This window comes from Sinorhizobium kostiense (assembly GCF_017874595.1).
Lineage (GTDB): Bacteria > Pseudomonadota > Alphaproteobacteria > Rhizobiales > Rhizobiaceae > Sinorhizobium > Sinorhizobium kostiense.
This window is the reverse complement of record NZ_JAGILA010000001.1, coordinates 678,593-735,430: the sequence shown is the minus strand read 5'-3', so window position 1 is coordinate 735,430 and position 56,838 is coordinate 678,593. Positions and strand designations below refer to the sequence as shown.

The 56,838-nt window shown below is 63.0% G+C and carries 49 protein-coding genes and 3 pseudogenes (2 of these 52 only partly in view); 32 read left to right on the top strand and 20 right to left on the bottom strand.

Going from position 1 to position 56,838, the window contains the following annotated elements:
• The 6 genes from J2Z31_RS03265 to J2Z31_RS03240 form a co-directional block, all read left to right on the top strand.
• Positions 1-1,452 carry the 3' portion of an acyl-CoA carboxylase subunit beta gene (locus J2Z31_RS03265; RefSeq protein WP_209600440.1) on the top strand. Its footprint begins 81 nt before the window's first position, so 1,452 of the gene's 1,533 nt are visible here — the last part of the coding sequence; the start codon falls outside the window, past its left edge; it ends in the stop codon at positions 1,450-1,452.
• Between the two features lie 11 nt (positions 1,453-1,463).
• The gene (locus J2Z31_RS03260; RefSeq protein ID WP_234939231.1) at positions 1,464-1,754 is read left to right on the top strand and encodes a hypothetical protein; all 291 of its coding nucleotides are present in this window, start codon (positions 1,464-1,466) and stop codon (positions 1,752-1,754) included.
• 29 nt (positions 1,755-1,783) lie between these two features.
• Positions 1,784-3,787 carry an acetyl-CoA carboxylase biotin carboxylase subunit gene (locus tag J2Z31_RS03255; protein WP_209600439.1) on the top strand — a complete coding sequence of 668 codons (2,004 nt, stop codon included), beginning with the start codon at positions 1,784-1,786 and terminating at the stop codon, positions 3,785-3,787.
• 268 nt (positions 3,788-4,055) lie between these two features.
• A complete protein-coding gene (scpA, locus tag J2Z31_RS03250; protein ID WP_209600438.1) occupies positions 4,056-6,194 on the top strand; it encodes a methylmalonyl-CoA mutase in 2,139 nt (712 codons plus the stop codon).
• Positions 6,195-6,414: 220 nt separating this feature from the next.
• Positions 6,415-6,996 (top strand): VOC family protein, encoded by a 582-nt coding sequence (locus tag J2Z31_RS03245; RefSeq protein ID WP_209600437.1) that lies wholly within the window; start codon positions 6,415-6,417, stop codon positions 6,994-6,996.
• A gap of 18 nt (positions 6,997-7,014) precedes the next feature.
• A complete protein-coding gene (locus J2Z31_RS03240) occupies positions 7,015-7,728 on the top strand; it encodes a glutathione S-transferase family protein (RefSeq protein WP_209600436.1) in 714 nt (237 codons plus the stop codon).
• A gap of 5 nt (positions 7,729-7,733) precedes the next feature.
• Here J2Z31_RS03240 and J2Z31_RS03235 read toward each other — a convergent pair whose 3' ends face one another.
• Positions 7,734-8,357, bottom strand: coding sequence for a hypothetical protein (locus tag J2Z31_RS03235; RefSeq protein ID WP_209600435.1), 624 nt, complete (start codon positions 8,355-8,357; stop codon positions 7,734-7,736).
• A 73-nt stretch (positions 8,358-8,430) separates the two neighbouring features.
• Positions 8,431-9,825 carry a selenium-binding family protein gene (locus tag J2Z31_RS03230; RefSeq protein WP_209600434.1) on the bottom strand — a complete coding sequence of 465 codons (1,395 nt, stop codon included), beginning with the start codon at positions 9,823-9,825 and terminating at the stop codon, positions 8,431-8,433.
• 123 nt (positions 9,826-9,948) lie between these two features.
• Here J2Z31_RS03230 and J2Z31_RS03225 point away from each other — a divergent pair, with 123 nt between their 5' ends.
• On the top strand, positions 9,949-10,248 hold the full coding sequence (locus J2Z31_RS03225) for a DUF1905 domain-containing protein (RefSeq protein ID WP_209600433.1): 300 nt from the start codon (positions 9,949-9,951) through the stop codon (positions 10,246-10,248).
• A 102-nt stretch (positions 10,249-10,350) separates the two neighbouring features.
• Here the strand turns inward: J2Z31_RS03225 and phnF are convergent, their stop codons facing one another.
• The gene (phnF, locus tag J2Z31_RS03220; protein ID WP_209600432.1) at positions 10,351-11,088 is read right to left on the bottom strand and encodes a phosphonate metabolism transcriptional regulator PhnF; all 738 of its coding nucleotides are present in this window, start codon (positions 11,086-11,088) and stop codon (positions 10,351-10,353) included.
• A gap of 98 nt (positions 11,089-11,186) precedes the next feature.
• Between phnF and phnG the strand changes: the two genes are divergently transcribed.
• From phnG to J2Z31_RS03185, 7 genes are all read left to right on the top strand, one after another.
• Positions 11,187-11,660: a phosphonate C-P lyase system protein PhnG gene (phnG, locus tag J2Z31_RS03215; RefSeq protein WP_209600431.1), complete on the top strand. Its 474-nt coding sequence runs from the start codon at positions 11,187-11,189 to the stop codon at positions 11,658-11,660.
• A complete protein-coding gene (gene phnH, locus J2Z31_RS03210; RefSeq protein ID WP_209600430.1) occupies positions 11,660-12,265 on the top strand; it encodes a phosphonate C-P lyase system protein PhnH in 606 nt (201 codons plus the stop codon). Before phnG ends, phnH begins: the two co-directional genes overlap by 1 nt.
• A 4-nt stretch (positions 12,266-12,269) precedes the next feature.
• Positions 12,270-13,373: a carbon-phosphorus lyase complex subunit PhnI gene (locus J2Z31_RS03205; protein ID WP_209600429.1), complete on the top strand. Its 1,104-nt coding sequence runs from the start codon at positions 12,270-12,272 to the stop codon at positions 13,371-13,373.
• A complete protein-coding gene (locus J2Z31_RS03200; protein ID WP_209600428.1) occupies positions 13,370-14,248 on the top strand; it encodes an alpha-D-ribose 1-methylphosphonate 5-phosphate C-P-lyase PhnJ in 879 nt (292 codons plus the stop codon). The genes J2Z31_RS03205 and J2Z31_RS03200 overlap by 4 nt, the downstream gene beginning before the upstream one ends.
• Entirely contained in the window at positions 14,245-15,021 is a 777-nt protein-coding gene (gene phnK / locus J2Z31_RS03195; RefSeq protein WP_209600427.1) for a phosphonate C-P lyase system protein PhnK, read from the top strand. Before J2Z31_RS03200 ends, phnK begins: the two co-directional genes overlap by 4 nt.
• 65 nt (positions 15,022-15,086) lie before the next feature.
• Entirely contained in the window at positions 15,087-15,794 is a 708-nt protein-coding gene (gene phnL / locus J2Z31_RS03190) for a phosphonate C-P lyase system protein PhnL (protein ID WP_209600426.1), read from the top strand.
• Complete coding sequence (locus J2Z31_RS03185) at positions 15,791-16,405, top strand: DapH/DapD/GlmU-related protein (protein WP_209600425.1); 615 nt, start codon at positions 15,791-15,793, stop codon at positions 16,403-16,405. The genes phnL and J2Z31_RS03185 overlap by 4 nt, the downstream gene beginning before the upstream one ends.
• Before the next feature lie 47 nt (positions 16,406-16,452).
• Here the strand turns inward: J2Z31_RS03185 and J2Z31_RS03180 are convergent, their stop codons facing one another.
• Positions 16,453-16,998, bottom strand: a complete 546-nt coding sequence (locus tag J2Z31_RS03180; RefSeq protein ID WP_209600424.1) for a Pycsar system effector family protein — start codon at positions 16,996-16,998, stop codon at positions 16,453-16,455.
• Between the two features lie 133 nt (positions 16,999-17,131).
• On the opposite strand from J2Z31_RS03180, the gene J2Z31_RS03175 reads away from it, so the two are divergent.
• Together J2Z31_RS03175 and J2Z31_RS03170 are read left to right on the top strand one after the other, a co-directional pair.
• Positions 17,132-20,743, top strand: a complete 3,612-nt coding sequence (locus tag J2Z31_RS03175; RefSeq protein ID WP_209600423.1) for a FecR domain-containing protein — start codon at positions 17,132-17,134, stop codon at positions 20,741-20,743.
• The gene (locus J2Z31_RS03170; protein WP_209600422.1) at positions 20,743-22,728 is read left to right on the top strand and encodes a CHASE2 domain-containing protein; all 1,986 of its coding nucleotides are present in this window, start codon (positions 20,743-20,745) and stop codon (positions 22,726-22,728) included. Before J2Z31_RS03175 ends, J2Z31_RS03170 begins: the two co-directional genes overlap by 1 nt.
• A 36-nt stretch (positions 22,729-22,764) precedes the next feature.
• Here the strand turns inward: J2Z31_RS03170 and J2Z31_RS03165 are convergent, their stop codons facing one another.
• The 3 genes from J2Z31_RS03165 to ggt form a co-directional block, all read right to left on the bottom strand.
• Positions 22,765-23,820, bottom strand: a complete 1,056-nt coding sequence (locus J2Z31_RS03165; RefSeq protein ID WP_209600421.1) for a 3-carboxy-cis,cis-muconate cycloisomerase — start codon at positions 23,818-23,820, stop codon at positions 22,765-22,767.
• Positions 23,821-23,948: 128 nt separating this feature from the next.
• Entirely contained in the window at positions 23,949-24,773 is an 825-nt protein-coding gene (gene pcaD, locus J2Z31_RS03160) for a 3-oxoadipate enol-lactonase (protein WP_209600420.1), read from the bottom strand.
• 145 nt (positions 24,774-24,918) lie between these two features.
• Positions 24,919-26,664: a gamma-glutamyltransferase gene (gene ggt / locus J2Z31_RS03155; protein ID WP_209600419.1), complete on the bottom strand. Its 1,746-nt coding sequence runs from the start codon at positions 26,662-26,664 to the stop codon at positions 24,919-24,921.
• A 256-nt stretch (positions 26,665-26,920) separates the two neighbouring features.
• On the opposite strand from ggt, the gene J2Z31_RS03150 reads away from it, so the two are divergent.
• The 4 genes from J2Z31_RS03150 to J2Z31_RS03135 all read left to right on the top strand — a co-directional run bounded on the left by J2Z31_RS03150 (position 26,921) and on the right by J2Z31_RS03135 (position 31,917).
• Positions 26,921-27,781 (top strand): ferritin-like domain-containing protein, encoded by an 861-nt coding sequence (locus J2Z31_RS03150; RefSeq protein WP_209600418.1) that lies wholly within the window; start codon positions 26,921-26,923, stop codon positions 27,779-27,781.
• A 397-nt stretch (positions 27,782-28,178) separates the two neighbouring features.
• On the top strand, positions 28,179-29,264 hold the full coding sequence (locus J2Z31_RS03145) for a glycosyltransferase (protein ID WP_209600417.1): 1,086 nt from the start codon (positions 28,179-28,181) through the stop codon (positions 29,262-29,264).
• An 11-nt stretch (positions 29,265-29,275) separates the two neighbouring features.
• Positions 29,276-30,457 (top strand): glycosyltransferase, encoded by a 1,182-nt coding sequence (locus J2Z31_RS03140; RefSeq protein WP_209600416.1) that lies wholly within the window; start codon positions 29,276-29,278, stop codon positions 30,455-30,457.
• Positions 30,454-31,917 carry a lipopolysaccharide biosynthesis protein gene (locus tag J2Z31_RS03135; RefSeq protein ID WP_209600415.1) on the top strand — a complete coding sequence of 488 codons (1,464 nt, stop codon included), beginning with the start codon at positions 30,454-30,456 and terminating at the stop codon, positions 31,915-31,917. The genes J2Z31_RS03140 and J2Z31_RS03135 overlap by 4 nt, the downstream gene beginning before the upstream one ends.
• Here J2Z31_RS03135 and J2Z31_RS03130 read toward each other — a convergent pair.
• Positions 31,852-33,195 carry a polysaccharide pyruvyl transferase family protein gene (locus J2Z31_RS03130; RefSeq protein ID WP_209600414.1) on the bottom strand — a complete coding sequence of 448 codons (1,344 nt, stop codon included), beginning with the start codon at positions 33,193-33,195 and terminating at the stop codon, positions 31,852-31,854. The genes J2Z31_RS03135 and J2Z31_RS03130 overlap by 66 nt on opposite strands.
• 411 nt (positions 33,196-33,606) lie before the next feature.
• On the opposite strand from J2Z31_RS03130, the gene J2Z31_RS03125 reads away from it, so the two are divergent.
• Positions 33,607-34,287, top strand: a complete 681-nt coding sequence (locus J2Z31_RS03125) for a peroxiredoxin-like family protein (RefSeq protein ID WP_209601047.1) — start codon at positions 33,607-33,609, stop codon at positions 34,285-34,287.
• Positions 34,288-34,357: 70 nt separating this feature from the next.
• Here J2Z31_RS03125 and J2Z31_RS03120 read toward each other — a convergent pair whose 3' ends face one another.
• Entirely contained in the window at positions 34,358-35,113 is a 756-nt protein-coding gene (locus J2Z31_RS03120) for an IclR family transcriptional regulator (RefSeq protein ID WP_209600413.1), read from the bottom strand.
• A 168-nt stretch (positions 35,114-35,281) separates the two neighbouring features.
• On the opposite strand from J2Z31_RS03120, the gene J2Z31_RS03115 reads away from it, so the two are divergent.
• The 3 genes from J2Z31_RS03115 to pcaF are packed head-to-tail and all read left to right on the top strand — an operon-like array spanning position 35,282 to position 38,146.
• Entirely contained in the window at positions 35,282-36,142 is an 861-nt protein-coding gene (locus tag J2Z31_RS03115; protein WP_209600412.1) for a CoA transferase subunit A, read from the top strand.
• Between the two features lie 10 nt (positions 36,143-36,152).
• Entirely contained in the window at positions 36,153-36,944 is a 792-nt protein-coding gene (locus J2Z31_RS03110; protein ID WP_209600411.1) for a CoA-transferase subunit beta, read from the top strand.
• Entirely contained in the window at positions 36,944-38,146 is a 1,203-nt protein-coding gene (gene pcaF, locus J2Z31_RS03105; protein ID WP_209600410.1) for a 3-oxoadipyl-CoA thiolase, read from the top strand. The genes J2Z31_RS03110 and pcaF overlap by 1 nt, the downstream gene beginning before the upstream one ends.
• A gap of 82 nt (positions 38,147-38,228) precedes the next feature.
• Here pcaF and J2Z31_RS03100 read toward each other — a convergent pair whose 3' ends face one another.
• On the bottom strand, positions 38,229-38,513 hold the full coding sequence (locus tag J2Z31_RS03100) for an acylphosphatase (RefSeq protein WP_209600409.1): 285 nt from the start codon (positions 38,511-38,513) through the stop codon (positions 38,229-38,231).
• A 391-nt stretch (positions 38,514-38,904) separates the two neighbouring features.
• On the opposite strand from J2Z31_RS03100, the gene J2Z31_RS03095 reads away from it, so the two are divergent.
• From J2Z31_RS03095 to J2Z31_RS03085, 3 genes are all read left to right on the top strand, one after another.
• A complete protein-coding gene (locus J2Z31_RS03095; protein ID WP_209600408.1) occupies positions 38,905-39,582 on the top strand; it encodes an RNA polymerase sigma factor in 678 nt (225 codons plus the stop codon).
• A gap of 85 nt (positions 39,583-39,667) precedes the next feature.
• The gene (locus J2Z31_RS03090; protein ID WP_209600407.1) at positions 39,668-40,192 is read left to right on the top strand and encodes a DUF4142 domain-containing protein; all 525 of its coding nucleotides are present in this window, start codon (positions 39,668-39,670) and stop codon (positions 40,190-40,192) included.
• The gene (locus tag J2Z31_RS03085; RefSeq protein ID WP_209600406.1) at positions 40,189-40,509 is read left to right on the top strand and encodes a cupredoxin domain-containing protein; all 321 of its coding nucleotides are present in this window, start codon (positions 40,189-40,191) and stop codon (positions 40,507-40,509) included. Before J2Z31_RS03090 ends, J2Z31_RS03085 begins: the two co-directional genes overlap by 4 nt.
• Before the next feature lie 47 nt (positions 40,510-40,556).
• Here J2Z31_RS03085 and J2Z31_RS03080 read toward each other — a convergent pair whose 3' ends face one another.
• From J2Z31_RS03080 to J2Z31_RS03040, 10 genes and pseudogenes are all read right to left on the bottom strand, one after another.
• Complete coding sequence (locus J2Z31_RS03080; RefSeq protein WP_209600405.1) at positions 40,557-41,282, bottom strand: amino acid ABC transporter ATP-binding protein; 726 nt, start codon at positions 41,280-41,282, stop codon at positions 40,557-40,559.
• Positions 41,260-41,919 carry an amino acid ABC transporter permease gene (locus J2Z31_RS03075; RefSeq protein WP_209600404.1) on the bottom strand — a complete coding sequence of 220 codons (660 nt, stop codon included), beginning with the start codon at positions 41,917-41,919 and terminating at the stop codon, positions 41,260-41,262. The genes J2Z31_RS03080 and J2Z31_RS03075 overlap by 23 nt, the downstream gene beginning before the upstream one ends.
• Positions 41,916-42,587: an amino acid ABC transporter permease gene (locus tag J2Z31_RS03070; protein WP_209600403.1), complete on the bottom strand. Its 672-nt coding sequence runs from the start codon at positions 42,585-42,587 to the stop codon at positions 41,916-41,918. The genes J2Z31_RS03075 and J2Z31_RS03070 overlap by 4 nt, the downstream gene beginning before the upstream one ends.
• A gap of 69 nt (positions 42,588-42,656) precedes the next feature.
• On the bottom strand, positions 42,657-43,442 hold the full coding sequence (locus tag J2Z31_RS03065) for a transporter substrate-binding domain-containing protein (protein WP_209600402.1): 786 nt from the start codon (positions 43,440-43,442) through the stop codon (positions 42,657-42,659).
• A 23-nt stretch (positions 43,443-43,465) separates the two neighbouring features.
• On the bottom strand, positions 43,466-44,188 hold the full coding sequence (locus J2Z31_RS03060; RefSeq protein WP_209600401.1) for a GntR family transcriptional regulator: 723 nt from the start codon (positions 44,186-44,188) through the stop codon (positions 43,466-43,468).
• 271 nt (positions 44,189-44,459) lie between these two features.
• A complete protein-coding gene (locus J2Z31_RS03055) occupies positions 44,460-47,255 on the bottom strand; it encodes a DNA translocase FtsK (protein WP_209600400.1) in 2,796 nt (931 codons plus the stop codon).
• 427 nt (positions 47,256-47,682) lie between these two features.
• A complete protein-coding gene (locus J2Z31_RS03050) occupies positions 47,683-48,744 on the bottom strand; it encodes a patatin-like phospholipase family protein (RefSeq protein WP_209600399.1) in 1,062 nt (353 codons plus the stop codon).
• 504 nt (positions 48,745-49,248) lie between these two features.
• A pseudogene (locus J2Z31_RS03045) lies at positions 49,249-49,673 on the bottom strand (SDR family NAD(P)-dependent oxidoreductase); the annotation flags it as partial.
• Positions 49,667-49,831 (bottom strand): annotated as a pseudogene (locus J2Z31_RS29130) (beta-ketoacyl synthase N-terminal-like domain-containing protein); the annotation flags it as partial. The pseudogenes J2Z31_RS03045 and J2Z31_RS29130, both read right to left, overlap by 7 nt.
• 246 nt (positions 49,832-50,077) lie before the next feature.
• Complete coding sequence (locus J2Z31_RS03040; protein WP_209600398.1) at positions 50,078-50,680, bottom strand: TetR/AcrR family transcriptional regulator; 603 nt, start codon at positions 50,678-50,680, stop codon at positions 50,078-50,080.
• Positions 50,681-50,780: 100 nt separating this feature from the next.
• On the opposite strand from J2Z31_RS03040, the gene J2Z31_RS03035 reads away from it, so the two are divergent.
• The 5 genes and pseudogenes from J2Z31_RS03035 to J2Z31_RS03015 all read left to right on the top strand — a co-directional run.
• Positions 50,781-51,887 (top strand): efflux RND transporter periplasmic adaptor subunit, encoded by a 1,107-nt coding sequence (locus J2Z31_RS03035; RefSeq protein ID WP_209600397.1) that lies wholly within the window; start codon positions 50,781-50,783, stop codon positions 51,885-51,887.
• A 2-nt stretch (positions 51,888-51,889) separates the two neighbouring features.
• Positions 51,890-55,000 (top strand): efflux RND transporter permease subunit, encoded by a 3,111-nt coding sequence (locus tag J2Z31_RS03030; protein ID WP_209601046.1) that lies wholly within the window; start codon positions 51,890-51,892, stop codon positions 54,998-55,000.
• Between the two features lie 163 nt (positions 55,001-55,163).
• A pseudogene (locus tag J2Z31_RS03025) lies at positions 55,164-55,555 on the top strand (ester cyclase).
• Between the two features lie 113 nt (positions 55,556-55,668).
• The gene (locus tag J2Z31_RS03020) at positions 55,669-56,667 is read left to right on the top strand and encodes a sensor histidine kinase (RefSeq protein ID WP_209600396.1); all 999 of its coding nucleotides are present in this window, start codon (positions 55,669-55,671) and stop codon (positions 56,665-56,667) included.
• Positions 56,668-56,683: 16 nt separating this feature from the next.
• Positions 56,684-56,838 carry the beginning of a response regulator gene (locus J2Z31_RS03015; RefSeq protein ID WP_209600395.1) on the top strand. Its footprint extends 202 nt past the window's final position, so 155 of the gene's 357 nt are visible here — the first part of the coding sequence; its start codon is at positions 56,684-56,686; its stop codon lies off the right edge, out of view.

The window sequence follows — 56,838 nt, the reverse complement described above, 5'->3', positions numbered from 1 at the left end:
CACGGCAAGGGCAAGCTGACGGCCCGCGAACGCATCGAGGTGCTGCTCGACGAGGGCTCCTTCGAAGAATATGACATGTATGTCACACATCGCTGCGTCGACTTCGGCATGGCGAACCAGAAGGTCGCCGGCGACGGCGTCGTCACCGGCTGGGGCACCATCAATGGCCGGCAGGTCTATGTCTTCTCCCAGGATTTCACCGTACTCGGCGGCTCGCTTTCAGAAACGCATGCGCAGAAGATCTGCAAGATCATGGATATGGCGGCGCGCAACGGCGCGCCGGTGATCGGCCTCAATGATTCCGGCGGCGCCCGCATTCAGGAGGGTGTCGCCTCGCTTGCCGGCTATGCCGAAGTCTTCCGCCGCAATGCCGAGGTTTCCGGCGTCATTCCGCAAATCTCGGTAATCATGGGACCGTGTGCCGGCGGCGCGGTCTACTCGCCGGCAATGACCGATTTCATCTTCATGGTGCGCGATTCGTCCTACATGTTCGTGACCGGCCCGGATGTGGTCAAGACGGTGACGAACGAGATCGTCACGGCCGAGGAGCTCGGCGGCGCCCGCACCCATACGACCAAGTCCTCCGTCGCCGACGGCGCCTATGAAAACGACATAGAGGCGCTCGAAGAGGTGCGCCGGCTCTTCGATTTCCTGCCGCTCAACAACCGCGAGAAGCCGCCGGTCCGCCCCTTCCACGATGACCCGTCGCGTATAGAGATGCGCCTCGACAGCCTCATTCCGGAGAGCGCCACCAAGCCTTATGACATGAAGGAGCTGATCTTCGCCGTAGCCGACGAGGGCGACTTCTTCGAACTGCAGCCGGATTTTGCCCGCAACATCATCACCGGCTTCGTCCGGCTCGAAGGCCAAACGGTCGGCGTCGTCGCCAATCAGCCGATGGTGCTTGCCGGCTGTCTGGATATCGATTCCTCGCGCAAGGCTGCCCGCTTCGTACGCTTCTGCGATGCCTTTTCGATCCCGATCCTGACACTCGTCGATGTGCCGGGCTTCCTCCCCGGGACCGCCCAGGAGTATGGCGGCGTGATCAAGCACGGGGCCAAGCTGCTCTTTGCCTATAGCCAGGCGACCGTGCCGATGGTGACACTGATCACCCGCAAGGCCTATGGCGGCGCCTATGACGTCATGGCATCCAAGCACATCGGCGCCGACGTCAACTATGCCTGGCCGACCGCCGAGATCGCCGTGATGGGCGCCAAGGGCGCGACCGAAATTCTTTATCGCTCCGAGCTCGGAGATGCGGAGAAGATCGCCGGGCGGACGAAGGAATACGAAGAGCGCTTCGCCAATCCCTTCGTCGCCGCCGAGCGCGGCTTCATCGACGAGGTGATCATGCCGCACTCCTCGCGCCGCCGTATCGCCCGCGCCTTTGCCTCCTTGCGCAACAAACAGGTGGAGACACGCTGGCGCAAGCACGACACGATCCCGCTCTGACGGAGCATGTGATGAGGCCGGAACCGAAGCCGGAAATGACGCCCGAAGCCGCCCGCCGGGACCATTGGCAGATGCTGCGCTACATGGCCGTCAATGCCCTTTACGGCGCGCTTGTCGGCGCCGCCGTCGCGGGCGCTCTGATCTGGATCAATGTCGGCGCGGTCGGTACCCACATCGCCCGCTCGAACAAGCCCTTCTTGGCGACGGCCCTGGTGGTCATCCCTTTTGCCCTTCTCTTCGGCGGAGCGGCAGCCGCCTCTTCCATTGCGCTTCTACCCTACCGGCGAAAATTCAGGCGCTGATGCGACACAAAGGATACAAAGAAAAACGCATGTTCAAGAAGATCCTCATCGCCAATCGCGGCGAAATCGCCTGCCGTGTCATCCGCACCGCCAAGAAGCTCGGGATTGCGACCGTCGCCGTCTATTCCGACGCAGACCGTGATGCCATGCATGCGCGCCTGGCTGACGAGGCCGTGCATATAGGTCCGTCGCCCTCCAGCCAGTCCTATATCGTCATCGAAAAAATACTCGAGGCGATCCGCAAGACCGGCGCCGACGCCGTCCATCCGGGCTACGGTTTCCTGTCGGAGAACGCCGCTTTCGCCGAGGCCCTAGAGAAGGAAGGCGTCACCTTCATCGGCCCGCCTGTGCGCGCGATCGAGGCGATGGGAGACAAGATCACCTCGAAGAAGCTCGCGGCGAAAGCCGGGGTCTCGACCGTTCCCGGTCATTTGGGCCTGATCGAGAACGCCGATGAGGCCGTTCGGATCGCCTGCTCGATCGGCTACCCCGTGATGATAAAGGCGTCGGCCGGAGGTGGCGGCAAAGGCATGCGGATTGCCTGGAATGAGCGGGAAGCGCGCGAAGGCTTCCGCTCTTCGAAGAACGAGGCGAAGAGTTCCTTCGGCGACGATCGCATCTTTATCGAGAAATTCGTGACCGAGCCCCGTCACATCGAGATCCAGGTGCTCGGCGACCGGCACGGCAACATTGTCTATCTCGGCGAGCGCGAATGCTCGATCCAGCGGCGGAACCAGAAGGTGATCGAGGAGGCCCCCTCTCCTTTCCTCGACGAGAAGACGCGCCGCACCATGGGCGAGCAGGCGGTCGCGCTCGCAAAGGCCGTCGGCTACCACTCGGCCGGCACCGTCGAATTTATTGTCGACGCCGATCGCAACTTCTACTTCCTCGAGATGAACACGCGCCTTCAGGTCGAGCATCCGGTGACGGAACTCGTGACCGGCCTCGATCTCGTCGAGCAGATGATCCGGGTTGCGGCGGGCGAGAAATTGTTTTTCGGCCAGAAAGAGGTGCGGCTCGAGGGCTGGGCAATCGAGAGCCGGCTCTATGCGGAAGACCCCTATCGCGATTTCCTGCCATCGATCGGGCGGCTGACCCGCTACCGCCCGCCGGATGAGGGCAGGCAGGACGACGGCACGATCATCCGCAACGACACCGGCGTCTTCGAAGGCGGCGAGATCTCGATGTATTACGATCCGATGATCGCCAAGCTCTGCACTTGGGGACCGGACCGGCCGACGGCCATCGAAGCGATGGCAGATGCACTCGATGCCTTCGAAGTCGAAGGCATCGGGCACAACCTGCCCTTTCTCTCTGCCGTCATGCAGCAGGAGCGCTTTCGCGAGGGGCGGCTGACAACCGCCTATATCGCGGAGGAATTCAAGGACGGCTTTCAGGGCGTCGCGCCCGATGCGAGATCGGCTCGGACCCTCGCGGCCGTCGCGGTGACGATCAATCAGGCCCTGCAGGAACGAGCCAGCCAGATTTCCGGCACGATCGGCAATCATCGCCGCATCGTCGGCCATGAATGGGTGGCAAGCCTCGCCGGACAGGATTTCCAGGCAAGCTGGGGCACCTCGCCGGATGGCGCCTATGTCCGCTTCTCGGACGACGAAATCATTTCGGTCGCCACCGACTGGGTGCCGGGCCGCAGGCTCGCCACCTTCAACATCGATAATCGCCCCATGGCCGTGAAGGTCGATCTCGCCGGAGCCGGCATCCGCTTGCGCTGGCGCGGCATCGACGTGGTCGCACGCGTCCGCAGCCCGCGCGTCGCCGAGCTCGCGCGGCTGATGCCGAAAAAGACACCGCCGGATACCTCGAAGATGCTGCTCTGCCCGATGCCGGGCGTCGTGACCTCGATCGCGGTGAGGGAAGGCGAAACGGTCGAGGCGGGCCAAGCGATCGCCGTCGTCGAAGCGATGAAGATGGAGAACATCCTCCGGGCCGAGCGGCGCGCTACGGTGAAGCGCGTCGCGATCGCTGCCGGCGCGAGCCTGGCAGTCGACGAACTGATCATGGAGTTCGAGTGATGGAAAGCGCGGAACTTTCTGAGGTGGCGTCGATACCCCCCTCTGCCCTGCCGGGCATCTCCCCCACAAGGGGGGAGATCGGCAAGGTGCAAACTCTTAGCACCCTTCTCCGACAACATTGGCCTCACTACAGAAGGTTCTCGCCGCAGTGGGATAAAGTGGCGCAAGACGGCGCCTCCCCTATCTCCCCTCTTGTGGGGGAGATGCCCGGCAGGGCAGAGGGGGGTGCTCCGCACCCCAGGCAATTGCGCTTTGGATGGAGCGGCCAATGACCGAGAAGACCATCAAAGACTGGGAAGCCCTCGCTGAGAAGGAGCTCAAGGCCTCGCCTGAAAATCTCGTCTGGCACACGCCGGAAGGCATCGCGGTCAAGCCGCTCTACGCGCGCGACGACCTCGCCGAGATCGATCACCTCGACTCGCTCCCCGGCTTCGAACCCTTCCTGCGCGGGCCGCGCGCCACCATGTATGCCGGGCGGCCGTGGACCATTCGGCAATATGCCGGCTTCTCCACCGCCGAGGAGTCCAATGCATTCTACCGCAAAGCGCTTGCTGGCGGGCAGCAGGGCGCCTCGGTCGCCTTCGACCTCGCCACGCATCGCGGCTATGACAGCGATCATCCGCGTGTCATCGGCGACGTCGGCAAGGCAGGTGTGGCGATCGACTCGGTCGAGGACATGAAGATCCTCTTCGACGGCATCCCGCTCGAAAAAATCTCCGTCTCGATGACCATGAACGGCGCGGTGATCCCGATCCTCGCCAGCTTCATCGTCACCGGCGAAGAACAGGGGGTCTCGCGCGAAAAACTCTCCGGGACCATCCAGAACGACATCCTGAAGGAGTTCATGGTCCGCAACACCTATATTTATCCGCCCGAGCCCTCGATGCGGATCGTCGCAGACATCATCGAATATACGGCGAGGGAGATGCCGAAGTTCAATTCGATCTCGATCTCCGGCTACCACATGCAGGAGGCGGGCGCCACGCTCGTGGAGGAGCTCGCCTTCACCCTTGCCGACGGACGCGAATATGTGCGGGCGGCGCTTGCCAAGGGCCTCAACGTCGACGATTTCGCCGGCCGGCTCTCCTTCTTCTTTGCAATCGGCATGAATTTCTTCATGGAGGCGGCGAAGCTGCGCGCCGCGCGCCTGCTCTGGACCCGCATCATGAAGGAGTTCAATCCGCAGAAACCCTCCTCGCTGATGCTCAGGACCCACTGCCAGACTTCGGGCGTCTCGCTTGCCGAGCAAGACCCCTATAACAACATCATCCGCACCGCCTTCGAGGCGATGTCGGCGGTGCTCGGCGGCACGCAATCACTGCACACCAACTCCTTCGACGAGGCGATCGCGCTTCCGACCGAATTTTCCGCCCGCATCGCCCGCAACACGCAACTGATCCTGCAGCACGAGACCGGCGTCACAAGGGTCGTCGATCCGCTTGCCGGCTCCTATTACATCGAGAGCCTGACGAACGAACTCGCCGAGAAGGCCTGGACGCTGATCGAGGAGGTGGAGGCGCTTGGCGGCATGACCAAGGCGGTCAATGCCGGGCTGCCGAAGCGGCTGATCGAGGAGGCTGCGACCCGCCGGCAGGCGGCCGTCGATCGGGGCGAGGAGGTTATCGTCGGCGTGAACAAATACCGGCTCGAAAACGAACACCCGATCGACATCCTGCAGATCGACAACGCCGCGGTCCGCGCGGCACAGATCAAAAGGATCGAAGAAACCAAACGCCGCCGCGACACGCAGAAGCTGAAGGAGACGCTGGGAGCGCTGGCCGAAGTGGCAAGGAGCGGCAAGGGCAATCTGCTCGCCGCCGCAGTCGAGGCGGCCCGGGCACGCGCCACGGTCGGAGAAATCTCCGAAGCGATGCGGCAGGCCTTCGGCGACTACACCGCGATCCCGGAAGTCGTCACCGACGTCTACGGCAAGGCTTATGATGGTGACCCGGAACTCGGCGTGCTTGCCGGCCGGCTCGGCGAGGTCACCGAGCGGCTCGGCCACAAGCCGAAGATCATGGTCGCCAAACTCGGCCAGGACGGTCACGACCGCGGTGCCAAGGTCATCGCCTCTGCCTTCGGCGATATCGGCTTCGACGTCGTCGCCGGGCCATTGTTCCAGACGCCGGAGGAAGCGGCCGACCTGGCGCTTGCGGAGGAGGTCACCGTCCTTGGCGTCTCCTCGCTTGCGGCCGGGCACAAGACGCTGCTGCCGCAGTTGACACGGGAGCTGAGGAAACGCGGCGGCGGGGACATCATCGTCGTTTGCGGCGGCGTCATCCCGCGGCAGGACTACGAGTATCTGATGGAGAACGGCGTCTCGGCGGTCTTCGGCCCCGGCACTCACGTGCTCGATGCCGCCCGAGCAGTGCTCGATCTGATCGAGGGCAAGCGGCGCAACGTCTGAATCCCCTTGCCTTCTCCCGTCCGGAGGAGAGAATTGGCTGATGCCGCGCGTCCATGGAGGGACCTGCAACGTCGCGCGTCCCATCGGGCGCGCAAGGTCGCTGTAGCACGTAGAATTGCTGCATGTTTTTTCCTTAAATGGGCTAGGATTCAAGGAAACATGCAAGAAAGGTCGACGCGCGACTCCGACGATTCCACCGGATCATCAAGGGAGGACGGCAATGCGCAAGCTGCAATCGCAAGGGGTCCATCACATTACGCTCGTCGGCGCCGACCGGCAGACATCGATCGATTTTTGGGAGGGCATTCTCGGCATGCCCTTCATCTTCGAACAGCCGAACCTCGACCGCGCGTCGGAAAGCCACCTCTATTTCGACCCGGGCGATGGTCGGCTGATCACGGTCTTCACCGACGAAAACCGCAAGCCCGACCCCGGACGCACGCCGACCGACATCGGCTGCGTGCACCACATCGCCTTTGCCGTTTCGCGCGCCACCTTCCAGCAGGCTGTCGAGCGGCTGAACGAGCGGGAGATCAGAAACAGCGGCGTCAAGGATCGCGGCTTCATGGATTCGATCTATTTCGAGGACCCGCTCGGCCTCCTTATCGAACTCGCCTCCTATCGCTTCGAGCCGCCGGCCGGCCATAGCCATGCCGAGGTGCTGATGGAGGCCCACAGGATCCGCGTCGCGCGCGGCGACTACGCGATTGCCGAGGTGCATCTCGCCGATGCGATCGAAGCGCTCACGGAACGCTCGCGACCGTCGCTGTCGGCCGATCGCGCGCCGAAGAATCCTTACTGAGAAAAGGGAGGTTCAGTCATGGCGAAGCTAATACTCAACGTGATCAAGCCCAGCGTCAACAATATGACCGTGCGCGTGTTCGTGAGGGCGGCAGGCCTCGACTTCACCGAGCATGATGTCTACGGGCAGACGCGCACCCCCGAATACCTGGCGAAGGCACCGTCGCATCTGACGCCGATGATCGAGACGGCGGACCTGCCCAAGGGCGCGCTCTGGGAAAGCTGCGCGATCATGCAATATCTCTGTAACAAGCACGGGCTCGACCAATTCTATCCGAAGGACCCCGAGAGGCGCGCGATGATCGACAGCGCCATGTTCTACCTGATCGGCACCTTCTACCCCTATCTGGCGCGGGCCACCTATCCGGCTCTCCATTTCCCGCAATATCCGGGCGAAGTCGGCTATAGCGACGCCGACCACGACACCAAGGAGCAGGCCCGCAAGGCGGCCGCGGAAGCGCTCGCCGAGCCGCTCGAGGTCTTCCACAGGTTCTATGTTGCCGGACAGCCTTTCATCGGCGGCGACAGGCCGTCGATCGCGGACATCAGGCTCGCCGCCACGCTCGAATTCCTCGAGGCGATCGACTATCCCCTGCCGGCCTGGGCGACGACCTATATGGAAGCAATGGAGAAGACGCTCGGGACGGCCTACTCCGAACCCGCGGCGGACGTGCGCGGTTACATCGCCTATGTGAAAGCGCAGCGGGACGAGGAGCTCACGGGAACCGCCTGAACCTTCTATGAGACCAGGAGGATGGTGCCGGTCGCGCCGAGCGCCAATGTCCAGAGACGGTCGAAATTAATCCAGGCCGGGCGCAGCGCTGCAAGGCCCAACCAGCCGAAGACGACGAGCGCGATCGCCGCGATCACGGCGAGCATTGCACCGGTGTGGACGGCAACCGCAGCAAGCGAAATTGGAAGCGAGCTGCTCATGGCAAACCCGGCTTGATTTGTCAGGCAAAGGCTCAGGACCGCTGGCACCAGCATCAGCCCGGCGCCATGGCTCGTCGCCATCAGGAAAGACCATAGCGTCAGCCCGGCCATGCCGGTGCGCATGCCGACCCTCACGCGGTGGCGATGCCCGTATAGTCCGTAATAGCCTGCAAGGCCGAGAATAAGGCAGGCGGTGGCAAGCTGCAGGTTCCGCAAATCCAGGACCGTCCCGAAAGCGGTCACGAGGGCCACGACCATCGCGATGGACGCGGCATGGCCAAGGGCGATCGGAACGAGAGACAGCCAGACGATCCGCGCACTCTGTCGATGAAGGCCAAGCGCCACGGCGAAGAGCCAGCCCATCGCCGGGTTTACCCCGTGGAACGCACCGAGGCCCACAAGCGCAAGCCAAGGCCAGAGGCTCGTCATTTGCTCCGGTGCGGCCGCATGGTCCGCTCTCCCCATACACAATCTTAAATCGGTGGGGACCCGACGCGGCCCCTCATGGATAGCAGTAGGAATCCGAGGAGCAATCGCCGCCTTCCAATCGAACCTGATGCGGGCGATGCCCCTTCGGCCAATCGACGAAGAAATTCTCGTCGAAGGCAATGCCGCCATTGTCGCCGACGTCGAGCTTCACCATCCAGCCGTCGATACCCTCCGGATAGAATTGCGGATCGATCGCCCCATAAAGCGAATTGGTGAAATAGACCCGCTTGCCGTCGCGGCTGATCTCGACCATTTGCGGACCGCCGTTGAGAGCGCCGTTCGAGGCTTTCGGGTGTGTCGTACGTGCCACGATACCGCCAATCCGTACTCGCCCCGTCTCCTTGGGAGCGAGCGGATCGGAGACGTCGTACTGGATCATGTCGCCGGTTCCCCAGCAGGAGACGTAGAGGAAGCGGTCATCCATCGAGAGGTCGATATCGGTGACGAGCGGCGCCACCGCCTTGAACCCCTGAAGCACAGGCGGTAGCAGATCCGGATCGGCGGGCTCGGCCGGGATCTCGATCACCTTTTTCACCGCCCACTTGTTGCCTTCGCGATACCAAGTCCAGATCGAAGCGGAGAGGTCTTTGAGGCTGATCACGCAGCCGACGAAGCCGTAGGCCTTGGTCGGGTCATGGGCCGGGCGCAGCTCGAAGACGAGCTGATGCTCCTCGCCGAAATCGATCTCCTGCACGTGCTTGCGCTTGGTGAGATCCCAGAAGTGCAGCCGGCGGCCATAGTTCGAACCGAGCAGCACCTCCGGAACGAGGCCGTTCTCGAACGTGTCCGGCGTGCCCCACTCACTGGTGATCATCGTATCGTGGCCGAGATGCCACCAGAAATCATAGGCGAGCTTTTGCGGTCCGCGATCCATCTCCCATTGGCCGAGCACGTCGAAGCTGTCGTGGTCGATGAGGAAGATCCCGCCCGGCGCATTGCCGTCCCGGTCGGCGAGGGCGTTGACGTAAATCCCTTCCGGGCCGCAATGAATCGTGTGAAGCCGCGAATAATTCGCCTTTTCAGCAATCTCCGACGGCTCGATGACGCGGGCGATCTGAGGCTTTCTCGGGTCCGGCTTGGTATCGATGATGTGAAGCCGCGACGACCTCAAGCCGGGCACGACCAGATAGCGCCGCTCCACATGCGGATGCGGCGCATTGGGGCAGAGGCACGAGGAGCAGGCATTCCAGCCGAAATGATGGAGCTCATCGCCGACATTAGGCATTTCGACCTGGCCGACGATCTGAGAATAGGTCTGGGACGCTGGATCGACGTCGACCACCGCGATCGCGTCGGGTCGCTGCCGGTCCGGGTCAAAGGCAGCGACATAAGCAAGGGTTTCCTTTGGAGCCTTTGCAGCCATTCGCGGTGACGGATAGAAGGAAGGATCGGGTCGCCACGTCGCCATTTCTCATCTCCCCCAAAAAAGAAGACAATGTGGATCCTGATGCAGAATTAAGAGATGCGGCAAAAACTCGTCGGAAATACGGCGTCCTTGCCTTATTTACATGGCGAACGAAGTGAGGATCGGGTGGCACAATTCGAATTCGATGCGGAGCTTTGGCTCTATCCAGGCAAGGGCGGCTGGCATTTCGTCACGCTTCCAACCGACATTGCCGGTGAGATCCGGTTCACGGCCGAGCCGAAGAAGCGCGGCTGGGGCAGCGAAGCCGTGGTCGCGCGAACGGGCGATACCGAATGGACGACCTCGATCTTCCCCGACAAGGGCTCCGGCTCGTTTCTCTTGCCGGTCAAGGCGGAAGTGCGCCGGAAAGAGCATTTGACCACCGGCCAGACCGTCAAGATCGCGCTGACGCTGGATCGTGCTTAGATCCGTTTCGCCCTTTCGCAGCCCCTCACCCTAGCCTTCTCCCCGCGAGCGGGGAGAAGGTCGCGGCAGCGGGATGAGGGGCACCCCGCATGGAGGGCGGCGCTACGTGTCGATCCTGAGCTTCATCCGGTCGGCGGCAAAGCGTGTAAGCGAAAATTCGACCGGGCGCCCGTCCAGATCGGCATTGACCGCGAGCGCCTCGAGCACGATCGCACCGGGTGAGAGCTTGAGGAGCTCGAGTTCCTCCGCATCGGCGTGCCGGGCCACGATCTCCGTCGAGACGCGAACATAATCCTCGAGCCCTTGCGCGGCGAAGGCCTTCGTGACGGAGCCGAGGCGCCCATATTGCTGCGCCATCTCCGGAAACCGCTCGGCGGGAAAATAGGCGATGGTCGCCGAGAGCGGCCGGCCATCTCCGCTGCTGACCGTGCGCAACTCGACAACCGGCGCATTCAGCGGGAGCCCGAGCGCCGCAGCGACCTCGCCGCTCGCTTGCACCTCTCTCTGACCGAGCAGCTTCGAGCCGATCTCCTGCACCTGTCCCCCAAGCCCCTGGGAAAAACGGGTGCGGCGGGAGATCGGATAGGTCACCCGGTCCTTACGTTCGATCAACGTGCCGCGTCCCTGCACGGCGCGCACCAGACCTTCCTCCGCAAGCGCCGCAAGCGCGCTGCGCACCGTATGACGGTTCACTCCGAACTCGGCCGCCAGCACCGTTTCCGGCGGTACCATCCCGGTCTCGTCATAATCGCCATTGCCAATCGCGAGCCGTATGCGGTCGGCGATCTGGCGCCAGAGTGCGACCCCCGTCTGCCGCTCGACCGTCCTTCTTCCCACCATTTTTCTTCACCGATGTCACAGGCCTGTCATTTGCGAAGGCTAGATAACTCTATAAGATGTATGATTGTCTAGATCAATAGACATTTAGGAGTATGATCATGAGCGCTACGGAAAAGCGTGCCGATCCTTCGGAGCCTGCCGCCGAACGGCGCGACGCCATGCGGCTTCTCGCACGCGCTACCCTTGCCGAGCTTTCCGCCGCCTGGGACTCGATCGCCGATAAGCCCGTGGTGGCACCGGTGCGCGGTCCGGAAACGGGGCTCGTGATGGTGCGCGGACGCATCGGTGGTAGCGGCGATCCCTTCAATCTCGGCGAGGCGACGGTTACTCGTGCCACCGTCCGGCTTTCAGGCGGCGAGATCGGCCACGGGCAATTGCTTGGCACCGACAAGGAACGCGCCCGCTACGCCGCGATCTTCGATGCGCTGTTCCAGAGCCCGGCGCATCGGCCGGCCGTGGAGGCTCTGCAGAGGCAGATTGCCGCCCGGCTTCTGGCCGAGGAACGCCGCAAAGCCGAGGAAACGGCCGCGACTCGCGTCGACTTCTTCACCATGGTTCGCGGAGAGGATTGATGACCGCCCAATCGCAAATCTATGCCGGCGGCTTTGCCGATCCGGAATTCGAGGCGCAAACCGTCTTCCGCACGCTCATGGACTGCTTTGCCCGGCCGGGCACGATCGGGCGCCTGACGGCGCTTGCGACGCCGCCCTCGCCGCTCGGCATGGCGACCGGTGCCGTTGCCCTGACGCTTTGCGATCACGACACGCCTGTCTGGCTCTCCCCTGCCCTCGTCAAATCCGCCGCGCCGAATTGGATCGCCTTCCACACCGGCGGTCCCGTTATCGAACTAAAGGACGAGGCCCGCTTTGCCTTTGTCGAGAGGGACGGCGCCGTGCCGGGCTTCGACCAGTTCGCCCTCGGCACTGCGGAATATCCCGACCGCTCGACGACGCTTGTTGTCGAGGTGGAGGCCTTGACCGGCGGCCGACCCTTCATCGGCCGCGGCCCGGGCATCAAGGACGAAGTCGTCATCGCGCCGAAGGGATTGCCCGATCTCTTCCTCGACCTCTGGGCCGCAAACCGCGCTCTCTTCCCGCGCGGCATCGATCTGGTGCTGACGGCCGAAGAGAGCGTTCTCTGCCTTCCGCGCACCACTAGATTGTCGATCAAGGGGTGAAAGCATGTACGTTGCCGTCAAGGGCGGGGAAGCCGCCATCCAGAATGCACACCGCCTCCTTGCCGATCGCCGGCGTGGCGACCGGTCGCTGCCAGCGATCACCATCGAGCAGGTCGTCCAACAGCTCGGCCTCGCCGTCGACCGGGTGATGGCGGAAGCCTCCCTCTACGATCGCTCGCTTGCCGCGCTTGCCGTGCGCCAGGCGCGCGGCGACATGATCGAGGCGATCTTCATCCTGCGTGCCTATCGCACCACCCTGCCCCGCTTTGGCTCTTCCGAGCCGATCGACACGGCCAGGATGAAAATCGAGCGGCGCATCTCGGCAACCTACAAGGACTTGCCCGGCGGTCAGCTTCTCGGCCCGACCTTCGACTATACGCACCGCCTGCTCGACCCATCGCTGCTCGGCGACGGAGCTGTCGCCGAACCGGCCCGTAAGGAGCCGGGAGAAGCGGTGATGCGCGTTTCCGACATTCTCGACAGCGACGGTCTGATCGAGGGCGACGGGACGATGCCGGAGGGCCATGTGCCGGGCGACCTCACCCGCGAGCCGATGGAATTCCCGATGCCGCGCGACCTCCGCCTTCAGGCGCTCGCCCGCGGCGACGAAGGCTTCCTGCTGGCGCTCGCCTACTCCACCCAGCGTGGCTACGGCCGCACCCATCCCTTTGTCGGCGAAATCCGGATCGGCGAGGTCGAGGTCGAGCTCGACGTGCCGGAGCTCGGCTTCGCCGTCTCGCTCGGGGTTATCCGCGTCACCGAATGCCAGATGGTCAACCAGTTCAAAGGCTCCGCCAACGAGCCGCCGCAATTCACCCGTGGCTATGGCCTCGTCTTCGGCCAGAGCGAGCGCAAGGCGATGTCCATGTCGCTCGTCGACCGGGCGCTGAGGACCGAGGAATTCGGCGAGGACATCGTCGCCCCGGCCCAGGACCAGGAATTCGTGATTTCGCACGCGGACAACGTCCAGGCGACCGGCTTCGTCGAGCACCTGAAGCTGCCGCACTACGTCGACTTCCAGGCCGAACTCAACCTGGTGCGCCGCATGCGCCGCGATTATGAGACCGCCCGCGACGGCGAAGGCGACATGAAGGAGGCCGCCGAATGAACGACCTTGCCACCTACAACTTCGCCTATCTCGACGAGCAGACGAAGCGGATGATCCGCCGAGCGATCCTCAAGGCGATCGCCATTCCCGGCTATCAGGTGCCCTTCGCTTCGCGCGAAATGCCGATGCCCTACGGCTGGGGCACTGGGGGTGTGCAGGTGACGGCCTCGATCCTCGGGCCTGATGATGTCTTGAAGGTCATCGACCAGGGAGCCGACGATACCACCAATGCCGTCTCGATCCGCGCCTTCTTCCAGAAGGTCGCCAATGTCGCTGTCACCACGAAGACGAAGGAGGCGACGATCATCCAGACACGCCACCGCATCCCGGAGGAGCCGCTTAGAGAGAGCCAGACGCTCGTCTATCAGGTGCCAATTCCGGAGCCCCTGCGCTTCCTCGAGCCGCGCGAGACCGAGACACGCAAGATGCATGCGCTCGAGGAATACGGCCTCATGCATGTGAAGCTCTACGAGGACATCGCCCGCAATGGCCATATCGCCACGACCTATGCCTATCCGGTGAAGGTCGAGGGGCGTTATGTCATGGATCCCTCGCCAACGCCGAAATTCGACAATCCGAAGATGCACAGGTCGGAAGCCCTGCAGCTCTTCGGAGCCGGCCGCGAGAAGCGAATCTATGCGGTGCCACCCTATACGCAGGTCGTCAGTCTCGATTTCGAGGACCATCCCTTCGAGATCCAGAAATTCGACAGGCCCTGCGCGCTCTGCTGTGCCGAGAACGTCTATCTCGACGAGGTGGTGCTCGACGACAGAGGCGGGCGCATGTTCGTCTGCTCCGATACCGACCATTGCGAGGACCGGCGGTGTGCAGGCCATGCCGGCCCCATGCTCGCCATAGAGGAGGCCGCCGAATGAGCGCCGTTCCGCTTCTCAAGGTCAACGACATCTCGAAGTTCTACGGAAACCGCATCGGCTGCCGCAATGTCTCCTTCGAGCTCTATCCCGGCGAGGTACTCGCGATCGTCGGCGAATCCGGCTCCGGCAAGACGACGCTGCTTTCCTGCCTGTCGACGCGGCTGATGCCGACCTCCGGCATCGTCGAATATCACATGCGCGACGGGCAATATCGCGATCTTGCGCGGATGGCCGAGGCGGAACGCCGTTTCCTGATGCGCACCGATTGGGGCTTCGTCCACCAGAACCCGGCCGAGGGGCTCAGGATGACGGTTTCGGCCGGCGCCAATGTCGGCGAACGGCTGATGGCGATCGGCGACCGCCATTACGGCAAGATCCGGGTAGCTGCCAAGGATTGGCTCGCTCGCGTCGAGATCGACGACGGCCGGATCGACGACCAGCCGCGCGCCTTTTCCGGCGGCATGCGCCAGCGCCTGCAGATCGCCCGCAATCTCGTGACCTCGCCGCGCCTCGTCTTCATGGATGAGCCGACCGGCGGTCTCGACGTCTCCGTGCAGGCGCGCCTGCTCGACCTCCTGCGCGGGCTCGTCCACGATCTCGGGCTCTCGGCGATCATCGTCACGCACGACCTCGCCGTGGCGCGGCTCCTGTCGCACCGGATGATGGTGATGAAGGACGGCGCCGTCATCGAACAGGGGCTGACCGATCGGGTGCTCGACGACCCGCGCGAACCCTACACGCAGCTTCTCGTTTCCTCGATCCTGCAGGTGTGACGCATGATCCAGAAAAGTGGACCCCGGCTTTCCGACAAGATCACGCGCAAACGAAAGTAAAAATCATGGCTACTCCGCTTGTTGTCTCAGAAGTCGCGAAGAGCTTCACGATGCACTTACGGGACGGCATCCGCCTGCCGGTAGTCGCCGATGTCTCCTTCTCGGTCAAGGCCGGCGAATGCGTCGTGCTCGGCGGCCCCTCCGGTGTCGGCAAGAGCTCGATCCTGAAAATGCTCTACGGCAATTACGGCGTCGACGAAGGCCAGATCCTGATGGAGCATGACGGTCGGCTCGTGAACCTGGCCGCCGCCGAACCGCGTCTGGTGCTCGAAGTCCGCCGTGCGACGCTCGGCTATGTCAGCCAATTCCTGCGCGTGGTGCCGCGCGTTTCCGCCCTCGATATCGTCGCCGAGCCCCTGCAGGCGCGCGGCGTCGGGTCCGAGGAGGCTCGTGAGCGGGCGGCGGAGCTATTAGCCAGGCTCAACCTGCCGAAGGAACTCTGGGCCCTGCCACCTGCGACCTTTTCCGGCGGCGAGCAGCAGCGCGTCAACATCGCCCGCGGCTTCATCACCGGCCACAAGATCCTGCTTCTCGACGAGCCGACCGCCTCTCTCGACGCCAGGAACCGTACCGTCGTCGTCGACATGATCGCCGAAAAGAAGGCGGCAGGAACGGCATTGGTCGGCATATTCCACGACGAGGAAGTGCGCGAAGCGGTCGCCGATCGCATCATCGACGTCTCGCATTTCTCGCCGAGGAAACACGCCGCATGAACACGAAGCTTGGCCTCGAGCCCTTTATCCACCCGACCGCAAGCGTCGAAAACTCGACGCTAGGCCGCTACACCGAAATCCGCGAACGCTCGCGGCTCGAAGAGGTCGAGTTCGGAGACTATTCCTACATCATGCAGGACGGCTCGGTCTGGTGCGCGACGATCGGCAAGTTCGTCAACATCGCCGCCGCCGTCCGCATCAACGCCACCAACCATCCGACCTGGCGCGCGACCCTGCATCATTTCACCTATCGCGCGCCGATGTACTGGGATGACGTGGAGCCCGACCACGACCTCTTCGCCTGGCGGCGTCAGCACCGCGTGACGATCGGCCACGACGTCTGGATCGGCCACGGCGCCACGATCCTGCCGGGCGTAACCGTCGGCAATGGCGCGGTGATCGGTGCCGGCGCCGTCGTCTCGAAGGATGTCGCCCCCTATACGATCGTCGGCGGCATCCCCGCCAAGCTCATCCGCCAGCGCTTCACTGCCGAGATCGGCGCAAGCATGGACCGGCTCGCCTGGTGGGACTGGGACCACGACAAGCTGCGCCGCGCGCTTGACGATTTCCGGCATCTCTCGGCCGAGGAATTTCTAATGCGGCATGGGTGAGGAGAAGCGGGCGAAAAGCGCTTGAGGGCGGATGAGACGGCAGTTCGCTATTTCACCGCCAACAGGCAGACATAGGAAAGCACCGTCACAAGCATTCCTCGAAATGCGAAGGCGACGCAACGGTACTTGCTGCAGGCGATCGCCGAGAGCACATCGGCATTTTTGGCATATTGACGAAGGAGGTAGGACCGGTCGCCGCTGCGTGCCGCTTCGAAAAAGGCAGTGCGATGGGCCGGCCAGGCCCCCCAGAAGAGCGACGTCGAGGTGGCGCTCTTCCGCGGCAGGACGACGAGAATCGCGGAAACGACCGAAATGATCGAGGCAATGGCAAGCGCGCCCGAGAAGACCATTGGCAACAACTCGCCCTCGACATATCGCTGCCAGGTAAACACGCTCCTTCCTTCTTGCGACGTAATCAGGAAGGCGAACATGAAGGTGAAGATATAGGCAGCCTTCTGGTCCGACATCTTGATCTGATCATGGAAGATGTCGTTTATCTTGCGGATATGGTCATAATAGGCGGACGATACATCGCCATCTGCCGGACTTTCACTCGCGAATTCAAGTTTTTGAAGATTTCCGTCGGCACTCATTCTCGAAGACTCCCAGTCCACTGTTTCCCGTTTATTACACCGCGCCGATAAAACAAGCGGACGCCCCGGGCCGACTTGACTTTTTATCCGCCGAAATCCACTGGATTCAATGCAACGAGGGGAACAGTCGCTGATGGGGGCGATACTTAAGAGAGCATTGCTCGCGGCAATGGCGCTGCACTTGCCACTGCCAGCAATTGCCGAGCCGGTGCCGCGCCCCGCTCCGGCCGCCGGCTCCATCATTGCCCGAAAGTCCGGCGAGGAGGTGCGATTCGTCGACGTTTCGAACTGGCAGGTAGTCGATCTCGCCCAGGACCTTCTTCCCGGCGACGTCTTGCGCACCAACACCACGGGCGCGCTCGCTGTTCTCTTCAGGGATCACACGCAGATCCGGCTCGGGCGAAACACGGCCTTGCGCGTCAAGGAGATCGGCGCGGGCGACTCCAAGCTCGAGCTGCAGTCCGGCACGATCTGGGCCCGCGCCGAACGCGGCGGCGAAGGCCTGGCGATCGATACGCCCGCCGCGACGGCTGCCATTCGCGGCACGGACTGGACGCTGACGGTCGGTGCCGACGGCAAGACGTCGCTGATCGTGCTCGAAGGTGTGGTCGAGCTTCAGAATGCCTATGGCAGCGTGACCGTGAAGCAAGGCGAAGGCGCCGTTGCCTCGATCGGAAGCGCACCCACAAAAATCGTCATCGTCACGCCGAAGGACCGCGAGCAGATGCTTTTCCATCTGTCGCTGCGCGACGCCTTCGTCTGGATGCCGCCGTCGCCGCTCAAAGTCTCAGACATGCGGCGGGAGCGCGGGCGAATCGAAGCGCAGCCGGAAGGCGCGCGCTCGGCAGAGGATTGGCTGACGCTTGCGGAAATCTACCTGACGCTCGACGGGCGGCAGAAGGCACAGGCGGCGCTGGAGCAAGCGCGGCAGCTCGGACTCGATCGAGGCAAGACCGCGCGCGCTACCCTCATCGAGGCACTCATCGCCGGTTCCGAGAACCGCAACGCTGAGGCGGCAAAGCTATTCGCAGAGGCCGCCCGCGGGCTCGATCCGAAACGCCGCGCCATCGCGGCCTATGGCGGCTATTTCGCCCGCGCACTCGCCGATCCCGATCGTATCGAAATCCCGCCCCGTCAGGCGGGCGGCGCTTACGGCGCGCTTGCCGAGGCCTGGACCGCAGGGTTCCGCACCGACATCCGGGCCGCCATCGAAGTGCTCAAGAAGGCGGAAAGGCAGCATCCGGACGATCCGACGCTGCCTGCCGCCCGGGCGCAGTTCGCTTTGCTGCTCGACGACCGCGATGAGATGCGCGACGGCGTGGAACGGTCATTGGCGATCGATCCCGACGACCCAACTGCGCTGGAGGCGCGCGCCAACTACCGCTTCCACCTGGAAAACGACAAGGAAGGCGCGCTCGCCGACCTCGAACGGGCCTTGAAAACGGCACCGGGCTCGCCCTCGCTTTGGAACGCGATCGGCCTCGTCCAGGGCGACCGTGGCGACAGCCGCGCCGCGGAAAGAGCTTTCAAGAAGGCGATCGAGCTCGACCCTACGGACCCCCTTTATCACGCCAATCTCGCGATACAGTATCTGGACGAGTCGCGAATCGCCGAGGCCAAAGGTGAGATCGATGCAGCGCTCGCCATCGATCCGTCCTTCGACGTCATGCTCGTGGCACGCGGCCGTTACCATCTGCAAAACGGCGATGTTGACAAGGCGGTCGAAGACCTGCTCGCCGGCTCGACGGCCAATCCAGGCTATGCCGGTGCGCAGATCCTGCTCGCGGCGGCGCATTACGAGAAGGGAGACCGGTTACCGGCGGCCCAAGCGCTCGACAATGCCGACAGGCTCGATCCGAACGATCCCGTCGTCTCGCAGGTTCGTACGGCAATCGCCATCGATGCCTATGACGCGGATGCAGCGATCCGCAACGCGCAGGAATTCATGCGGCGCAATCGGGCGAAAGGCGGCGAAACGGCAGCGCTCGGCGCCAACCAGAGGGCCGGTTCGACGCTCAACGATGCCTTTCGCCTGCAAGGTCTTGATGCTTGGGGGCAATATTATGGCGACTCCGTCTTCGACCCTTTCACCGGCGCGGGCTATATCGACCAGGCAATCCGCGGCAGCGTCGATCCGCTGTTCAACAGCTATGACCTTGCTGGCAGCCCGATAGCCAATACGGCCAACCCCTCGAGCTTTTCGGCCTTTATGCAGGGCCTGCTCCTTGAGCCGCATATGCTGGCCAGCCGAGAACGCACGACCAATCTGCTGCAGTCACCCTTCTTCGAGGCGGAACTCGGCGGTGGATTAATCGTGAACGAGGATCACACCACCGGGATGGGTGAAGCGGAGATCCGTGGCTATACGGTCTCACCGTATCCCATCAGCGTCTTCGGCAATTTCGAATGGAACGAGCCGCGCCAGACGCTGTTGGACGATGGGACTAGCCGATTCCAACGAGACCTCCGAATCCTCCGCGGCAGTGGCTATATCACCGCCACGCCCGCACCCGATGATCGTATTGTAGCCTACGCCACTTATTACGACGCGAGCGACCTCCGTCAGTTGCTCCCTCTGCCGTCCCCCGTGACGATCGACGACGACTCTTCCCTGCTTTTCTCCGGCGCTGCCTGGAGCCACACATTTGGCTACCGAAACATCGCCAACGCGGCCGTCTTCTTCACCGACAACGATATCGGCAACCACAGTCACTTTGAGGATCCGACTTTTGAATTCACTTCCGATGAAGAGACAAAAGAAAGGACCTATATCGCGGCGTTGAATCACCTTTATGGCGTGGACGATCTGACCTGGCGTTATGGCGTAGAAATTGGCGCTGTGCGGACCAGTACCAGAATCTCCAGGAGCGTGGGCATACCACCGCTCCCACCGGTACCGCTCCCCGATTCGGTTGAATCGGCAACGCGAACGGTGGCAAAGGCGTATATAGACGGGCTTTACGAGGTCACCCCGGATCTCAAGCTCGAAGGTGCATTGTTCGGCCGCTACATCGAAGACGTCAACGATAACAACATCCGCCTCGAACCGAAGTTCGGCATCGCCTGGGCGCCCGCTGAAGGTCACTGGCTGCGGGCCGCCGTCCAACGCGAAGGCTTCAACTTTAACGCTGCGACTCTCGCGCCGGTCGGTATTGTCGGGCTGCAGCCCAATCAATTCCTCATTGGTGCGGAAGGCTACGCCGATACGGTGGCTTTCAGGTGGGATGCGGAGTGGAGCGACTGGCTCTTCACCGCTGTCGATTACCAACACCAGGACATCCGTAACGGCTCAATCGACTTTCCGCTTCTTGCGGTGGAGTACGACTTCGACCGGGCGCGGCTCGATCATGTTTCTCTGACCGCCAATCTGGCACTTGGGCACGGCTTCGGCCTTTCCGCAGCAATCGCCAGGACGGAGAGCGAGGACCTTTCTGAGGTGCCCAATAACCCCGCACGGGAACTTCCATTCCTGCCGAAGAATACCGGTCAGATCGCGCTGACCTGGGTGAATACGGCGAATGTCAAGGCCACCGTTGCGGCGAACTACATAGGCGAGCGAAGCGACCGCAGTGCTACTCTGGACGACTTCTGGACCCTCGACGCCTCGCTTCAATGGGAGCCTTTCGACAAACGCATCGAGGTCGAATTGGCCGGATTCAACCTCCTCGACGAGGAGTTCGAATTGAGCGACGGCCTTCCCGGCTGGGGTCCAACCGTCAAGGGCACGGTCCGAGTGCGTTTCTGATGAACGATTCTCGTCCGGCACCTGCGCTTGAAGTGGCATCTGAGGACCGACGCCGCCGCATTTCGCCCCGCCAGGCGAAGCTCGCCGCCCTGGCCGGCTTCGTTGCCATTCTCGTCTCGCTCGCCTCCCTCACCGGCGCCTGGTCACTCGCCGATCTTAGAGCCTACGACTATCTTTCGACCTTCGGCCGACCGGAGCTGCCTGCAGATGGGCCCATGATCGTCGCGATCGACGAGCCCTCGATGGCGGAGATCGGCAGCCAGTGGCCCTGGCCGCGTGCGCTGCATGCCCGTCTGATCGAAGCGCTCCGGAGGGCCGGGGCGCGGACCATCGCGCTCGATATCGTCTTCGCGGAACCGGCCGCAGCCCCCGAAAACGATGTGGCGCTTGCCGCAGCACTCGGACCGGACATCGTATTGGCCGGCGACCAGTCGCTGATCGAGACGCCACAGGCCGAACAACTCGTTCGCACCGAACCCTTGCCGCTCTTTATCGACCGGGGCGCAAAGGTCGGCATCGCCTCGGTCAATCTCAGCGAGGACGGGACGCTCCGGCAAGTTCCCGCCTATGCGGACGGCTTCGCCGCAGCGCTCGCGACCGTTGCCGGCGCGCGACCGGCAACGCCCCCGAAGGGGGCCCTGATTCAGACATTCGGTCCGGCACGGACCTATCCGACCGTCTCCTATTACCAGGCGCTCGACCCACCCAATTTCCTGCCCGAGGGGATCTTCCGCGATCGTGTCGTCATCGTCGGCTTGAGCCTGCAGAATTCGCCCTCGATCGCCGGTGGGGGAGTCGACGCCTTCGCCACCTCCGACACGGTCCATTCGCGCAGCCTCGTCGCCGGCGCGGAAATCCAAGCGACCATCTACGACAATCTCGTGCATCGGCTGTTCGTCGAACGCGCGGATGCCGGAATTGCCATTTCGGCCGTGCTGCTCGCGGCGCTTGCCGCGGCGTTCAGCGTTTTCGGGTCCACCAGCTGGAGAACGCTCGGCTATGGGGCATTGGCGCTGACGTTCATCTTGCTTACGAGCTACGCCCTCCTCTTGTTCGGCCGCCTCTTCGTCTCGCCGATCGGTCCCAGCCTCGCCTTCCTCGGCGTCGCTGCCGGCCAGGCGGGGCTCGACTATGCCGAGGAGCGCCGCCGGCGCCGAGAAATCACCCGCGCCTTTTCGCAATATCTCTCGCCGGCGCTGGTCGAACGATTGGCGCAGGACCCGTCGCAATTGAAGCTCGGCGGCGAGCGGCGGACACTCACCATCCTCTTTTGCGATATCCGCGGCTTCACCACGATCGCGGAGGACATGAAAGACGATCCGGAAGGTTTGACCGCACTGGTCAACCGGCTCCTGACACCTCTGTCGGACGCCGTTCTCGCCCAGGGCGGCACGATCGACAAGTATATCGGCGATTGCCTGATGGCTTTCTGGAACGCGCCGCTCGAGGATCCCGATCATGCGATCCACGCCGTGGCGGCGGCACGCGACATGCTTAACGCACTCGCCTGCGTCAACGGCGAACTCGAGGCCGAAGCCAAGGCGGTCGGACGCGTTCCGCGGACGCTTCGCATCGGGATCGGCGTCAACACCGGCGAATGCATCGTCGGCAATATGGGTTCGGCGCGTCGCTTCGATTATTCGGCGCTCGGAGACGCGGTCAACCTCGCCTCGCGCCTGGAAGGGGCGTCGAAGGATTATGGCATCCCGCTGCTCCTTGGTGAGCGCACCGCCGCTCTTGCAGCCGCCGAGTTTCCAATCGCCGAGCTCGACCGGGTCAACGTCAAAGGACGGAGCGCTGTCACCCCGGTCTTCACGGTGGCCGAGGGCGCCACGACGACGGCACTTGCGCGTCACCGTGCCTTCATCGAGGCGAGATATCGCGGCGAAATCACCGTCGACGGTGGCATTTTCGACGAACTCAAGGCGGAGTTACCCGCGCTCGAACGATACTATGAGCGCGAACGGGAACGGCTGGTCCAGTAGAGGCGGAGCCCTCGGTCAAGCGCCCCGCCACATGGGTCACAGCCTTCCAAGCCGCCGGATATTGCCCGCGAGATCTGCGGCAAGCCTCAGCGAGGCGGCCGTTGCCCCGACCACCTGCGGCAGGAGCAGCCATTCGAGCGTCCAGGCGGCGCCCGAGCGTTCCTGCTCGTGCACCAGCGCCTGGTGGATCCCGGAGACCTGCGTCGCGTTGAACCGCGCAAGCGCCACCAGCACCTCGGCTGCGACCGGGTTCTGCTTGTGCGCCATGGCCGAGGAGCCGCCGCCGCCTGAAAGCACGATCTCGTCGCCCGCCTGCGCCATCAGGGCGACGTCCTGACCGAACTTGCCAAGGCTGCCGGTGATCAGCGAAAGCAGGTGGACGAAATCGGCGATCGCCGAACGCTGGCTGTGCCATTGCGGCCAGTCGATGAGCGACAGTTCCTCGGCCAAGGTTTCGCGCACGGCGTCCGCCTTGTCCTTGAGCTTTTCAAGCGTTCCGGCTGCGCCCCCGAACTGCACGGCGAACAGGTCACCCTCCATAGCCTCCAGCCTGTCCTGATGGTCGAGCAGTGGCTCGACCCAGCTACGCAGGCGGTCGGCGACCGTGATCGGAATGGCTGGCTGCATGCGTGTGTGGCCGGTCAACGGCCGCTGCCCCCATTGGCGGTCGCAGTCCTCAAGTGCTGAAACGACGGTCCCCAGCCGGGCGGCGAAAAGCTCGGCGATCGCCTTCAGCCGCAGCATCAGGCTGGTGTCGGTGGTGTCCTGGCTGGTGGCCCCGAAATGAACGTGCTCCGCCGCCGCTTCGCCGACGGCTAGTCGCAATTGGCGGACGAGTTCCGGCACGACGACGCCGTCGATCGCCGTCGTCCGGCGCAAGGCGGCGACGTCCGGAGAAAAGCCTCGGCAGGCCTCCGTTATGCGATCAGCGGCCGCATGCGGGATGACGCCATGCTGCGCTTCGGCGCGTGCGAGCGCCGCCTCGAAGGACAACATGGCACGGATATCGGCGGCGACGGAGAACTCAGCCGCCACCGCTTCGTCACCAAGCAGTCCCGATAGATAGGGGTGGTCAAAGGCCGAATAGGTCATTCCGCATCTCCAGGTTCTGAACGGCTGAGAATGGCGTGGTCCAGGAGGATTGTTTGCGTCTCTCCCTGGAGATGTAATTGAAAGATAAGTAGGCTCCGCGGCGGTCGCGGCAAGCTCCCCGAGCCCCTTTACGGCGCACGTCCTGCGCGGGCTTTGCTCGTTCGCACGGCAGCGGCAAGAAAGCCGCGCATCGCCGCGACCAGCGCCCCGGGTTGCTCGATCGCGGGAATATGCCCGGCATCGCGAATGACCTCATAGCGGGCCCCGGGAATAAGCCTGGCCATCTCCTGCACGAGATCCGGCGGCGTCGAGCCGTCCTGATCGCCGACGACGCAGAGCACCGGCACGGCGATCTTCTTTGCGGCTTCCGTATAATCGGCATTGCGGATCGCGGCGCAACTGCCGAGATAGCCCTGGAGAGGCTGGCGAACCAGCATGTTGCGATAGCCGACGAAGGCGACATTCTCCGGGCGACGGTACGCCGGCGTGAACCAGCGCTCAAGCACCCCATCGGCGATCGCTTCGATGCCGTGCGCTTCGACCGCGGCAATGCGGGCGTCCCACATCTCGGCCGCGCCGATCTTGGGCGCAGTGCCCGAAAGCACGAGCGCGCGCACCAGATCGGGGCGCAGCCGGTAAAGCGACTGCGCGATCAGCCCGCCGACCGACAGCCCGCAGACGATCGCATGCTTGACGGCGAGACGCTCGAGTAGCCCAGCCAAGTCACTCGCGTGATCCTCGATCGAATAGGGAACCTGGCCGACATCGGAAAGGCCGTGGCCACGCTTGTCGTAGAGCACCATGGCGTAATCGCCGGCGAGATTGAGGACGACATCACGCCAGATCCGGAAGTCCGTGCCGAGCGCGTTGATGAAGACGAGAACCGGCCTTTCCGTGACGGCGCCGACCAAGCGATAGTGGATGGTGATATCGTTGATTCGGGCGAACTGCATAGCAGATTTCCTCTGTCGCCAAGGGGCGCCCCACAGCGCCGCAGCCAAAATGGCTGCTAGCGAAACGCATCTGCAAGCGGAACGTTCAGTTGAGGCTGACGGACTGAGCTTGCCGCTTTCCGCTGCAACGACCTGGTCTCAGGACCTAATAACCTCGCGCCGCGCCGGCGCCGATGCGGCTGTCGACGGCGCCGTTGTAGCGTGCGCCACCACCCGCTTGGATCTCGCTCACGCTTTCTCCACCGACGAGAATGCCGGTCGCCTGTCCCCAGATCGTCCAGTTCTCGTCGATCTCGACGTCGTGACCCATCGCCGAGAGCAGCTTCAACGTATCGGGCGAGAGCGCATAGGGCTCCATGAATACCTTGTCCGGCAGCCATTGATGGTGGATTCGCGGCGCGTCGACTGCCTCCTGAATATTCATGCCGTGATCGATCACGTTGAGGATTGCCTCCAGCGTGATGGTGATGATGCGGGCCCCGCCTGGGCTGCCGATCACCATGAAGGGTTCGCCGTTCTTGGAGATGATCGTCGGGCTCATCGAGGAAAGCGGCGTCTTGCCCGGGGCGATCGCGTTCGCCTCGCCCTGCACCAGCCCGTAGAGATTGGGTGCTCCGGGCTTGGCTGTGAAATCGTCCATTTCGTTGTTGAGCAGGATGCCCGTCCCGGGCGCCACGACTCCAGCACCGAAGGAGCCGTTCAGCGTATAGGTGACGGCAACGGCGTTCCCCTCGTCGTCGACGATCGAATAATGCGTCGTCTCGCTGCTCTCGCCGAAGCCCGCCGGCTTCAGCAACTCGGATACCCCGGCCTTGAACGGGTCGATCTTCTTTCGGATCTCCTCGGCGTAGGCCTTGTTCGTGAATTTGGCGACCGGGTTCTCGACGAAGTCGGGATCACCGAGTGCCGTGTTGCGATCGACATAGGCGTGGCGCATGGCCTCGACCATTGCATGCACGGTCTCGGCGGAGCCGTAGCCGAGATAGGGAAGCGGGTAGCCTTCGAGAATGTTCAGGATCTCACAGATGATCACGCCACCCGAGGAGGGCGGTGGCGACGAGACGACTTCGTAGCCACGATAATTGCATTTGACGGGCTCGAGCTCGCGCACCCGATATTGCTCGAAATCCTGTTTGGAAAGAATGCCGCCCTTTTCAGCGCTGGCTTTGACGATGAGGTCGGCGATCGCGCCCGTGTAGAACGCATCCGGCCCCTCCTCGGCGATTCTTGACAGCGAGGCGGCAAGATCGGTCTGGACCAGGCGATCGCCGACAGCCCGCGGCTTGCCCTCGGGCGTCAGGAAGATCGCCGCGGCAGCCGCATCCTTCGCCAGCCGCTCGGCCGCGCGCTCGAAAACATCGGCATCGCCTTGCTGCAGAACGAAGCCCTCCCGCGCCAGCTTGACCGCCGGCTCGATCAACTCCTTCAGCGGCCGCGTTCCGTAGCGGGATCGAGCAAACTCGAAGCCCGCTACCGGCCCGGGCACGCCGACGGCGAGATAGCCATCGGTGCTCCGGCCTTTGACGAGGTTGCCATGGTCGTCGAGATACATTGCCTTTGTCGCGGCAAGCGGCGCGCGTTCGCGGAAATCGAGAAAGGTGGACTTGCCGTCCTTGAAGCGGATCGTCATGAAGCCCCCGCCGCCGATATTGCCGGCGGTCGGGTAGACCACCGCAAGGGCGTAGCCGACGGCGACCGCCGCATCGACGGCATTGCCACCCTTCTTCAGCACCTCCAGTCCGACATCGGAGGCGAGATGCTGGGCAGTGACCACCATGCCGTGCTCGGCTTTGACGGGCGCCGGCGATGCCGCCCACGCCGGATGCGGCAATACCGCGGAAAACGCCAGCAGAAGCGCGAAGGACAGACGTTTCAGATTGGAAGTCTTCATGGACACCCCCCGCCTTACGCGCGCTCGTGCCGCGCTGCGACTCTTAATCGGAGCTTCAACCACTGACTGTAGCATCAAATCCCGCCGCCAACAGAGCTAATGTTCGATGCATCGCAGCGATGACGCTTCCACGGCTCATCGCAGGTAAATGGAGCGGAACTTCCCTCTCCTCCTGCTGTTAGGATCAACTCGCGGGACGGCACGTTCCGCTATCGGATCCGCCACGTCTGCGCGAGCTTTCCAGACGGAGGCTGAAATGGCAGGACTAATCTTATCACGCCGACACACGCTGCTGCTTGGGCTTGGGACAGCGTTCGGTTCCGCGGCCGGCATCTTGGGCGCGTCGCCGGCAAGAGCTCAGTCGGACCTATCCGACGAAGACATTTTCAATTTCGCTCTGAACTTGGAATACATGGAGGCGGAATACTATCTGCGCGGCACCACCGGCAGAGGCATAGCCGAGGAGGACATCGGATCCAAGGCCGGAGAGGTCAAGGGTGGTCACGAGGTCAACTTCGAATTCAAGTACATTCGCCAGTTCGGAGAAGAGCTGGCGCAAAATGAGCTGGCGCATGTCCGCTTCTATCGAAAGACGCTTGGCGAAAAGGCGGTGAGCCGCCCCGCCATCGATTTTGAGGCCGGCTTCAAGGGTGCGGCCGAAGCGGCCGGTCTCGGCAGTGACTTCGATCCCTTCGCAAACGACATGACCTTCCTTCTCGGAGGAATGCTCTTCGAAGACGTCGGCGTCACGGCCTATGCTGGCGCGGCGCCGCTCATCAAAGAGAAAAAACACCTGGAGGCGGCAGCCGGCATCCTCGCAGTCGAGGCCTATCATATGGGCATGGCACGATCGCAGCTCTACAGGATGGGCGAGAAAGCCTGGGAGGCAGCCAACGCGATCTCAGACGCTCGCGATAAGGTGGACGGTTCGGAAGACAAGGATCAGGGCATCCAGGTAGAAGGAAAGGCAAACTTCGTTCCCTCCACTCAAGATGCGATGGCGTTCAGCCGCACGCCGCAGGAAGTGCTTCGAATAGTTTACCTGAGCGACAAGGACGGCACTTCTAGTGGCGGCTTCTATCCAGAGGGCATGAACGGCGCGATCAAGAGCACGTGAGGGCAACGAGCCGCGAACCGGCCGGATGCTTGGTCAGAAGCAGCCGGCACTTTCGCGCCAATGCTTGGCTACACGGTAACCCTTTCGGGCTAACCCGAACGGGCGAGGTCGATTGACGATATAGCCCCGCCGTGACACTCTGCCGATGCGCAGCAATGCGGCACCTCTGTTTCGTATGTTCACCCCCTAACTGGAGGATCGCGCACATGCGGCCGGATGATTCCGCCGAGCTTCAGGCCAGTCGGCCAATTGCAGGCCAGAAAATCGCAAGTTGCACCCCTTCCTCTTTGAGCGACCCAACAATTGCCGTCATTGTGCCGTTTGTGCATGTCGCTTCGCTTATCGGGAGGGCACAAGCGAGCACGGCAAGGTGTCTCTATGAAGGGGAAATAACTGTATGAAAGTTCTGTTTGCCGGCGGAAATGGCTACTATCCCGAGTTCAGCGGCGGCGTTCAGTCGAGCACGCATCATCTTGTCCAGCAACTGCGCGACCGCGGTCACGAGGCCGGGGTCCTGGCCGCGCTCTTCGGTGACGGCCTTTTCGGCCTGAGGGCGCGATTCAAGCTCAAGTTGTCCGGCGAGCGCGGAGTCATCGACAACTTTCCGGGCTACCCGGTCATTCGCGGCTGGTTTCCCTGGGAAGCGGCGGGCGTTGCCGTCAAAAAGCTCCAGCCGGACGTTGCCGTGGTGCAGTGCCACAAGTCCGTGCCGATCGGCAAGGCGCTCGAGGCATACGGGGTACCCCTGGTCGTCTATCTGAGAAATGTCGAGTTTCAAGAGCTCGCCGGCGACCTGCGCGAACTGACCGCCGCTCTCTACATTGCCAATTCGGAATTCACCGCCCGAACCTACAAGCAGAAGTTCGGCATCGATTCGGTCGTCATCCCGCCGACGATCAATCCCGCGACCTACAGGACCGCAACCAGCGGGCAGTATGTCACATTCATCAATCCCTACCAGGAGAAGGGCTTTGAGCTGGCGGTGCAGATCGCCGCCCATTGCCCGGACATCCCCTTCCTCTTCGTCGAAAGCTGGAAGCTTGCCGATGATCATCGCGCGGAGATCGAAAAGATCATCGCGCCTCTCAAGAACGTGCGGCTTGAAAGCCGCACCAGCGACATGAAGACCGTTTACGGCCGCACGCGGATCCTGCTTGCGCCGAGCAAGTGGGAAGAGGCCTGGGGCCGGGTGGCCTCCGAAGCCCATTGCAGCGGCATTCCAGTGGTCGGCTCGCGTCGCGGCGGACTGCCCGAAGCGATCGGCGAAGGCGGCATCGTGCTCGACTATGACGCGCCGATCGACGAATGGACGGGGGCCATCCGGCGCCTCTGGAGCGACAGGCCCGAGTATGAGCGGTTGTCGGCGGCCGCGACGCGATTCTCCGAACGCCCGCAGATGCAGCCGGAGCGGCAGTTCGCGGCCTTTCTCGAGGTTCTCGAGCGCGCCGCCGCAGGCCGCCCCACTGAGCGCAAAGCGTCCTGAGGCGAGCAGGCATGCGCATCGGTTTTGTCGTCGGGCAGTTTCCGCAATTGTCGGAGACCTTCGTCGTCGGCCAAATGGCCGGCCTTCTTAACCGCGGCTTCGAGATCGAAGTCGTCTGCAACGGCATTTCGGACAATCATACCGCCCATCGCGGCCAGGAGCCCGTCGCAACGCTCCTCAAGCGAACCCGTGACTGGTGGGGTGCGGCGGCGCGCGCTCGCCCCACCTTGCGGCGCCTGCCGCCGAAGCTTCACGACAAGCTGTCGACCGCCCTCGACCTCACATCGGTGGCAAGGCTGAATGGCTGCGACGTCGTGGTTGCCCATTTCGGCCACAATGGCGCCCGCGCCGCCCGGCTGAAGAAATGGAAGCGGCTGAAGCCCCCGATCGTCACCATCTTTCATGGCTACGATGTCGGCGTCCCGATGCATGCGGGAGATCTCGGCCGTTATCGCGACCTCTTCCGGTACGGCACGCTGAACCTGACCGTGAACGATCTCTTCCGTCGCACCCTGGTCGGGGCTGGGGCGCCCAAGGAGAAGGTTGCGGTGCACCACATGGGTATCGACCTCGAGAAGATTCCTTACAGCTGGCAGTCCTGGCGCGGCACGGCGCTGCAATTGATCTCGGTGTGCCGGCTCGCCGAGAAGAAGGGTGTGGAGTTCGCGCTTCGCGCGCTTGGCCAACTGGCGGCGAGGGCGCCGGAGCTTGCCTGGCACTATACGATCATCGGCGACGGTCCATTGCGCAAGAGCCTCGAAACGCTTGCAGCTGGGCTCGGTATCGCCGGGCGGGTCACTTTCCTTGGCAGCCTCGCCCACAAGGAGGTCAAGGGATGGCTGCGGCGTTCGCACGCCTTCGTCCTGCCGAGCGTCACCGCCAGGAACGGCGATGTCGAAGGCATTCCGGTGGCGCTGATGGAAGCGATGGCCGCCGGGTTGACGGTCGTCAGTTCCGACCACTCCGGCATTCCCGAACTGATCGACGACGGGGAAACGGGATTCCTGGCGCCCGAACGGGACTTCGAGACGCTTGCGAACCGCCTTCATTTCATCGCCGAGCATCCGGAGCGCTGCGAGGCGATCAGTCGGGAGGCAAGGAAAAAAGTCGAGACGGAGTTCGACATGGAGCGTCTCGACGACGAATTCGCCGCTATCCTCAGCCAGTTCGGCAAAGCGAGGCGAGCCGCTTGAACAAAGAACACCTGCAATTCGGCCGTCTCGCGCTTCACGGCGGGCTGGTCACCGGCGGCGCGCAAGCGGTTCGCATGGCGATCCAGTTCGTCTCGGTCGTCGTGCTCGCCCGTCTGCTGGCACCGGAGGATTTCGGTCTCGTCGCCTCCGTCAGCCCGATCGTCGCCTTCGTCGGTTTGTTCCAGAATCTGGGGCTGCAGCAGGCCGTCATCCAGCGCAAGGAGATTACGGAGCGCCAACTCAACCAGGTGTTCTGGATCAGCACCCTCGTCGGCCTCGTCTGCACTGCCGTCGTCGTCGCGCTCTCGCCGGCTGTGGCTGCCTTTTACGGTGATCGGCGGATGACGGCGATCGCCATCGCCGCGGCTCTGCCTCTGCTTCTCGGCAGCCTCGCGGCGTTGCCGCTCGCGCTGATGAACCGGCATCTGAAATTCGGTCAACTCGCGCTGAACGACGTCTGTGCGGCATTCGCGGGCCTTCTCGTCACCGCCACGGCAGCCTGGTTCGGCATGGGCTATTGGTCGTTGGTGATCGGCCCCGCCGCTTCCGCCTCGCTCGCGCTGATCGCCGCGTGGCTTTCGACACGATGGATGCCCGGCCGACCGGAGTTCAGGGTCGACCGGGACATCATCTCCTTCGGGGCCAATCTCACGGGCTTCAATCTCGTCAATTTCCTCTCCCGCAATCTCGACAACATCCTGATCGGCAAGTTTTCAGGGCCGGTCGAACTCGGCTATTACGACCGTGCCTACAAACTTTTGCTGTTCCCGTTGCAAAACATCACGCAGCCGCTTTCCCGCGTGATGATCCCGCTGATGAGCCGCATCCAGGAGGAAAAGGCGCGCTTTCGCGACATCTATCTGCGCACCAACTGGCTGCTCGCGATGATCACGATGCCAGGCATCGCGGCGCTCACCATGGCGGCCGCGCCGACCGTCAGCATCCTTTTCGGCGAAAAATGGCTGCCGGTCGCGCCGATCTTCACCTGGCTCGGGGTCGCCAGCCTGATGCAGCCGGTTTCGAGCACCACCGGCTGGATCTTCATCTGCCAAGGCGAGACGAAGACGATGTTCCGCTGGGGCATCTACTCGTCGCTGACGACCGTGGTCGCCTTCATGGTCGGCCTGCAATGGGGCGCCGTCGGCCTCGCCGCCGCCTATGCGGTGAGCGGCTATATCCTGCGCCTTCCCGTGCTGGCATGGCTCCTGCAGCGGCTCGGGCCGGTGTCGGCAGGCGACTTCCTGCTGGTGCAGGGTCTCTTTCTTGGATCGGCGCTTGTCGCCTGGCTCGGCTACGGCCAGCTGCCGGAATCGCTGACCGGAACCTCCGACACGCTTGCGCTCGGCTCTGCCATCTGCCTCAACTATGCTGTGGCGCTTGTCTTCGCGTTCGCCCTACGCCAGCCGCGCCAGGTCCTCCTCGACGTCCTCAAGCGGGGGCTGAGCGCCCTTCGGCGCTGAGCGGTCGAGCAGCGGGCGGATGAGATCCGCCGCCGACATGGCCGAGGCGTGCTCCTCGAGCACCGCCCCGAGGCTGACGGCGCGATAGTGATCCAGCGCGCCCACGAAGCGGTCGAGCTTTCCGCATGCCTCGTCCGGCGTCACCGCATCGATGTCGAGCAGCACGTCGGAAACGCCGATGCGCTTGGCAAGCTCCTTGGTCTTGAACTCGTAGGCAATCGGCAAGACCGGCGTTCCGACGCAAAGCGACATGATCATCATGTGCATGCGGGTCGCCACCACGAAATCGAATTCCTTGACCGCCGCCATCAACTGTTCCGGCGTGTGGAAGGACGCGTCGACCGTGACGTGGCTCGCGATCTCAGGCGCGAGCCCCTCAACAATCACCGTTGCCGTCTTCGAATCGTCGTGCGCATATTCCGGCACGCCCTGGCAGGTGGAGATGAAGGTGACCTGCTTGCCGTGATCGCGTACGAGCCGCGTCGCGATCTCGCGGACGGAATCGATATAGCGACCCATGCCGCCCTCGCCGTCCTTCACATAGTGCCAGTGCCGCACCGAAATGCCGACCCGGCCCGTCGGTGCCGGGCGCCCGACGATCGTGAGTGCCTTGACCCGCTCCACATCGGCGAGCGCAAAGACGGCATCGGCGACGACATGGCACTTTTCGGGATTGTCTACGAGGTCGAGTATGTGCTCGCGCGAGCGCTCATCGCGCAGCAGGATCAGCGGGCTCCGCGCGAATACCGGCTGCAGCATTCTGCGGTTATAGGGCTTGTCGAATGGACCTAGCGACTGGGTGAAGAAGATCGGTCTCTTGCCGAGCATCTCGCCGACCTTGAACTCATTGATGCGTCGCTCGAGCGAGTAGTTCTCGACGAGGTAGGTACCGCCGGTGGTGATCACCAGGTCGGCGTCCCTGTAGAGCGCCAGGCTCTTTCGATCGTCGTCGCTGAAGAAACGCCGATCGAGATAATTGCCGCTGCCCACGTGGCGAAGAGCGTGGAACACCGCCTGGTTATAGACCTGCTTCAGCGCGTTCTTGACGGTGTTTTCGTCGTATTTGTACTTGAAGAACGATTCCGACGGGAGCTTTCGAAGTTCGATGTCGGGATAATCCTCCTTGGGATACAGACGTGCCGCAATCTCCGGCTGGCTGTCGAACACGAGAAATTCGGCACTGTCGCCGAGGATCGTTTTCAGGATATGCCGGATCGCGAGAAGGATCGCCGCATCGCCCGTGTTCAGGCAGACGGTGTTTTCGACTACAACTTTCATGCTTCGTCATCCCCGTGTGAAAAGCCATTGAAGATAAGGAGGTAGCGCCGGCTGATTTGCGACTTGCAGGCTTTGTTCCATCTTCGAAGAACAACCAGCAATGCGTTCTGTCGTGAAGTTTTGGTGAATTCATGGCCGTGCCTTGCCAAGGTTCTGACGGTACGAACGCTAGTGCATCGGCACGATTCCTCGTTTACCGCTTGCTCGTGCGCCAATGTGGGGCCATGCTGCGCTTGGACCCGGCGGTATGCCAAACAGAGGCCAAGTCTGCAACGCTTGATTTCGACCTCGCCAGCATGGCGGGATCCTCATGTTGTTCCGACGTTGCAGCAGGACATCGCCTCGCGCGAGCCGACCTCGAAATGCTTGTCGTGCTGCCTTGCTGATAGTTCTTGCGGCGAGGAGGTCGGTATGTCTATGCGCTATGCTGTCCAACCGTTACAACCCGGCGACCGGCCCCCTAACGTCGTGCTTGACGCGGTCTCACGTGACGGGACGATCGCACTTGATGAGTTTCGCGGCCGTAGCCCCGTGTTGATTGGTCTGTTTCGGGGCCTGCTGTGTCCGTTCTGCAGACGCCATGTCGCTGCAATGGCACAGCTGAACCCGGCCCTCCGGGAAAAAGGCATCCACTCTCTGGCGGTGGTAAACACCCCGGTTGAAAGAGCGAGACTTTATTTTCGCTACCATCCGATATCCGGTCTTCTTGCTGCATCCGATCCGGAGCGAGTTTCGCACCGTGCCTTCGGTCTGCCCCTCCTCGAAATAACGGAGAATGAGACCGATTGGCCAAGCAAAGTCGGAATGGATATGGTCATGACAATGAGGGTCGAGCAGCCGGGAGAACTGCCTGAACCGATGAATCCAGCCGCCGCGGGCGACCTGCTCAACGAGAAGGATGGCTACGAGATCATGGAAGCCGATCAGCAGGTGAGAGTGCCCGGCCATTTGCAGCTTGTCGGTCAGTTCCTCCTCGACCGCGACGGTGTGGTGCGCTGGAGCTTCACCGAAGTGGAGGGGGAAGGCCGGAATATGTGCCGCGCGCTCAATCCCGAAGAATTGATTTCGGCAGCCGCCCAAGTCGCATCTTGACATCAGATACTTGCTCGGACCGCCGGCAGGCGGTGCCAGCGTCAGGCGTCTCGCCATCAAAGCTTTCGCACTATCGGAGTAGCGGCCGCAGTGCCGCTTGCGTCTCCTGAAGCAACGGCAGGTATCGTTCAACCAGTTCGAATGCCGCGACATGGGCGGCCGGTGCGCCTATATTGAGTGCCGCCACCACCTGGCCGCGGGCGTTCATCAACGGCACCGCGATCGAGCATAGGCCAAGTTCGAGTTCCTGATCTATCACCGCATGGCCTTCTTCGCGGACGCGGCGAAGCTCCGCCATCAGCTCCTCCGGATCGGTCTTCGTCCGCGGCGTATTGGCCTTCAACTCCGTACGGGAAAGAATTTCGCGTGCTTGCGTTTCGGGAAGCGCGGCGAGCAGCACCCGACCCATCGAGGCGCAATAGGCGGGAAGGCGGGAACCCGGCATCAGATTGATCGACATCACCCGCCGCTGCGAGGCGCGCGCCACATAGACCACTTCGGTGCCGTCGAGCACCGAGACTGAGGCGCTCTGGCCGGCCTTCTCCGAGAGCTGGTCGAGATGGGGCTGGACGATCATCGACAGGGGTGTCGCCGAGAGATAGGCATGGCCAAGCCGCAGAATTTTCGGCGTTAGCGTGAAGAACTTGCCGTCATAATCCGCGTAGCCAAGCTCCGACAGCGTCAACAGCGAACGCCGCACTGTCGCGCGGTCGAGCCCGGTGATCTTGGCGGCTTCGGCGATCGATAGCCGCGGCCGTGCCTCGCCAAAAGCCTCGATGACCTTCAGGCCGCGTGCAAATCCACTGACGAAATCCGTTTCTCGCATGGTCCGCGCTTCCTCTTTCATTGCCGACTTTGTGCGGTATACAAACAAATGTCAAATAGCGCACAAAAGAAATTGACCGGCGGAAGAAACAGGCGCTTATTTCCGGCAGTTGCCGCTGACGCGGGTGGCACCTGCCCTCGACAGTCCGGCAAATCATTGGAGGAGATAATGGCTCGCATCCAGCCGCTTGCCGAAGCCGTGGCGGACAATGTCCGCGACGGCGACGCCGTGTCCATGGAAGGCTTCACGCATCTGATTCCCTATGCGGCGGGCCACGAGGTCATCCGCCAGGGCAGGAAGGACCTGTTCCTCATCCGCATGACGCCGGACATCCTTTATGACCAGCTGATCGGCGTCGGCGCCGCCCGGGCCATGAAGTTCTCCTGGGGCGGCAATCCCGGCGTCGGCTCGCTTCACCGCTTCCGTGACGCGGTTGAGAACCAGTGGCCGCGGCCGCTTGAGATCGAGGAACATTCACATGCGGCAATGGCGAACGCCTATGAAGCGGGCGCGGCAAACCTGCCCTTTGCCATGCTGCGCGGCTATATCGGCGCCGACCTGCCCAAGGTGAACCCGAACATCAAAAGCGTCACCTGCCCCTTTACCGGCGAGACACTCGCCGCCGTGCCGGCGATCCGGCCAGACGTCACGATCATTCATGCGCAGCGCGCCGATCGTAAGGGCAACGTGCTGATCGAAGGCATCGTCGGCGTGCAGAAGGAGGCGGTGCTGGCCGCCAAGCGCTCGATCGTCACCGTCGAGGAGATCGTCGAGGAACTCGCCCCACCCTCCCCAAATTCCGTGGTGCTGCCAAGTTGGGTGGTGACGGCGATAGCCCATGTACCGGGCGGCGCCTTCCCCTCCTACGCGCACGGTTATTATGCGCGGAACAACGCCTTCTACATCCGCTGGGACGAGATAGCCCGCGATCGGGAAAGCTTCACCGCCTGGATCAAGGAGAACGTGCTCGACGCGAAGCCGGAAGACTTCGCCCGCCATGCCGCGAAGAATTCGGTCAAGGCTGCCTAAGGAGGCGAGGATGACGGAATTCACCCCCAATGAAATGATGACGATCGCCGCCGCGCGCGAGCTCTCCAATGACGACGTCTGCTTCGTCGGCATCGGCGCGCCATCGGCCGCCTGCAACGTCGCGCGGCTGACGCATGCGCCGGATATCACCTTGATCTATGAAAGCGGCACGGTCGGCACGAAGCCGGATGTGCTGCCGCTGTCGATCGGCGACGGCGAGCTCTGCGACACGGCGCTTTTCACCGTCTCGGTGCCGGAAATGTTCCGCTACTGGCTGCAGGGCGGCCGCATTACCACCGGCTTCCTGGGCGGCGCCCAGATCGACAAATTCGCAAACCTCAACACTACGGTGGTTGGTCCTTACGACCGTCCCAAGGTGCGCCTTCCGGGGGGCGGTGGTGCGCCGGAGATCGCGTCGAATTGCGGCCGCATCTTCATCACCATGGCGCTGACGAAGCGCGGCTTCGTCGAGACATTGCCCTTCGTCACCTCCATGGGCCAAGGCGAAGGCGGCAACCATCGCGAGCGGCTCGGCCTCACGACGAAAGGGCCGACGCGCGTCATCACCGATCTCTGCATCCTGGAACCCGATCCGGAGACGAAGGAGCTGACCGTCGTCTCCGTCCATCCTGGCGTCAGCCGCGAGCAGATCATCGCAAATTGCGGCTGGCCGATCAAATTCGCCGCAAGCGTCATCGAGACGCCGGTGCCGACGGAAACGGAACTTGCGGTGCTGCGCGACATCAACGCCCGCACGAAAAAGGCCCATGAAGGCGCCGGCACGGGAAAGGAGGCCGCCTGATGCGCGAGGCCTATATCTGCGATTATATCCGTACGCCGATCGGCCGCTTCGGCGGTTCGTTGGCCATGGTGCGCGCCGACGATCTCGGTGCCATCCCGCTGAAGGCGCTGATGGAACGCAATGGCGCGGTGGATTGGCAGGCGGTCGACGACGTGATTTTCGGCTGCGCCAACCAGGCGGGCGAGGACAACCGCAACGTGGCGCGCATGTCGCTGCTGCTCGCCGGTCTCCCGGTCTCCGTTTCCGGCACGACGATCAACCGGCTTTGCGGCTCCGGCATGGACGCGGTGATCGCCGCCGCCCGCGCCATCAAATCCGGCGAGGCGGAGCTGATGATCGCCGGCGGCGTCGAATCCATGTCGCGGGCGCCCTTCGTGCTGCCGAAGGCCGAGAGCGCCTTTTCGCGCCATGCGGAAATCCACGACACGACGATCGGCTGGCGCTTCGTCAATCCGCTGATGAAGGCGCAATACGGCGTCGATTCGATGCCGGAGACCGGCGAAAACGTCGCCGAAGATTATCACGTCTCCCGCGAGGACCAGGACGCTTTCGCGCTCAGGAGCCAGGCGAAAGCCGCCGCCGCGCAGGAGAACGGCCGTCTCGCCCGGGAAATCGTCCCCATGACGATCCCGCAGAGAAAGGGCGAGCCGGTCGTCGTCGAGAAGGACGAGCATCCGCGCGCCACGACGATGGAGGCGCTCGCCCGATTGAAGGCGCCGTTCCGCGCAGGCGGCTCCGTGACCGCCGGCAACGCCTCCGGCGTCAATGACGGGGCGGCGGCGCTGCTCATTGCTTCGGAAGAGGCTGCGAAAAAGCACGGCCTGACCCCGATCGCCCGCATTCTCGGCGGGGCGACTGCCGGCGTGCCGCCCCGCATCATGGGCATCGGGCCGGCGCCCGCCTCTCAAAAGCTCATGGCGCGGCTCGGCATGACAGAGGACCAGTTCGACGTCGTCGAGTTGAACGAAGCTTTTGCGAGCCAGGGGCTGGCGGTACTGCGCGAGCTCGGCATCGCCGACGCCGATCCCCGCGTCAACCGCAATGGCGGCGCGATCGCCCTCGGCCATCCGCTCGGCATGTCGGGCGCCCGCATCACCGGCACGGCAGCGCTGGAACTGGGCGAAACGGGCGGTCGCTATTCGCTCTCGATGATGTGCATCGGCGTCGGCCAGGGCATCGCGGTTGCATTGGAGCGGGTGTAGCGCAGTCTCAGCCGAGGTTCACTGTTCAGTGATTGTTGGCCCGCGATGGCCCCTCCCACAAGCACGAGTGTTGCTACTAATTCTATTTGGCAATGCGGAAATCCCTCGGCGCCTCAATGGAGGACGCGTCTTCGCTCGCGACCGTGGAAACGGACGCACCCGGCGGTCCTTCCCAGAAGCGCTGCAGCATTGTGCCGACTGCGCCTTCCGGCCCGGCGATCAGCGCCGTGACGGACCCGTCCCTTTCGTTGCGCACCCAGCCGCAGAGGCCGAGCCTCTTCGCCTCGTCATGCGTCCAGACTCGGAAGCAGACGCCTTGCACGCGCCCGGTAATTCGCACCAGAGCCGCTTTGCGATTCTCCGCCATTGCCGCCTCCTGAGACACGTTTGAATCCGAATCTGGCGCAGGCCGCATTGAAAGCAAGCGGCGCAATTGTGGCGAAAGCTCCACCTCTGGCCCCTACTCATCCAGCAGAGCGATCCTGCGACATTTCGCCACCGTGGAACAAATATTTCATCAAGGGTCTTGCGGATGTTGCGGCGCAACATTATTGTATGACTTAACGATAAAGCACTCCTCCTCCCAAGCTTTGTCGTAGGATCGGCAACCCTCCTCCTCCCAAGTTGCCGATCAGGATCGAAAGCCCGGCGTACCTCCTCCCACGCCGGGCTTTCTCTTTTCCGGCCGTTGCCGTTCCACAGCAAATTTGGGAACATTTCCGGAGATCGGGCATCCAATCCGCGATAAGGAGCCCATCATGCCGATCGCTGAAACCCGTCACTCCGTGAAACACCCGCCGTCGGCGGAGGATATTGAAAGCTTGCGGGCGATCATGCAGGCGCATAATCGCACGCTCTACCGCATCGCCCGAAGCATCCTGCGCAACAACAACGACGCAGAAGACGTGCTGCAGGAGGCCTATGTCCGCGCCTTCACGCGTCTTGCGGATTTCCGGGGCGAATCCACGGTCGCAACCTGGCTTTCGCGCATCGTCATCAACGAAGCCCTGGGGCGCCTGCGCAAAAGCCGGCGCCAGGCGAAGCTCGCCGATGAAGTGCGGCATTCGCACCGGGCGGAAATCATTGCCTTCCCCCTCAATGCAACCACCCCGGAAAAGATGATGGCACAGCGACAGATCCTCGACCTTGTCGAAAGGCTGACCGACGAGCTTCCGGATACCTATCGGACCGTCTTCGTCCTACGGGTCATCGAGGGGCTGAGCAACGAGGAAACCGCCGGCTTGCTCGACCTGCGCTCGGAAACCGTGCGTACAAGGCTGCATCGGGCGCGGCATCTCCTGAAGGAGAAACTGGAGCGTCAGATCGGCCCGGTCCTGCTCGACGCTTTTCCCTTCGCAGGCAAGCGCTGTGAACGGCTGACAGCGGCCGTTGTCGCCCGCCTCACCCATCTGTCAGCAGAAAGCGGCACAAACTAAATTTTGGGGAACGTTTCGACCCTGGAAGCATCAAAAGCGCGTCAGTTCAACATCACGCTTCGATCTTTGGGGAAAGGAACATCCCATGACCATAAGAATGACGGCGGCCGCAGCCGCAACCGCGCTCCTGTTCGCGGCCCATGGCGCGCTCGCCGCAGACAAGCCGACGGATCCGCAAATCGCCCACATCGCCTATACCGCTGGCCTGCTCGACATCGAAGCGGCGAAACAGGCGATTGCGACGTCGAAGAACAAGGCCGTCGTCGAATTCGCCGAGGGCATGGTGCGCGATCACGAGGCGGTCAACAAGCAGGCGCTCGACCTGGCCAAGAAGCTGAACGTCACGCCCGAAGACAACGACACGAGCAAGGCATTGTCGCAAGCGGCGGAAGAGAAGCGCCAGGAACTGGCGAAGCTTTCCGGCGCGGCGTTCGACAAGGCCTATGTCGAGAACGAGGTCGCCTATCACCGCCAAGTCAACGGCGCGCTCGAAACGCTCTTGATCCCGTCTGCGCAGAACGGCGAGCTCAAATCGCTGCTCGAAACCGGGCTGAAGCTGTTTCGGGGCCATCAGCAACACGCAGAGCATGTCGCGACGGAACTGAAATGAGCACGCCCGTCTACCAGGCAGCTCTTGCCACTCTGCTGCTGGGAGCGGCCGCCGCCGCTCCGGCAGAGGCGAAAACCATTCGGGTGACGGTCGACCGGCTCGTCTACACACCCGCCGATATCGAGGCGAAGGTGGGCGACGTGATCGAGTGGGTCAACAAGGATCCGCTCGTTCACACCGCAACCATCAAAGGGGGTGCGGATGTGGAACTGCCGGCCGAGCAATCGGGCCGCCTCCTGCTGCAGGAAGCGGGCAGCTTCGACTATATCTGCCGCTATCATCCGAACATGAAGGGTCACATCAACGTGCGGCCCTGATCCGCCGCCGGCCGGACTTCCCGCCGGCCGGCTGCAAACAAAACCGCTCAATGAAGCCCGAGGAACTGCTTCAGTTCCGGCGTCTGCGGATTGGTGAAGACCTCCCCGGGCGGGCCGGCCTCGTGCACACGCCCCTCATGCATGAAGACGACGCGCGAGCAGACGTCGCGGGCGAACTTCATCTCGTGCGTCACCATCAGAAGCGTCATCCCCTCGGCGGCAAGCTCGCGCACGACTGCCAGCACCTCGGCAACCAGTTCCGGGTCGAGCGCCGAGGTGATCTCGTCGCAAAGCAGCGCGATCGGCTGCATGGCGAGCGCCCGGGCGATCGCAACACGCTGCTGCTGGCCGCCGGAGAGCTCGTCCGGATAGGCATCGAACTTCTGGCTGAGGCCGACGCGCTCCAGCATCTTGCGCGCCGTCGCCTCGGCGACAGGCCTCGGCGTCTTCTTGACGACCATCTGCGACAGCATGACATTGCCGCCAACCGTCAGATGCGGGAAGAGATTGAATTGCTGGAAGATCATGCCGACCTTCAGCCTCAGCGCCTTCAGATGCACCTCGTCATCCATGAGCTGGGCGCCGGCGACCGAGATCGAGCCCTTGCTGATCGTCTCCAGCCCATTGATGCAGCGTAATAGCGTCGACTTACCCGAGCCGCTTTTGCCGATGATGGCGATCACCTCGCCGGGTTCGACATCGAGATCGATGCCCTTCAGGACCTCGTTCGACCCAAAGCTCTTGCGGACGTCAGTGATTTCGATGAGCGACATTGAGCTTCCTTTCGAGGATCTGGCTGCTCTTGGAGAGCGGCCAGCAGAGCGCGAAATAAATGAGCGCAACCAGGCCATAGACGGTGAAGGGCTGGAAGGTGGCATTGGTGACGACGGTGCCAGCCTTCGACAGTTCGACGAAGCCGATGATCGAGGTCAGCGCCGTGCCCTTGATCACCTGCACGGAGAAGCCGACCGTCGGCGGCACGGCGATCCGCATGGCCTGGGGCAGGATGACGAAGCGCATCTGTTGCAACCGGCCCATGCCGAGGCTGGCGGAGGCCTCCCACTGTCCCTTGCCGATCGCCTCGACGCAGCCGCGCCAGATCTCGCCCAGGAAGGCGGCTGTCCAGAGGATCAGCGCCAGCCCCGCCGCAAGCCAGGCCGGCACGTCGATGCCGAAGAGTCCGAGGCCGAAGAAAGCGATGAAGAGCTGCATTAGCAGCGGCGTGCCCTGGAAGAGCTCGATGTAGTACTTCGCGAAAGCCCGCGCCGATTTCCGTTTGCTGATCCGCAGGAAAAGCAGGACCAGCCCGACGATGCCGCCGCCGACGAAGGAGACGAGCGACAGGACGACCGTCCAACGCGCGGCGAGCAACAGGTTGCGCAGAATATCCCAGGTGGTGAACTCGATCATCGCGCCGCCCTCTTTGGAAAGATGGCCCAGCCGACCATCGCCAGCAGCTGCCGGAGCAGGATCGCCAACAACAGGTAGACGGCGGTCGAGACGATATAAGCCTCGAAGGCGCGGAAGGTCCGCGACTGGATGAAGTTGGCGGCAAAGGTCAGGTCTTCGGCGGCGATCTGCGAGACCACGGCCGAGCCGAGCATGACGATCACGACCTGCGAGGAGAGCGCCGGCCAGATGCGCTCGAGAGACGGTACGAGCACCACATGGCGGAAGGTCTCGAAGGGGCTCATCGCGAGGCTTGCGCCCGCTTCGAACTGTCCCCTCGGCGTCGCCTGGATGCCGGCCCGGATGATTTCCGAGCTGTAGGCCCCGAGATTGACGACCATGGCAAGGTTGGCCGCCTGGAGTTCGCCGAGCTGCAGCCCGAGCGACGGCAGGCCGAAGAAGATAAAGAAAAGCTGGATCAGGAAGGGCGTGTTACGGATCAGCTCGACATAGGCGGCGACAACGGGCTTCAGCCAGGCCGGGCCGAGCGCGCGCACCCAGGCGCAGACGATGCCGAGCGAGATGCCGGCGACGCCGCCGACGGCGATCAGCTCGATCGTGATCGCAATGCCCTTGACGATCTGCGGGTAATATTCGAAGAGCCAGCCGAAGTCGAATTGGTAATTCAAAGGCGCACTCCTGTTGCGGCGGGCGAGCGCGCCATCCGGGATAGCCGGATGGCGCCTGTGTTGGACGAATCAGAGATCGGCAGGCAGGTCCGTGCCGAGCCACTTCTGAGCGATGGCGTTCAGGCTGCCGTCCGCCTTGGCGGCGGAAATGATGCCGTTGACCTTTTCAAGTAGCGCCGGCTGCTCCTTGGACAGTCCGATGTAGCAGGGCGAGTTCTTGATCAGGAACTTGAGCTCCGGCCGCTTCGGCGGGTTCTTGGCAAGGATCGCCGCGGCGACGACATTGCCGGTCGCGACCGCCTCGACCTGGCCCGAGAGGAAGGCTGAGATCGTGCCGTTATTGTCCTCGTAGCGTTTGATGACGGCGTCGGCCGGCGCGATCTTCGTCAGTTCCAGGTCCTCGACGGCGCCGCGGGTGACGCCGACGGTCTTGCCCGTGAGTTCCTCGGGCTTGCCGAGCGCGACTTCGGCCGGCGCGAAGACGCCGTTGTAGAAAGGTGCGTAAGCCGTCGAGAAGTCGATGACCTTTTCGCGATCTGGATTCTTGCCGAGGCTCGAAATGACGAGGTCGACCTTGTTCGTCTGCAGATAAGGAATGCGATTGGCGCTGGTGACCGGCACTAGCTCTACCTTCACGCCCATCTTCTCGGCGATCAGGTTCGCCATGTCGATGTCGTAGCCGACCGGCGCCATGTCCGGGCCGACGCTGCCGAAGGGCGGGAAGTCCTGCGGCACGGCTACCCGCAACGTGCCGCGCGCCTCGATGTCGCCGAGCGCATCGGCCTTGGCGACGGAGCCGAAGCCGATCGTGGTGGCGATGGTCGCCACGGCGACGAAAAGTCTTCTGGAAAGCATCGGGTCATTCTCCTCTGTTGGTTTCATGGTTTGGTTTTGTGGGTTGCATTCGGCACCTGCGGCGGCAGGGACAGCGACCGCCTCAGATCGGCAAGCGGGTCGGGGCGCCGCGTCAAGTCGAGCCCCGTCTCCACCTCGTCCAGATGCTCGACGGCAAGCGCCGCCGCCTTCTCGAAATCGCCCTCCTCCATCGCCGTGACGATGCGGCAATGCCCGAGATGCGATTGCATGGCGTGGAAATCGGACTGGTAGATGAGAGAGATGAGGATCGTGCGCGCGGTGAGGTCGCGCAATATCTCGACGAGAATCGGATTGCCGGAGAGTTCGGCGATGCGGATGTGGAAATCGCCCATCAGGCAAGTGAGGCGCTGGCGGTCGCCGGCGGCGATCGCCGCTTTCTCCTCGGTGAGATGCGCATGAAGCGTCTCACGGCCAATGTCAGAGAGATGGTTCATGCTGGCGAGCAAACCCGCCTCGATCACCCGGCGCGCCGCATAGACGTCGGTCGCCTCCTCGGCCGACGGCTCCACCACGAACCAGCCGCGCCGCGGGCTGACCTTGACGATACCGCGCTGTTCAAGCCGCATCATCGCTTCGCGTACGCGCGTGCGGGAAACGTTGAAGAGGCTCGCGACCTCATTCTCGCTCAGCCGCGTGCCAGGGCGGATGCGCGCAGAAAGGATGCCGGAAACGACGGCCTCGTCGATGCTGACCTGAGCGGACTCTTGTGACGACAAATCTTGCATACAAGATGGGTAAGCAAGCGGCGTGCCAAAATCGTCAGCTGATCTTTATCAAGGACTTGCGCTCTGCCATGGCCGTTATCGGCAATGGATTTGCACAATTGCCCATTTTTTCATCAGAAACGAAGGTATGGCGGCAAGGCAGCCATGTTGCCGTAAGAGCAATCAGGGGACGGGCGCAGTACCCCCCTCTGGCCTGCCAGAGGGGGTGGCGGTTGCCGCAAGCTCTATGTCGCTGCCAACCTTGAGCGTGTGCCCGAAGCCAACCCGCCCCTCAATCCATGTCGTCGCCGCTCGCATGGTCGCGATTTCCATAGATGATCTCGCGCTTGCCGACATGGTTGGCCGGACCGACGAGGCCGTCCTTCTCCATGCGTTCGACGAGCGAGGCGGCGCGGTTGTAGCCGATGCCGAGACGGCGCTGGATATAGGAGGTGGAGCACTTCTTATCCCGCAGCACGACCTTGACCGCCTGCTCGTAAAGCTCGTTGCCGTCTTCCGCGGCGATCGCGCTCTTGTCGAAGACGGCCCCCTGGTCCTCCTCGGCCTCCTCCTCCTCCTCGTCGGCGGTCACGGTCTCGAGATATTCCGGCCGCCCCTGCGTCTTCAGATGCGCGACCACATGCTCGACTTCCCGATCGGAGACGAAGGGGCCGTGGACGCGGGCGATACGGCCGCCGCCGGCCATGTGCAGCATGTCGCCCTGGCCGAGGAGCTGTTCGGCGCCCTGCTCCCCGAGAATCGTGCGGCTGTCGATCTTCGAGGTGACCTGGAAGGAGATGCGCGTCGGGAAATTCGCCTTGATCGTACCGGTGATAACGTCGACGGAGGGACGCTGCGTCGCCATGATCAGGTGGATGCCGGCGGCACGCGCCATTTGCGCGAGGCGCTGGATCGCGCCTTCGATTTCCTTGCCGGCGACCATCATCAGATCGGCCATCTCGTCGACGATGACGACGATATAGGGCATCGGCGCGAGATCCATCTCCTGCTGCTCGAAGAGCGGCTCGCCGGTGCCCTTCTCGAAGCCGGTCTGGACGGTGGCCATGATCGCCTCGCCCTTGTCGCGCGCGGCCGCCGCCCGCTGATTGTAGCCGTCGATATTGCGAACGCCCAACCGCGACATCTTGCGATAACGATCCTCCATTTCGCGCACCGCCCATTTGAGTGCCATAACGGCCTTCTTCGGATCGGTGACGACGGGCGTCAGAAGGTGCGGGATGCCGTCATAGACCGAGAGCTCCAGCATCTTCGGGTCGACCATGATCAGCCGGCATTCCTCGGGCTTCAGCCGGTAAAGCAGCGACAGGATCATGGTGTTGATCGCCACCGACTTGCCCGAGCCGGTGGTGCCGGCAACGAGCAGGTGCGGCATCTTGGCGAGCTCGGCAATCACCGGCTCGCCGCCGATCGTCTTGCCGAGGCAGAGCGCCAGCTTGCAGCCGGTCTTGCGGAAGTCGACGGATTCGATCAGCTCGCGGAAATAGACGGTCTCGCGCGTCGCATTCGGCAGCTCGATGCCGATGACGTTGCGGCCGGGAACGACCGCGACGCGCGCCGAGAGCGCCGACATCGAGCGGGCTATGTCGTCGGCGAGATTGATGACGCGCGAGGACTTGACGCCCGGTGCCGGCTCGAATTCGTAGAGCGTGACCACCGGGCCGGGGCGCACATGGATGATCTCGCCTTTGATGCCGAAATCCTCGAGCACGCTTTCAAGTAGCCCGGCATTCTGCTCGAGTTGCTCCTGGGTCATGAAGAAGCCCTGGCCTTCCGGCGGCTCCTGTAGCAGGTCTTCGGACGGAAACTGGTAGGCATCTTCCACCTCGACGCGTCCGATCGGGCCAAGGCCGGAAGCGGCACGCTGCACGACGGCCGGCATGGTAACCGCCGCCTTGACGGCCACCGGCTGCGCTTCCTCGATCGGTTCGGCGACGGGCTCCTGCCGCACGGTCTGCGCCTGGCCGGGCGCCGCCGGCACAATTTGAGCCGCCGCCTCAACGGCCTGCGTCGGGGGGGCCGCGCGCTTAGGCGAAGGCACCGGTGTCTGTTTGGGTCGGCGGCACTCGACGACGCGGAAAAGCGACGTGATCGCCGTTGGCGGCGGGCCGGCTTCCGCCGGCTGCACGGCTACGGGGCGCGGCTCTGCGGCGACCGCCGCTGGTTCGGCGATCGCTGGGCGCACCGCTTTCGTGGTGCTTTCCGCCGGCTCCGGCGCCATTTCCAAAGGCATGAATTCAAAAAAGGCAAAATCGGAGAGATAGGAGAGACGCGCGCGACTTCCTGGCGCAGGGGCGAGGCCAGGATCCCTATCCGCCACAGAGTCCGCGGCGATGCCCGGCTCGATCGGGTCAGGCGCGGATGCTGCAGTCTCTTCGGTCTTCCCGCCAGCCGGCTCCCCTGGGGCGGTCGCGATTTGCGGCCCGGGAACCACCGCGTCCTCAGGCGGCGACTGCATGGACGACCAATGGGGGAGTTGTTTCATCAGAACACGGAGGAGCTCAGAGGGGCTATGAGCCGGCGCTTCCGTCTCGCTTCCGACTGGCGCTTCGTCCTGATGCGCGCCAGCGACCAGGGCCGGCTCGGCCGCCGCGGTATCGGGAGCATCATTGGCGGCAACGCCAATGTCCCGAGGTTCGTCCTCGCGCTCTTCGACCGCGCTTTCCTCGGCCGGCGCCCGACGCTTCATGAACTCGCGCTCTGGCGTGCGGGTGAAACGGACATTGGGCGAGAGGAAGAAATGGCTCTCCCAGCTCGGCCCTTCTGCCTGGCCGGTGATGTCGGCAAGGGTCGGCAGCGGATCGCGCGTGGAGGCGGTCACCTGCGCCGGCGCATAGGCGGAGCCGTGCCCGTAAAGGCGTGCCGCCCGACTCACGTAACCCACGTCGTCGGCCTCGCGGCCGCCCGCCCGACCTGGTGCTTCGGGTGCCTCGAACAGGTGATCGTGGGTGGCCGCAGCCGGATGAGAGTCCAGCTCGCCTGGCGTCTCCGGACGCGGATCGTCAAAGTCGTCCGCCTGATTTGCCTCATGCAAAGCTGCCGTCGAAAAGTTTGTCCGGGGTATACGCATGGCCTGAAAACTCGAAATTCATTATCGAAGGGGCTGTCCCTAGCGAATAGAAAATGAAGGTTAACAACTTACTTCCGGGAGGCTCGCCAGACGGGTCGGGCGGCGACCCCAGGACCTCTCCTCTGGCGCCCGACGCGTCATGCGCGGCCGGAATTTACGGGGTTCGCGCCACGTCGGTCGGCGGTCGGGTCCGTTCATCAATTTCTGTTTCAATGGGGGAAAAAATTCCGCTGCCCGGGCGATCCAGTTCCAAGGCGCCGGACGGCAGCTTGTGGCGCCAGTGGATTCATTCTGGTGGCCATGCTGCACCTCCACAACGGCGCCTTCGCTGGGCCGCATGCAGTTGCGACTGTGTGGTTAGGCACGACGTCGAGGACCAGACCGGTCCCGCGGGAATGTTGCTGCCGCGAGTCCCGGCAAGACATTCTCAGCAATCATTCACAAGCCCCGCCTTTGTAAGGCGCCAGGTTTCGAATGCTCCACCTTTCGCCCGCGGCAGCCCCGGCAAGGCGTTCAGAACGAGAGTGGCATCGCGATGGCCGCTTTCAAGGCGTCGTTCGACCGAGCGCTGCGAATAATCAAACGCCTTCAGCGCTACTTCTCGACCGTCACCGGTATAACATACATGGATGAGCCTGATCGCCGATGCATCGCCGGGCTCCCGTGAATGCCGAACTTGCAGGTCGTGGATCGCATGCTTCGATTGGCAGGCGAACAGCAGATCCAGCGAACGCGCCAAAGTTCCTTCGAGCGACGCGGGAATGCCACCGCTTTGAGGCGCCATATCGAAGCAGAGACAGGTTACGTCTTCTTCGGGCAGTTCGGAGAACAGCGCGCGCAATGGCAGATTGCATGAAACCCCGGCATCAACCAGGGTCCGCCCTGCTACGGTCACCGGTGGAAATGCCACCGGCATAGCCGCACTTGCCATAATGTGATCGACCTGCAGCACCTGCTGGCGGTTGTCGAAAACGACGTCTTCGCCAGACTCTATATCGACGGCAGTTGCGATGAGCCGCACGGAACCTTGGTTGAGATAGTCGAAGTCGATCAACCTCAATAGCGTCTCGCGCAATGGAGTCGTGTCGAATAGCCGCACGTCATTGGGCGCGGCGGGCAAGGCGGACCACAATCCCGGCAAAGCGGGATGGAAAAGTCCGGGCCGTCCGGCCAGAAGAGTCTGAAGCGCAGCCATCTGCCTCTGGTATCGCAGTTCTGGAAGGAGCGCCCAATCCCGGACGCCATGGCCGGCAAGGGACCAGAACTCGTGCAACCGTTCGAGACGTTTCTCTCGAGGATTGCCAGCGATGATCGCACCCGTTACCGCGCCGACGGAAGCTCCGGCGATACATAACGGTTCTACTCCGTTTTCATGGAGAGCTTGGTAGGAGCCTGTCTGATAGGCGCCGAGCGCATTGCCGCCTGAAAGGCAAAGCCATACGCGCTCTGGCTTTTCGGCCGGTTCGGGGGCTGAGCTTGTTGCCGTCAATCGCTCGAGCCTTCGACCGGATCTTCGTTCCTATTTTCGCCAAGAACCATGGGTTCCTCCTCGACGTGCAGAAACAACGGGTAGCGTTGCGACCCCAACGCTGACGCGTCGACAGGGGCCCGTGCACCGGAGCTGCGTTACGCGACATCGGTTCGACGTGCCGACAGGCAAGCCAGCCAAACAGACCAGCGACGCCGATCGTTGCGATCCGGCGAACAATGGTACGCGTTTGTGTCCGTGCCGTTGGCACCTGCAACGCGTCGACCTTCGGCCACATGACATGGATGTACCCATCCGGCTCAGCCGCAAGCGTCTTGTCCTCGGTATAGACCTCAAGCATGATGCCGGGCATCGGCCGATCGCCGCTGCTTACCGCGACCAAGTGGCGTATCCGAACGGATGCCGTCGCCCGAGCAGAGACGTGGTCGCCACTCCTGTGAGAGCGTCGACAAGCGCCGCTTGTTAACCTAATCTTTCAGCCGTAGCTTTGTTCCTAGCCGCGCGTCAGACCGGCAAGCCGGTCTGTTTCCGCAAGCTCTTGTCGAACGCGGACTCGGGGACGAAACGACGCAGCAATCGGCTTGGCCGGCCAGTTTCCCTGCGGTGTAACGTCTTTTCGGCGCCTCAGCGGTGGCCGCTTTGACAATGGTCTCTGCCACGACCTCGGGGTCGTCGCCTGCTTCGACGCTCTTGCGCATCTGCACTTCCATGTCAGCGCGCACCGCATCGTAGACAGCAATGGAGCGATCCGGCTTGATAGTGTTCTGCTCGAAGGCGGTGCGGGTATAGCCGGGCTCGACCAGCGCCACCCGAATTCCGAATGTCCGCAGTTCGTGATCAAGCGATTCGGAGTAGCCTTCGACGGCATGCTTGGTCGAGGCACAGAGAGCATTGTAGGGCGACGGGATCAATCCCAGAATGGAACTGAGGGTACGGTTCCACCGACCTTCGCCGGCAGGTCTCCCACCATTTCGTCCGGAAGCCGCCGGATCCCCGAATGGCCGGACAAGAGCCGAGACCAGGAAGTCGCCACGCTGGCTCCAAGGGGGCTGACTGCTCCCATGCCTGTGATAACGATCCGCCGCATTTATCCTCCTGTTGATTGCGGCACGCCGCTAGAACCGCTCGGCTCCGCCCGTGGTTGGCGCAGCGCGACCGGCGGGAAAACCAGAAGGGCAAGCGCCGAACGGGTGGTCAGGACGGCAAGGGAAACAGAGGACGGAAACGGCAGGGCGCTGACGAAGGACGCGCCGATCGCGGCGCAGCCCATCTGCAGGAACCCGAGCAGCGCGGCTGCCAGCCCAGCTGCGCGGTTCGGCCGGACGCATCGTTATTAGCGCGCTCCCAGCCCTGCATCGCCTGCAGACGCTGCCGTCAGCACGCTTTCAGCCGCCGCCTTGAGGAACCGCTTCGACATCTGCTCGTCGTTCACGGCGCGCGAGAGGAGCACCGCACCGACCATCGTCGACAGAATGGCCATGGCTTTCCCGCCCGGCTCCTCGCCGTCGGCCGCGCCAATCCAGTCACCGAGTTTCTCAAGATATTCCCTGATCCCGGCTTCGAATGACGCCTTCACGTCGACGCCTTGCCTCGCCGCATCCGAGCCCAGCGCAACGACCGGGCAGCCGTCCATCTTTTCCTCTCGATGTCCCATGCTGAGATAGAACGCGACCACCGCACCAAGCGGGTCCTGCGGATTGGCCGCGGCAGCAGCGGACCATCGACGAAGGGCACTCTCCAGGGCGCGCCTGGACGCCTGCGCCGCCAGATCGTCCTTGGAGTCGAACTGCTTGTAGAATCCACCTTGGGTCAGGCCGGCTCCCTTCATCAGATCCTTGAGGCCAATGCCATCAAAGCCGTGCTCTCGAAAAAGCCTGCTCGCCGCATCGATAACCGCTTCGCGATTTGCCTCCGCCCGGGCTCGACTAACTCTCATGATCGACCTCGCAATTAGATTTCACTTGACATCTATACCACGGATAGATTTAGATCGCAATCTAATTTGAGGCAGCGACCGTCAACAAGGGTCATCTGACATGAACCGCAAATTTCTCTTCACATCGATCAGCCTCATGGCTGCAGCCGGGGGCGCGGCGTTCGCGTTCGTTTTGGAAACACCTGCACGAGACGCGGAGGCTGCGGATCCCCGCGTCGTGTCGCCGCTTGTCATGGTCGTCGAAGCGACGAAAGCGGAAAGCTCCGAGCGGGCCTTCACAGGTACGGTCGCCGCGCGGGTTGTGAGCAATCTTGGTTTCCGGGTGCCGGGGAAGATCACTGAGCGCCTTGTGGATGTCGGTGAACAGGTGAAGGCGGGCCAGGCGCTGCTGCAGATCGATGAGACCGATCTCCGACTTGCGCTCACCGCCAAACGCAATGCTGTCGCTGCGGCACAGGCCGTTCTGGTTCAGGCGCGTGCGGACGAGCGGCGCTATGCTGTCCTGGTGAAGAATGGACTGGCGGCAACGCCGCAACGTTACGAGCAGGCGAAGACGGCGCTCGACACCGCCATGGCGCAGCTTGCCGCCGCGGAAGCGGAAGCGAAGGTCGCAGAGAACGAGGCGACCTATTCCGTCCTGGTTGCGGATGCGGATGGTACGGTGATCGACACACTCGGCGAGCCCGGTCAGGTCGTGGCCGCGGGTCAGACGGTGGTTAGACTTGCCCACGCCGGTCCCCGAGAGGCAGTGGTCGCGCTTCCCGAGACGCTGCGGCCGGCGATCGGCTCGGTGGCCGAGGCCAGCCTGTATGGCGGCGACGAGCGTGGCTACACGGCACGTCTGCGGCAACTATCGGACTCCGCCGATCCCCAGACGCGTACCTACGAGGCCCGTTATGTCCTCGAAGGCCGGGCCGCGGCAGCACCGCTCGGCGCCACGGTTACCATTCGGATTGCCAATCAGATGAACCAGCCGGAAGTCCAGGTACCGCTCGGAGCCGTGCTCGACGACGGCGAGAAGACCGGCGTTTGGGTGGTGGATCGCGCCAATTCGACCGTACACTTTCGCCCCGTCAAACTTGTTCGCGTGACCAGCGAGACCGCGATGATCTCCGGATTGAATTTCGGCGATCCGGTTGTTTCGCTCGGGGCCCATCTCCTGCAGGAAGGCGCTCGCGTCCGGACTGCTCCTGAGGGGAGTAACTGATGATGAGCCTCAATCTTTCCGCGATCGCCGTTCGCGAACGTGCCGTCACCCTGTTCTTCATCCTCCTGCTGGTGGCCGCCGGCGCCTACGCCTTTCTCATGCTTGGACGGGCGGAGGATCCGAACTTCACCATCAAGACCATGACGGTCACGACGGCCTGGGCGGGCGCGACGGCACGCGAGATGCAGGACCTCGTCGCCGAACCGCTGGAAAAGCGGCTTCAGGAGCTGACCTGGTACGACCGGGTGGAGACGACCACACGATCAGGCTATGCGTATATGACCGTCACCCTGAAGGACAGCACACCGCCGTCCCTCGTGCAGGAGGAGTTCTACCAGGCTCGCAAGAAGCTCGGGGATGAAGCCCGCAAGCTGCCGTCCGGCGTCTTCGGACCGTTCGTCAACGACGAATATTCGGACGTGAGCTTCGCCCTCTATGCCCTGAAGGCCAAGGGCATGCCGATGCGTGAGCTGGCGAGGCAAGCGGAAGTGATCCGCCAGGACCTCCTGCACGTGCCCGGCGTCAAGAAGATCAACATCCTCGGTGAACGCCCCGAACAGATATTCGTCGAGTTTTCCTACGCCAAACTGGCAACCCTCGGCGTCTCGGCACAGGATATTGTTGCCGCCTTGCAGCGGCAGAACACGGTCACACCGGCGGGCTCGATCGACACACAGGGACCACAGGTCTTCATCCGGGTTGACGGCGCTTATGACAGTGTTCAGGCGATTGCCGACACGCCGATCGCCGCTGATGGGCGGACGCTGAAGCTCTCCGACATCGCCGAAGTCCGCCGCGGCTACGAGGATCCTCCCACCTATCTGATCCGGCGCCAGGGCGAGCCGACCATCATGCTCGCAGCTGTCATGCAGGAGGGCTGGGACGGTCTCGCGCTCGGCAAGGCGCTGGAGGACAGGACTGCGGCAATCGCATCGGCGCTGCCGCTTGGGATGACGCTCGACAAGGTGACCGACCAGGCCGTCAACATCACCTCGGCGGTCGACGAGTTCATGATGAAGTTCGCCATGGCGCTCGGCGTTGTGCTGGTGGTAAGCCTGCTCAGCCTCGGCTGGCGAGTCGGAATTGTCGTGGCGGCCGCCGTCCCGCTGACGCTTGCCGTCGTCTTCCTCATCATGCTCGAAACCGGCCGGTTCCTCGACCGCATCACGCTCGGCGCGCTCATCCTGGCGCTCGGCCTTCTCGTCGATGACGCCATCATCGCCATCGAGGTGATGGTGGTGAAGATGGAAGAGGGCATGGACCGCATCAAGGCGGCGGCCTATGCGTGGAGCCACACCGCGGCGCCGATGCTGTCGGGAACACTCGTGACGATCGCCGGCTTCCTGCCGGTCGGCTTCGCGCGCTCGACGGCCGGCGAATACGCCGGCAACATCTTCTGGGTGGTGGGCTTCGCCCTCATCGTCTCCTGGATCGTCGCGGTGGTGTTCACGCCCTATCTCGGCGTCAAGATGCTGCCCGCGATCAAACCGGTCGAGGGCGGTCACGAGGCGATTTACAACACGCCGAACTATCGGCGTCTGCGACGGCTCATCACCTTTGCGGTGCGCCGCAAGTTTCTGACCTGCGCTGTCGTCGCCATCGCCTTCGCGCTCTCCGTGGTCGGCATGGGCGCCATCAAACAGCAGTTCTTCCCGACGTCAGACCGCCCGGAGGTGCTGGTGGAGGTTCGCCTGCCGCCAGGCGCCAGCATCGAGACGACGACGGCGGCAGTCGAGAAGCTCGAACAGTGGCTGGACAAGCAGCCCGAGGCCAGGATCGTCACGAGCTATGTCGGTCAGGGCGCGCCCCGCTTCTTCTTCGCGATGGCGCCGGAATTGCCTGATCCCGCCTTCGCCAAGATCGTCGTGCTGACCCCGAACGCGGAGGCGCGCGAGGCTTTGAAGCATCGGCTCCGTGAAGCGGTATCGCAGGGGCTTGCACCTGAGGCCTATGTACGCGTCACGCAGCTTGTATTCGGCCCCTACACGCCGTTTCCGGTCGAGTTTCGGGTGATGGGACCTGATCCTGTCCAGCTATACAGCATTTCCGAGAAGGCCCTCGACATCATGCGCGGCGTCCCGGACGTGCGGCAGGCCAACCGCGATTGGGGCAATCGCACGCCCGTGCTCCGCTTCATCCCGGATCAGGAGCGACTGAACCTCATCGGCCTGTCGCCGGCCGAGACGGCCCAGCAACTGCAGTTCCTCCTCACCGGTATGCCCGTGACGCAGGTGCGCGAGGACATTCGCAACGTCCCGCTCGTCGCACGCAGCGCCGGCGACGAGCGGCTGGATCCGACGCGTCTGGCGGATTTCTCATTGATGAGCCGCGACGGCCGCCCCATTCCGCTCGACCAGATCGGCCATTCGGAGATCCGTCTGGAAGAGCCGATCCTGAAGCGCCGCGATCGCACGCCGGTTATCACGATCCGCTCGGACATCAACGAGGCGACCCAGCCGCCGGAGGTCTCAAAACAGATCATGACAGCCCTTCAGCCGCTGATCGCATCGCTTCCGGCCGGCTATCGCATCGAAATGGGTGGATCGATCGAGGAGGCTGCCAAGGCCAATACCGCACTGGGCAAGGTCTTCCCGGCCATGATCGCCGCCATGCTGATCGTCATCATGCTGCAGGTGCGATCCTTCTCGACGATGGCCATGGTCATGCTGACGGCGCCGCTTGGCCTTGTCGGCGTCGTGCCGATGCTGGTCACCTTCAATCAGCCCTTCGGGTTCAACGCCATCCTTGGCCTCATCGGACTGGCGGGCATCCTGATGCGCAACACGTTGATCCTGACGGAACAGATCAAGGAGAACCGTGCTGCCGGCCTCGATGACTATCACGCCGTCATCGAGGCGACGGTGCAGCGCACGAGGCCCGTGATCCTGACCGCACTTGCCGCCGTGCTGGCCTTCATTCCCCTCACACACTCGGTCTTCTGGGGCTCGATGGCCTATACGCTGATCGGCGGCACGGCGGTCGGCACGGTGCTGATCCTCCTCTTCCTGCCGGCGCTCTACGCGGCGTGGTTCAGGATCAAGCCGACTGCAGACGAGGTCCATGAGGAGCCAACCGAGGAGCCCGAATTGCGAATGGCAATGGCTGCCGAGTAGCGCCTGTCGCGGGCTCTATGTTCAAGCCGTCGCGCGCTGGCCTTGCCGAGGAGGGCCGGCCTCGCGACCGTCAATGCCGCATTGGAGGAGTGAAGGCAGTACGCTATCTCTCGACCTTGAAGGCCGCGTAGCTTCTGGACCTTTCGGCGGACGGAGGCAGTTTATGATCAGACAACTCGCTGACATATATCGTGCCTACTTGGATTGTCTCAATCGGCAGGCCTGGGACGAGCTTGGCCGTTTCGTTGATAACGAAGTCCAGCATAACGGTCTGCTTCTAAGGCTATCGGGCTACCGGAAAAAATGCTGGTGAAGGACTTCGAAAACATTGCCAATCTGCAGTTCAACATTCAACTGCTTGTCTGCGAGCCGCCGCGCCTTGCCGCCCGCCTTTCATTCGATTGCTCCCCGAAAGGCGAGTTTTTGGGCCTGAGCGTCAATGGACATCGCGTGTCCTTCACGGAGAACGTTTTCTACGAGTTCGTCGGATCGAAGATCGGCTCGGTATGGTCGATAATCGACAAGTCGGCGATCGAAGCCCAACTCCCAAAGTAGGAGACAGTTGGGTCTACGACCGCTCTTTGCCCTTCATCGGATCCATGTCCCCTTTGCGTGCCCCTTGGAGGATGTAGTAATATTCCGAGAAGGTCGAACGTGCGGGAAGGGTGATGAATCTGGAAGAGCTCTATAGACTCTTGCGCAATGCCCATGTCCAGGCGCAGGGCATAATCGACACAGTTCCCTATCCCCTGCTGGTGCTTGACCAGAACCTGTGCGTCCAGAGCGGGAGCCGGGCGTTCTTTACGACCTTCAATGTTGACCGCGACGAGACGGTTGGGAAGCACATCTATGAGCTCGGCAACCGGCAATGGGACATCCCTGAGCTTCGCCACCTGCTTGAGGAGGTGATCCCCAAGAGCACGGCGGTGGTGGACTTTGAGGTCGAGCATGATTTCCCGAGCATCGGTCGCAGGACGATGCTCCTCAGTGCGCACCGTCTGTTCCATCCCGACAACAACAGCCGCACCTTGCTGCTCTCAATAGTGGATGCAACAGAGCGACGCCAGCGCGAGGCCGAGAAGGACGTGCTCTTAGGAGAACTCCGGCATCGCATGAAGAATATGCTCGCGCTGGTCCAGGCAATCGCCCGCCAGACAGCCGCCGCGGGCCGCTCCGGCGAGGAATACCGCGACGCTTTCCTCGGTCGGTTCAATGCGCTCGTGCAGGCCTATGATACGGCCTACACGCAAGAAGGCGAGGCCGAGCTTCAGGAGCTGCTCGAGCTAACACTTGAGCCCTATTCAGAACATCCAACCGGGGTTCTCGTCGAACCGGGGCCGCCGGTACCGCTCGCATCGAAGCAAATCATGTCACTGAGCCTGATCCTGCACGAACTCGCGACCAATGCGATCAAATATGGCGCCCTGTCGATACCCGATGGACAGGTTCGCGTCCGCTGGACTGTCGAGGAGGCGAGCGCTCCACATCTACGGCTGGTTTGGCAAGAAACTGGCGGTCCCCCCGTTGCTCCGCCGGGCTCTTATGGGTTCGGCATGCAGCTCATCGAGTTCGCTGTGGGTCGCGAATTGGGCGGCCGGGTGGAACTGAACTATGCACTGGCGGGTTTGGTGGTCGAGATCGTCGCCCCGTTAGGATCGGTCTCATGACACCGAGACTGATCACATGCGCAAGACTGTGCTCATCGTGGAGGACGAGTTCCTGATCGCGATAGATCTCAAGCTGCTGCTTGAGCGCTGCGGTTGGTGCGTTCTCGGACCGGCCGCGGCGGTGGAGGAAGCGCTCGAACTGTTGGACGATGAACTGCCGGCGGTTGCGAT

Coding starts and splice junctions, on each gene's coding strand:
- J2Z31_RS03095 (WP_209600408.1), top strand. CDS start 38,905: ATGCCGATCGCTGAAACCCGTCACTCCGTGAAACACCCGCCGTCGGCG.
- J2Z31_RS03240 (WP_209600436.1), top strand. CDS start 7,015: ATGGCGAAGCTAATACTCAACGTGATCAAGCCCAGCGTCAACAATATG.
- pcaD (WP_209600420.1), bottom strand. CDS start 24,773: ATGCAGTTCGCCCGAATCAACGATATCACCATCCACTATCGCTTGGTC.
- J2Z31_RS03125 (WP_209601047.1), top strand. CDS start 33,607: ATGTCTATGCGCTATGCTGTCCAACCGTTACAACCCGGCGACCGGCCC.
- J2Z31_RS03175 (WP_209600423.1), top strand. CDS start 17,132: ATGGGGGCGATACTTAAGAGAGCATTGCTCGCGGCAATGGCGCTGCAC.
- J2Z31_RS03140 (WP_209600416.1), top strand. CDS start 29,276: ATGCGCATCGGTTTTGTCGTCGGGCAGTTTCCGCAATTGTCGGAGACC.
- J2Z31_RS03030 (WP_209601046.1), top strand. CDS start 51,890: ATGAGCCTCAATCTTTCCGCGATCGCCGTTCGCGAACGTGCCGTCACC.
- phnG (WP_209600431.1), top strand. CDS start 11,187: ATGAGCGCTACGGAAAAGCGTGCCGATCCTTCGGAGCCTGCCGCCGAA.
- J2Z31_RS03100 (WP_209600409.1), bottom strand. CDS start 38,513: ATGGCGGAGAATCGCAAAGCGGCTCTGGTGCGAATTACCGGGCGCGTG.
- J2Z31_RS03130 (WP_209600414.1), bottom strand. CDS start 33,195: ATGAAAGTTGTAGTCGAAAACACCGTCTGCCTGAACACGGGCGATGCG.
- J2Z31_RS03080 (WP_209600405.1), bottom strand. CDS start 41,282: ATGTCGCTCATCGAAATCACTGACGTCCGCAAGAGCTTTGGGTCGAAC.
- J2Z31_RS03040 (WP_209600398.1), bottom strand. CDS start 50,680: ATGAGAGTTAGTCGAGCCCGGGCGGAGGCAAATCGCGAAGCGGTTATC.
- phnF (WP_209600432.1), bottom strand. CDS start 11,088: ATGGTGGGAAGAAGGACGGTCGAGCGGCAGACGGGGGTCGCACTCTGG.
- J2Z31_RS03180 (WP_209600424.1), bottom strand. CDS start 16,998: ATGAGTGCCGACGGAAATCTTCAAAAACTTGAATTCGCGAGTGAAAGT.
- phnK (WP_209600427.1), top strand. CDS start 14,245: ATGAGCGCCGTTCCGCTTCTCAAGGTCAACGACATCTCGAAGTTCTAC.
- scpA (WP_209600438.1), top strand. CDS start 4,056: ATGACCGAGAAGACCATCAAAGACTGGGAAGCCCTCGCTGAGAAGGAG.
- J2Z31_RS03060 (WP_209600401.1), bottom strand. CDS start 44,188: ATGCAAGATTTGTCGTCACAAGAGTCCGCTCAGGTCAGCATCGACGAG.
- J2Z31_RS03205 (WP_209600429.1), top strand. CDS start 12,270: ATGTACGTTGCCGTCAAGGGCGGGGAAGCCGCCATCCAGAATGCACAC.
- J2Z31_RS03035 (WP_209600397.1), top strand. CDS start 50,781: ATGAACCGCAAATTTCTCTTCACATCGATCAGCCTCATGGCTGCAGCC.
- J2Z31_RS03260 (WP_234939231.1), top strand. CDS start 1,464: ATGAGGCCGGAACCGAAGCCGGAAATGACGCCCGAAGCCGCCCGCCGG.
- J2Z31_RS03170 (WP_209600422.1), top strand. CDS start 20,743: ATGAACGATTCTCGTCCGGCACCTGCGCTTGAAGTGGCATCTGAGGAC.
- J2Z31_RS03165 (WP_209600421.1), bottom strand. CDS start 23,820: ATGACCTATTCGGCCTTTGACCACCCCTATCTATCGGGACTGCTTGGT.
- J2Z31_RS03075 (WP_209600404.1), bottom strand. CDS start 41,919: ATGATCGAGTTCACCACCTGGGATATTCTGCGCAACCTGTTGCTCGCC.
- phnH (WP_209600430.1), top strand. CDS start 11,660: ATGACCGCCCAATCGCAAATCTATGCCGGCGGCTTTGCCGATCCGGAA.
- phnL (WP_209600426.1), top strand. CDS start 15,087: ATGGCTACTCCGCTTGTTGTCTCAGAAGTCGCGAAGAGCTTCACGATG.
- pcaF (WP_209600410.1), top strand. CDS start 36,944: ATGCGCGAGGCCTATATCTGCGATTATATCCGTACGCCGATCGGCCGC.
- J2Z31_RS03115 (WP_209600412.1), top strand. CDS start 35,282: ATGGCTCGCATCCAGCCGCTTGCCGAAGCCGTGGCGGACAATGTCCGC.
- J2Z31_RS03200 (WP_209600428.1), top strand. CDS start 13,370: ATGAACGACCTTGCCACCTACAACTTCGCCTATCTCGACGAGCAGACG.
- J2Z31_RS03150 (WP_209600418.1), top strand. CDS start 26,921: ATGGCAGGACTAATCTTATCACGCCGACACACGCTGCTGCTTGGGCTT.
- J2Z31_RS03235 (WP_209600435.1), bottom strand. CDS start 8,357: ATGACGAGCCTCTGGCCTTGGCTTGCGCTTGTGGGCCTCGGTGCGTTC.
- J2Z31_RS03090 (WP_209600407.1), top strand. CDS start 39,668: ATGACCATAAGAATGACGGCGGCCGCAGCCGCAACCGCGCTCCTGTTC.
- J2Z31_RS03185 (WP_209600425.1), top strand. CDS start 15,791: ATGAACACGAAGCTTGGCCTCGAGCCCTTTATCCACCCGACCGCAAGC.
- ggt (WP_209600419.1), bottom strand. CDS start 26,664: ATGAAGACTTCCAATCTGAAACGTCTGTCCTTCGCGCTTCTGCTGGCG.
- J2Z31_RS03145 (WP_209600417.1), top strand. CDS start 28,179: ATGAAAGTTCTGTTTGCCGGCGGAAATGGCTACTATCCCGAGTTCAGC.
- J2Z31_RS03085 (WP_209600406.1), top strand. CDS start 40,189: ATGAGCACGCCCGTCTACCAGGCAGCTCTTGCCACTCTGCTGCTGGGA.
- J2Z31_RS03245 (WP_209600437.1), top strand. CDS start 6,415: ATGCGCAAGCTGCAATCGCAAGGGGTCCATCACATTACGCTCGTCGGC.
- J2Z31_RS03110 (WP_209600411.1), top strand. CDS start 36,153: ATGACGGAATTCACCCCCAATGAAATGATGACGATCGCCGCCGCGCGC.
- J2Z31_RS03255 (WP_209600439.1), top strand. CDS start 1,784: ATGTTCAAGAAGATCCTCATCGCCAATCGCGGCGAAATCGCCTGCCGT.
- J2Z31_RS03020 (WP_209600396.1), top strand. CDS start 55,669: ATGAATCTGGAAGAGCTCTATAGACTCTTGCGCAATGCCCATGTCCAG.
- J2Z31_RS03065 (WP_209600402.1), bottom strand. CDS start 43,442: ATGCTTTCCAGAAGACTTTTCGTCGCCGTGGCGACCATCGCCACCACG.
- J2Z31_RS03230 (WP_209600434.1), bottom strand. CDS start 9,825: ATGGCGACGTGGCGACCCGATCCTTCCTTCTATCCGTCACCGCGAATG.
- J2Z31_RS03055 (WP_209600400.1), bottom strand. CDS start 47,255: ATGCGTATACCCCGGACAAACTTTTCGACGGCAGCTTTGCATGAGGCA.
- J2Z31_RS03120 (WP_209600413.1), bottom strand. CDS start 35,113: ATGCGAGAAACGGATTTCGTCAGTGGATTTGCACGCGGCCTGAAGGTC.